We start from the raw sequence: 57,122 nt of genomic DNA on the forward strand, positions 1-57,122 counted from the left end.
CACCGGCATCAAGCTGAAGGTGGTCGACGCCACCGACCGGTTCCTCGGCGCGCTGGCCGACGTGACCGACCCGGAGCAGAAGCGCAAGATCATTGGTCGGGAGTTCATCCGGGTCTTCGAGGCCGCCGCCCGCGAGATCGCCTCGCACGGTGACGTGGAGTTCCTGGTCCAGGGCACCCTCTACCCCGACGTGGTGGAGTCCGGCGGCGGCACCGGCACCGCCAACATCAAGAGCCACCACAACGTGGGCGGTCTGCCGGAGGACCTGAAGTTCGCGCTCGTCGAGCCGCTGCGCACCCTGTTCAAGGACGAGGTCCGCGCGCTCGGCCTCCAGCTCGGCCTGCCCGAGTCGATGGTCTGGCGGCACCCGTTCCCGGGTCCCGGCCTGGCCATCCGGATCATCGGCGCGGTCAACCAGGAGCGCCTCGACCTGCTCCGCGAGGCCGACCTGATCGCCCGCGAGGAGTTGACCGCCGCCGGCCTGGACCGGGGCGTCTGGCAGTTCCCCGTGGTGCTGCTCGCCGACGTGCGCAGCGTCGGTGTGCAGGGAGACGGGCGCAGCTACGGGCACCCCGTGGTGCTGCGCCCCGTCTCCAGCGAGGACGCCATGACCGCCGACTGGTCACGGCTGCCCTACGAGGTCGTGGCCCGGATCTCCACCCGGATCACCAACGAGGTGGCCGAGGTCAACCGGGTCGTGCTGGACGTGACCAGCAAGCCACCGGGCACCATCGAGTGGGAGTGAGCGCCGCTCACGCGACCGGCGGCGGGCTGCTGTCGTGCGGGTTGTGCGCCGGGCTCGGCGGCGCGTCGAACGGGGTCGTCGGCGGGTAGGGCGGCGTCGGGGCGTACCCCGGCATCGGCCCGCCCGGCGCAGGCCCGGCGGTCGGCGGCGGACCCGACTGCGGCGCGACGCCCGCCGCGTGCGGCCAGGCCGGCGCGCCGGTGGGCTCCTCGGGCATCAGGAACCACATGATCGGGTACGCGAGCAGCGCGAGCCCGCCGGTGAGCAGGCCGGTGACCGCGAAGGCCACCCGGACCAGTGTGGGGTCGACGGCGAAGTAGCGGCCGACGCCGCTCGCGACCCCGGCCACCATGCGGTCGGTGGTGGGTCGACGGAGCTGCTTGTACGGGGCGTGGGGAGCGGTGGTCGATGTCATGCCTCCACGGTCCGCGCCGGTGCCCGCCCCGCCCTCGGTGACCGCCCGGATCCTTACCCTGACCAATCCCTGATCGGGGCCAGACAGTCAGGAATCCGACTCTTTTCCGTTCCGGTAACCCGGCGCGGGGAGAATTTGCTTCCGTGACCACCTTGCTGGAGCCGCTCCGCAGGATCGCGGCATACGCAGTCTGTGCTGATTCGACAGGCCGAGTCCTGCTGGTTCGCGCCTCGGAGCGCTCCGGCACCCCCGGCACGTGGTCCCTGCCCGGCGGGGCGGTCGACCACGGCGAGGACCCCAACCACACGGTGGTCCGCGAGACCGCCGCCGAGACCGGCCTGTCGGTCGCCGTCTCGGGCCTGGCCGACGTGCTCGCCGACATGCGGGCGCTGCCGGAGCGCGGCATCACCATCCACACCGACCGGCTGATCTACCAGGTGGCGGTCCGTGGCGGCACCCTCGCCGACCGGGTCGGTGAGCGTCCCACCGACCTGGCCCGCTGGTACACCCTCGACGAGGCGCGCGAGTTGCCGCTGCGCTCGTTCACCGCGCGTGCGCTCGGGTTGCCCACGTCCTCCGCCGACGTGGTGCCCGACGAGGCGCCCGAGTTCCCCTCCTTCTACGCGGTGCCCGGTCCGGACGGGCTGCACCGGGCGCAGCGCTTCGCCGCGTACGCGGTGTGCACCGACCCGGCCGGTCGCGTGCTGCTCACCAGGGTTTCCGACGGCTACCCGGGCGCTGGCTGCTGGCACCTGCCCGGCGGCGGCACCGACTACGGCGAGCAGCCCGGTGCCGCGCTCATCCGCGAGCTGGTCGAGGAGACCGGGCAGACCGGCCGTCTGGTCGAGTTGCTCGGCGTGGCCAGCCACCGGGACGCCGCGTCGCTCGGCCCGGAGGGCTACCCGATCGACTGGCACGGGGTACGTGCCTTCTACCGGGTCGTGGTCGACCAGCCCAACCCGCTGACCGTGACCGACGTGGGTGGCTCCACCTGCGAGGCCCGCTGGTTCGCCCGCGAAGAGCTCGGCGCTCTCCCCACCCACCACCTCACCGAGGTGACCGCCGAAGCGGTCCAGGCCGCCCAGCTCACCTGACCCGCCGGCCCCGTTCCACCTGAAACGGGCAGACGGCCGCGATCCCTCGGCCGGTGGGGTGGTGCGTGCTTTGCGGGCGCTTGACCGGTGGCGCGTTGCGGGCGGGCTTGGACGGTGGTCGTGCGTGCTGGGGCGGGCGCTCGGCCGGTGGCGCGTCGCCGGCGTTGGTGTGTCTGGTGGTGGGCGTGCTGGCGGGTAGGTCTCCGCCGGTAATGCTCGCCGACAGCAGCGCATCTGGGCCGGGTGCCGAGTGCCGAGCGTTGGATGGTTCGGCGGCTGTCCGGACCTCCGAGAGATGCGGCTCGCGAGAAAGTCCCAACGGGCGGTACGGACCGGATGACCAGCTCCGCTTCGCTGATGTCGGGGTGTCCCAAGCTCCCGAATACCCCGACATCAATAAACCCGAGTCGATCATCGCTAACCGAGCCTCCCGGGGTGCGCCGCGCTGCCTGCCGAGCGCACCTAACGCCCAAAACGGACTGCGCTAGCGCGAATCCTCGGACTCCGAGCGTCGATCATGAAGTTATTGTCAGGACACGCCCCGAGACGGACGGCAATAACCTCATGATCGACGGGCTGGGCGGCTAGGCGGCTAGGCGGCTGGGCGGGGGAGCGGAGTTGGCGGGGATGGACTTTCTGCGGCGGGTTGGCGTTTTCGGAATTCTGTGGGATTCGGACCGGGTCCTGGTGGTCCGGGACGGGGTCGGGGGTGAGTTCCCGGGGATCTGGCGGCTGCCCGGTGATGCGGTGGCGCATGCCGAGCACCCGGAGCGCGCCATGGTCCGTGCGGTAGCCGAGCAGGCCGGGTTGGCCGTGGTGGTCGGCCGGCTCCGCACGGTGGTCGCCGACGTGGTCACCTATCCGGAGGACGACGTCGCGCTGCACACCGACCGGCTGCTGTTCGAGCTTGCTGCGCCTCACGGCGCGCTGCGTGACGGCGTCCTGCGTGACGGTGCACCGGGCGACGGCGTACTGCGCGGCGGCGCATCGGGCGACGCTCCTTCCGGCGACGGCGTGATGGGCGACGTCGGTGGTGGCGCGGTGGACCGGGTGTGCTGGCTCACCCTGGCCGAGGCGGCGCGGGTGCCGCTGACGCCGTTCACCGCCGGAGTGCTCGGTCTGCCGGTGACCCCACTGGCGCCCGGGGCGCATCGGGCGCGTGTGCCGCTTTCGCCGCCGCATCCCGACCGCAGGCTGCGCTTCGGGGCGTACGGGCTGGTCACCGACCCGGCTGGGCGGATCCTGCTGACCGAGATCGCGGCCGGTTATCCGGGGGCTGGCCTGTGGCACCTCCCGGGCGGGGGGACCGACCATGGCGAGCAGCCAGCCACCGGTCTGCTCCGGGAGTTGGTCGAGGAGGGTGGCCAGCAGGGCCGCGTGGAGGAGATCCTCGGTGTGAACAACCTGCACAACCCTGCCGCGCTCGGCCCGGAGGGTCGGCCTCTGGACTGGCACGGCGTACGGGTGACCTATCGGGTGCTGGTGGACACACCCAGCGATGCGGTGGTCACCGAATCGGCCGGAGGTTCGACGGCGCGGGCTGGATGGTTCACTCGCGAGCAGGCCCTCGACCTGCCGTTGAGCGACATCGCTGCCTCGGCAATCGGACAGGGTGGCCGATAGCACTCCGCTCGCTGAGCCGACTTGGTGACCCTCCGGTACAGTCAATGGCGGGAATGATGGAGGAAACGGGCGATGAAGCCCGGGATGGGAATAAGCGAGCGGTTCGAGCGGTTTAGACCAGTTACAAGCACCGCCGGCAGCTATCGCCAAGCCATGTCCCCCTATGCGATGGTGTACTCCGCGCAAAACGGCTGCCGGGCCACGCACGGTCCGGCACGAGACAGCCGGACACCCGCCCCGCGGCGGTCAGCCGATCCGGTGATGGAGGAAACGTGCCGAGAGCCCCATGGCGCCGGCGTCGTACTACTGACAGTCCGCGCCCCGCAGGGCGTCGCTGGGCGGGCCCGTTGCGCCGCAGCAGCACATTCGCCCGCCAGGTGCTGTTGGTCCGGGTCGGTCGCCGTGACGGTGACCTGCACGTGACCGACCTGACCCCGACCGAGCACCGGTACGCCGACCGGCAGCGCCGCCGCTACGGCCTGGACCGGCTCAGCCGTCCGGCGTCCGGCGTCGGTCGAGCCGAGATCGAGGCCATCATGCCGGTCAGTCCGGCGATGCCGCCCCTGGCACACGCCGACGAGGCTTCGTCACACTCGATCCCGCTGCTCCCCGGCGACCGCACCATTGCCCGCCGGATGAAGTTCGGCCTGGTCAACGCCTGCACGCTGGCCAGCCTGATGCTCGGCATGCTGGCGATCTTCCTGGCCATGCAGGGTGAGGTGCGCATCGCCGCGCTCTGCCTGATCGCCTGCGTCGCCTTCGATGGTCTGGACGGTGCACTGGCCCGACGGCTGGGCGTCGCCAGCCCGTTCGGCGCGCAGATGGACTCCCTGGCCGACATGTGCTCGTTCGGCCTCGCCGCGCCCGTGGTGGTCTACGCCTCACTCGCCGGTTCCGTCTCCACCGCAGCGGCGGCAGTGGCGTGTGCCCTGGTCGCGGCGTGCGCCGCTATTCGACTGGCCCGCTTCAACGTCTCGCCGAAGGACGGCAGGTTCTTCTGCGGCGTGCCCACCACGATGGCGGCCGCCGTGCTCGCCGTGACGGTGGCGATCGGCCTGCCCGTGCCCGGTGCTGTGCTGGTCGCGGGGGTCGCGCTGCTCGCCTTCGCGATGGTGTCGAGCTTCCCGTACGCCAAGCTCGCCCGCCTGGTGAAGCTGCCGCCGTGGCTGTGGCTGGCCCCGGTGATCGGCGCACTCATCGACATCCGGCTCACGTTCGCGCTGATCGTGGTGGGTTACCTGGTCAGCGGGCCGGTGCTCTGGCTGCGGCAACGTCGTACCGCCTGATTTTCCCCCAACGAGAACGGGGCGCCGCGGTCAGCGGCGCCCCGTTTCCACGTGCGTGGGTCAGCGCCAGCGGGCGATGACCGTGGACCCGCCCATAACCTTGTCGCCCGGCCCGACCAGCGGGTCGGCGGCGTCGGCCGGGAGGTAGACGTCGGTCCGTGAGCCGAAACGGATCAGCCCGAAGCGCTCACCCTTGGCCAGCAGCGCGCCGATCGGTGCGCGCTGCACGATCCGACGGGCGATCAACCCGGTGCGCTGCGCGACCACCACCGTGCCACGTGCGGTGTCCAACACGGTGTACGCGGCGACGTTGTGCTCGGCGTCCGGCTTCATCGCGTTGACGAAGCCGCCGTCGGCGACGAAGTAGTCCACCACCTTGCCGGCGACCGGGGCACGGTTGACGTGCACGTCCAGCACCGACAGGAAAACCGCGACCCGCAGCCACTCGCCGTCGCCGAAACGCTCGTCGTGCAGTCGCTGCACCGACAGAACCTTGCCGTCCGCGCTGGCGACGACCGCGGTCGGGTCCTCCGGTACGTCGCGCTCCGGGTCCCGGAAGAACGCGGCCACCGGCCCGGCGGCCAGCGCCGGCAGTAGCCAGAGCTTCGACGACGGGCGCGCCACCCGGGCCAGCGCCGCGAGGCCCAGCGTGATGCCGGCAGCGGCAACGCCGTTGGAGTCGATGTGCATGCCGCGGGTCAGCGGCACGCTCGACGGCCGGTGCGCGGGGGCGAGCCTCTCGGCCGTGGCAGGGCTGGCCGGGGTGAAGCGCAGTCGGTAGACCCGTACCGGCGGTGAGTTGCGCACCACCAGGTCGGCACCGACGCCGTAGAGGGCGTCCTGGCGGGCCAGCTCGGCGGCGGCCCCGGTGGTCCGGCCGGGTGTGGCGGTGGTGGCCACGCTCAGGACCGCACCGTCGGACAGGAACTTGGCCAGGCCCTCGATGCCGCTGCGGGTCTCCTCGGCGGTGCCGCTGAACACCTCGCCGGCGATGACGACCGTGGCGGCTTCGGCCTCCGCCAGGGAGTCGACGACCCCCACCCGGTCGGCGACCCAACGGCCCTGGGCGTTGACGTGCTCGCGGAGCGCGGCAGCGCCGAGCGGCTCGGCGGGCACCACGGTGAGCCGGTCACCGGGGAGCAGCGCCTCGATCGCCGCGGCCAGCACCGCGGATTCCGGGCGGACCCCGACCAGCAGGGCGGCCTTGGGATCGTTGATCCGGGCCAGCTCGGCGACGAGCGTGCGGGCGGCTCGCTCGCCGATGCGGACCGGACCGGATCGGCCGGTCGTACGCACGGCGGGGGACTGGGTCATGTCGGGCGGGCTCCTGACGGGGGTAGAGACGGGAATCGCGGCGGGACCGCCATGGCGGGACGGGCCGGCCGGCGGAGGCGAGATCTCCACCGGCCAGCATATGCGTCCGTCCGGGCCATCGGCATCGCCGTGGCGGTGGAGCCGGCCGTGGCCGGGCTGCGCCCGAGGTCAGGCCTCTCCCCGTCGACCCTCCCGCCCGTCACCCGGCTGGTCGCCGACCGGCTCGTCCGGGTGGTCGGACCGGGTCGGCTCGTCCGGGTGGTCGGACCGGGTCGGCTCGTCCCCGTCCGGCGCTCGGGTGACGAGCGGGAGCGTCGGCTCGTCGGGCTGGCCGGCGATCGGGGCGGTCTCCGGCTCTGCTGGCTGGTGAGCCAACCAGGCCGGGTGGATCACCTCGCTGGACGGCGCCTCCGGTGCCCGTACCTCGGTGGTGGCCGTCTCCGGGGTCGCTGGCGGTGGGGGAGCGTCCCAGGTGGAACGGTCGGCCTCCCAGACCGGCAGTGCCGCACCGGAGGTCGGCATTCCGGAGACCGGAGCGGACGCGCCGGAGACGGGCGCGGTGGCCTCGGTGACGCCGGCCTCGGCGGTCTGCTCCGGCGGGCCCGACCGACCCGAGCGCAGTGCGCCGACCAGCCCGAAGACCCCGATCAGGATGAGGGCGCTGGCCAGGAACCAGCCGACCGCCGGCAGCGCGAACCCGAGTAGTTGGGCGAGCAGCCACCAGGCCGACAGCGCCAGGAACACGAGCCCGAAGGCGAACGACACCAGATCCGTGCGGTGAGCCTTCACCGGGTCACCTCCAGGTTGCCAGCGTTGACGTGGATGTACAGGCGCAGCTTGCCGCCGCCGGCACCGTCGATTCCGAGGTCGGTGGTCTCCTGTAGGCGACCGTCCAGTCCGCCGGAACGGTTGCCGAAGATGGTGGCGTCACCAGCGTTGACGTCGGCCACCGTGGTGACGTCCACGTTCGGTGGGACGACCACTGTCGCCTTGCCGAAGTTGATCGCAACCGTCACCTGGCTGTCCCGCTTCGCGAAGTCGATCCCGCGCAGGTCGAGTACGGCGTCACCGAAGCTGTTCTCGTACCGGTCGGCCAGATCGCGGTAGTCCGTGGGTGCCCAGGTCACCGCGCCGTCGACCCCGCGGATCCGGTCGTAGGACTCGGCGACCGTGCCCGTGCCCAGCGCCGCCGCGGTCACCAGACCGAGCGCGATGAGCCAGCGGGCCCGCCCGAACCAGGTGCCGACCAGCAGTCCCAGCCCGATCGTGGCCAGCGCGGCCGCGAAGTACGCCGAGGCGCTGATGGCGAAGACGTCGAGCAGGTCGAGCAGGGCGACCACACCGAGGACCAGGAAGATCAGGGAGAAGGTCACCGCGCCGAGCGGCGAACGCTCCTTGGGGCGCTTCGGTGGCTTCGGTGGCTTCGGCGGACGGGCAGCGGCCGGGGCCGGCGTCGCGTACGGGCCGTGCGGCGCGAACGGGGGGCGGTATCCGGACGCCGGGGCGGCGGTCGGATAGCCGGACGGGTCGGCCGGTGCGCCGGTCACCGGTGCCGACGGCCACCCGGCGGTGGTCGGGGCGGTGCCCGGCCAGTCCGTGGCGGGCGCCGGCCAGCCCGCTGCGACAGTCGTCGGGTCGGCCGGTTGCCCGGACACCGGGGTCGTTCCGGAGACCGGCTGCGCCGTGGCGGTGGACTGCGCAACGCCGGTCGGTGGCAGGCCGTACGCCGGGGTGGTGACGGTGGGCGCTGTCCCCGCGGTCGCGGTGGCGAATGCCGGTGCACCGCCGGCCATCGGTGCGGTCGCCGGTGGGCCGCTGGGCGGTGCCACGCCGTACGAGGGCGCGGGCCAGGTCACCGGTGGGACCGGGCCGGGCGGGTTGCCGGAGGGTGCCGGCCCGGCCGGGGTGCCCGGCTGTGGGGTGCGGCTGTCCCGGTTGAGCAGCAGCGCGCCGGCGACCAGGATGGCCGCGCCGAGCAGCACCGCGCGGAAGGCGTCGGTGACGATGTAGCCGAAGCTGGCGGCGACCAGGATGCCCAGGATGATGACGGTCACCGGCGACATGCTGGAGCGGCCGCGGCCGAGCATGGACTCGATCGGGGACGCGGTGTCGCCCTCGTTCGGGATGATCAACCAGGCGGCGACGTACACCAGGATGCCGATGCCACCGAAGAACCCGAGCACCGCGAGCAGCACCCGCCAGAGCACCGGGTCGGTGTTGGTGGCTCGCCCGATCGCCGCGCAGACGCCGGCCAGATACCGGCCCTCGCGCGGCCGGACCAACCCGTACCGCGAGGTGAAACCGGTGCCGGCGAACGGCGGTGGCGGCGCGGACGGACCCGGACCGCCCGGTCCGGGTGGCGTACCCGCGGCTCCGTAGCCGGTGCCGGCCGCGAACCCCGGCCCGTGGCCGCCGGTGGGCGGCGGGTAGCCGCCGGCCGGACCGGCGGGTGTGCCGCCGCTGTCCGGGCCGTAGCCGGCGGGCGGACCGAACGTGCGGGGCTCGGTCCATTCGGCGGGCGTCGTGGCTGGTGGGGGCGGTGCTGAACCACCCGGCTCCGCCGACCCCGGTCGGGGTGGCGGGGCAGCTTCCTCGGTCATGCTTCGATCCTGCTGCCAGGTGAACCCGAACGACCTCAGGACCCGACCCTGACCCCACCCTGAGATCCGGCGGCCGGAATGTCCGGGGCGTCCCCGTGGTCGTCGACGCCGCAGCGTGTGACGATCAGATCACCGACCTGCACCGACCCGCCACCGCGACCAGGGAGCCTCCGATCAGCACCGTGATTCCGCCCCCGCGCCTCTATCGTGCTCCCGAGCACCGGATGGCCGCCGGCGTCGCCGCCGGTATCGCCGACCATCTCGGCATCTCGGTGCTGCGGGTGCGCGTCGCGTTCATGGTGCTGCTCGGCCTGAGCGGGCTCGGCCTGCTGCTCTACGCGGCCTTCTGGGCGGTGGTGCCGTTGCGGCCCGGTGACACCGCGGTGCCGCCCCGACGCGACGTCGCCCAGCTCCTGCCGTTCGTGGGGATCGGGCTCGGTGTCCTGTTGATCCAGGTCATGGTCTTCGATTCGGTGGGCGCGGCCGGCACGGCCGGTTGGCTGGTGGCCATCATCGCGGTCGGTGCGGGGGTCATCTGGCACCAGTCCGCACCCGAACGGCGGCGGCAGTGGGGCAACGCGATGCCGGTGCCCTGGCTCGGCGCGGTCGTCGAGGAGAGTGACCGGCGGGCGTTCGTGCTCCGGTTCATCGGCGGTGGGGTGCTGGTCGCGGTCGGCATCATCGGTGTCGCGGCGGTCTACTCGCCGGCGCAGAACTTCGACGCGGTGATCAACGGCGTGATCTTCGCGCTGGTCGGGTTGGCGGGGGTCGGCGTGGTCGCCGCGCCCGTGCTCTGGCGGACGTACAGCCAGCTCCGCTCGGAGCGCGAGGGGCGCATCCGCGAGCAGGAGCGGGCCGAGTTGGCCGCCATGGTGCACGATCAGGTGCTGCACACGTTGGCCCTGATCCAGCGCAACGCCAGTGACGTCAAGATGGTGCAGCGGTTGGCCCGAGGGCAGGAGCGTTCGCTGCGCAACTGGCTGTACAAGCCGACCGCGTCGCCGAGCGAGCGCTTCGCCGCCGCGCTGGAGCAGGCCGCCGCCGAGGTCGAGGACACCTACGCGATCACCGTGGAGGCGGTCGTGGTGGGGGACCGGGAGACCGACGAGAAGGTCGGGGCGCTGGTCGCGGCCGCCCGGGAGGCGCTGGTGAACGCGGCCCGGCACGCCGGCGTGCAGACCGTGTCGCTCTACGCCGAGGTGGAGCCCGATCAGGTCAGCGTCTTCATCCGGGACCGGGGCAAGGGCTTCGATCCGGATACCGTGGAGGACCACCGGCACGGCGTACGCGGCTCGATCATCGGGCGGATGAAGCGGCACGGCGGACGGGCCGAGATCCGGTCCGGCCCGGGGGAGGGGACCGAGGTCCGGTTGATACTGCCGATCTCCCGGGACTCGTCCGCAGCGGAGAGGAACAGATGACCATGGCCGAGCAGCCGACCGAGCACCTCGACCCGGCGGAGCCCCGCCCCGAGCGGCTCCGGGTGTTTCTGGTGGACGACCACGCCATGTTCCGGGCCGGGGTGCGCGCGGAGTTGGGCGCCCACGTCGAGGTGGTGGGCGAGGCGAGCACCGTGGCCGAGGCGGTCACCCGGATCGCGGCTGTCGGCCCGGACGTGGTGCTGCTCGACGTGCACATGCCCGACGGCGGCGGGCGCGCGGTGCTGGAGGCGATGCGGCGTACGCACCCGCAGGTCAAGTTCCTGGCGCTGAGCGTCTCCGACGCGGCGGAGGACGTGATCGGGCTGATCCGGGCCGGTGCGCGGGGGTACGTGACCAAGACCATCTCCCCGGACGAGCTGGCCGCGGCGATCCGCCGGGTGGCGGACGGCGACGCGGTGTTCAGCCCTCGGCTGGCCGGGTTCGTGCTGGATGCCTTCGCGGCCCGGCCGGACGCCCCGGTGGCCGACCCCGAGCTGGACCAGCTCACCAACCGGGAGCGGGAGGTGCTGCGGTTGCTGGCCCGGGGGTACGCCTACAAGGAGATCGCCAAGGAGCTGTTCATCTCCATCAAGACGGTGGAGACGCACGTGTCGAACGTGCTCCGCAAGCTGCAGATGTCCAACCGCTACGAACTCTCCCGCTGGGCGGCGGACCGCCGGCTGGTGTGACCGCGCGTCACCCTGGCCGAGGATCAGACAAACGATCTCCGCGCACTCGTCCACCCAGCCGGTGATCGTGCCCGTGCAGCCGTAGTCGACCTGTCCGGACGGGTCGAAATGCGAGCGGTTCTGGGCGTCCTAACGGGCAGAGGTGGGCCCGGAGGCTGAGCGCGGGCCGGGACCACTTCTGCGGGTGGCGCAACGTATTTCCTGCTCAGTGCTACCTCCGCCGACCGTTTTATGATCATTTTTCAAGTATCGGCAACGTGGCGGGCAACTAACGGCTTGATAACGGCACCTTCACGGAAGAGGCCAGTTGGTGTCACAGTGGCAGCACCTCACCATCGGTGTGTGGCACTCCGTACGGCCCATGACCATGTCCCCGCCCTTCGCGGCGGCTCGTGGCCGTGCCTTCCGCGTCGTGTCACGCCTCGTTGGCGGGGGAGCCCGGCGGATCGGAACATCAGGGGTGTCCCCAACTTCCCTGTGGTCCCGGCGACCCGCGCCCCGGGGTGGTCGGGCGGTGTCACCCCCAAAACGTGCGTGAAACCCACGACGGAACCTGGTTAGAAAGAGGAGGCCCCTCGGAATGAGAGTCTCGAAGCGGGCGACGAGCGCGATCGCGCTCAGCGCGGCTGCCGCGCTTGTCGCGAGCGGTTGCTCGAGCGGTGGCGAAGGCGAAACTGCCGCCAGCGGCGACGGCGCGATTGTCATCCACGGTGTCCAGCCGGAGAACCCGCTGGTCCCGTCGAACACCACGGAGACCGGCGGCGGCAAGATCGTCGACTGGCTGTGGACCGGCCTGGTCGAGTACCCGAACGACGGTGGGGCCCCGCGTAACGCGCTGGCGGAGTCCATCAACACCACGGACTCCAAGGTCTTCACGATCAAGATCAAGAAGGGTACGAAGTTCCACGACGGGACCGAGGTCAAGTCGAAGAACTTCGTCGACGCCTGGAACTGGGCCGCCTACTCGCCGAACGGCGCGCAGAACGGCAGCTTCTTCTCCGACATCCAGGGTTTCGAGCAGACCTACACCAGTGACCCGGATGGCGCGGACGGCCCGAAGAAGGCCCCGGCGCCGACGGCTGAGAAGCTGTCCGGCCTGAAGGTCGTCGACGAGCAGACCTTCGAGGTCACCCTGTCGGCGCCGACCGCGGTCTTCCCGACCAAGCTCGGCTACAGCGCCTTCATGCCGCTGCCGGACAAGTTCTTCACGCAGAAGCCCGAGGAGTTCGGCAAGAACCCGATCGGCAACGGCCCGGTCAAGTTCGTGTCGTGGGCCGACAACTCCCTGATCAAGCTGACGCGCTTCGACGACTACAACCTTCGCGACAAGATGAAGCTCAAGGACGTCGACGTCAAGCTGTACCAGGACGAGACGGCCGCCTACGCCGACGTGCTCTCCAACAACCTGGACTTCCTGGAGTCCCTGCCCACCTCGGCGCTCGCCGGCGACAAGTGGAAGACCGACCTCGGTGAGCGGGGCCGCAACACCGTCACGCCGACGACCGCGCTGATCGCGTTCCCGCAGTACGACAAGCGTTACCAGAACCCGAAGCTGCGTCGGGCCGTGTCGCTGTCGATCAACCGGCAGGAAATCTCGGACAAGATCTTCTTCGGCACCCGCAAGCCGGCCGACAGCTGGGCGAACCCGCTGACCCCGGGCGCCAAGCCGGGTAACTGCACCGCCTGCAAGTTCGACCCGACCACGGCGAAGCAGCTGCTGACCGAGGCCGGCGGCTTCACCGGCGAGATGGTCTTCTACTACAACTCGGACTCCAGCCACAAGGACTGGATGGACGCGGTTGCGCAGCAGGTCAAGACCAACCTCGGCATCGAGGCTCGGGCTGAGGGCGTGCCGACCTTCGCGGTCTTCCGCCAGAACGTCAACGCCCACGCGATGAAGGGCCCGTACCGCGCTGCCTGGCAGCAGGACTACCCGGACGTCGAGAACTGGATCAACCCGCTGTACGTGACGGGTGGCTCCTCGAACGACGGCCTGTACAGCAACCCCGAGGTCGACGCCCTGGCCAAGCAGGCCAGCGCCGCGCCGAGCCTGGAGGCCTCGCACGAGGCGTTCACCAAGGCCGTCGAGAAGATCGACCAGGACGTCCCGAGCATCCCGATCTACTTCTACGGCCAGCAGTCCGGCCACTCGGAGAAGATCAAGAAGCTCGAGCTGAACAACGTCGGCGAACTCGACATCACCTCGGTCGAGCTCTGATCCGTTCGGTCTGACCCCGGGTCGGGCTCGCCACATCCGGTGAGCCCGACCCGGGGCAGTTCCGCGATTGGGTGTTACAACACTCCATTCGCACGTTGTCACCACCGTGTCGGCCGTCCGACGCGCCCCCTGTCTGGAGGACCACCCCATGGGCCGTTATCTGTTGAGACGGCTGCTCCAACTCGTGCCGGTCTTCATCGGCTCGACGTTCCTCATCTATGCCCTCGTCTGGGCCGTACCGGGCGACCCCTTCGCCGGTAAGTGCGGCGAGCGCCGCTGCCCGGACCAATACGTGGCGTTCATGACCGAGAAGTACCACCTGGACCAGAACGTCTTCGTGCAGTACTTCAACTACATGAAGAACCTGCTCCAGGGTGACTTCGGTCAGACCTTCTCGCAGCGCGACATCGGCGGCATCATCGCCACGGCGTACCCCAACACGCTGAAGCTGGCCCTGGTCGCGCTCGCCATCGAGGCCGTGATCGGTCTCGGCGCCGGCGTCCTGACCGGTCTGCGCCGCAACGGTTTCCTGGACAACCTGGTCCTGGTCTCCACGCTCTTCCTGCTCGCGCTGCCGGTGTTCGTGGTCGGCTTCGTGCTGCAGTGGCTGCTGGGCGTGCAGTGGGGCATCATCAAGCCGACCGTCTCCTCCGAGATGCGGTGGTCCGAGCTGATCGTGCCGGGCTTCGTGCTCGGCAGCGCGTCGGTGGCGTACATCGCGCGGGTGGCACGAACGAGCATCGCGGAGAACCGCCGTGCCGACTACGTGCGCACCGCCATCGCCAAGGGCCTGCCGATGCGCCGGGTTGTCGGGGTGCACCTGCTGCGCAACTCGCTCATCCCGGTGGTCACCCTGCTCGGCACCGACCTCGGTGCCCTGATGGGCGGCGCGATCATCACCGAGGGGATCTTCGGCATCAACGGCATCGGCCGTGAGGTCTACCGCGCGATCATCACCAAAGAGAGCGCCACCGTGGTAGGGATCGTGGTCGTCCTGGTGCTGGTCTATCTCGTGATGAACCTGCTGGTTGACCTGCTCTACGCCGCCCTGGACCCGAGGATCCGCTATGAGTGACCCGAGTACCGCATCGATCGTCAGCACCCCTGCCGCGCACCCGACCGACTCTCCGGCCTCCGCCACCGCGGGCGCGCCGCAGAGCAACGAGAAGCCGCGTGGCCTGCTGGGTGACGCCTGGCGCGACCTCCGGCGTAAGCCGCTGTTCTGGGTCTCGGCCACGCTGATCGTGTTCTTCCTGCTGATGGCGGCCTTCCCGGCGCTGTTCGCCCCGGGTGACGCGGTCAACGGATCGCTGTCCCGCAGCCTCGACAAGCCGTCCGCCAATGGCTGGTTCGGCTACGACGTGCAGGGCCGGGACGTCTACGCCCGGGTCATCTACGGCGCGCGGGCGTCCATCATCGTGGCCATGCTCTCGGTGATCGGCACCCTGCTCGTCGGTGGAGCGATGGGCGTCATCGCCGGCTACCGCGGTGGCTGGGTGGACGGGCTGCTGAGCCGGATCGGCGACGTGTTCTTCGGTGTGCCGTTCGTGCTCGGCGCGATCGTCATCCTGACCACGTTCAACGGCTCGGGTTCCGGCAACAGCAAGGCCCAGATCATGGCCCTCGTGATCATCTCGTTGATCGTGTTGAGCTGGCCGGTCGTGATGCGGCTGATGCGCTCCTCGGTGCTCGCCACCAGGGACGCCGACTACATCATCGCGGCCCGCGCACTGGGTGCCGGCAGCGGCCGGATCATCCTCAAGCACCTGCTCCCGAACTGCCTGGCCCCGCTGCTGGTCTACGGCACGATCATGGTCGGCTCGTTCATCGGCGCCGAGGCCACCCTGTCGTTCCTGGGTGTCGGCCTGAAGTCGCCGGTGGTGTCCTGGGGCATCATGATCAGCGAGGGCAAGGATTTCATCCGGGTCGCGCCGGGGCTGGTGTTCTTCCCCGCCGCGTTCCTCGTCGCCGCAGTGCTGAGCTTCGTGATGCTCGGTGAGGCGGTCCGCGAGGCCCTCGATCCGAAACTCCGCTAGGGGAGATCCAGTGTCCGACATTCTCGTGTCCGAGCAGTCCGCGCCGGGATCCGGCGGGTCCGGACGTCCCTCTGGCCGGCTGCTCGAGGTCGACGACCTGCGGGTGGAGTTCCGCACCCGGGACGGCGTCGCAAAGGTCATCAACGGAGTCACGTACCACGTCGACGCGGGGGAGACCCTCGCCGTGCTCGGCGAGTCCGGCTCCGGCAAGAGCGTCACCGCGCAGACCATCATGGGCATCCTCGACACGCCGCCCGGCTTCGTCACCGGCGGCCAGGTTCGCTTCAACGGCAAGGACATGCTCCGCATGTCCGACGAGGAGCGTCGCCGCATCCGCGGCGAGGGCATCGCGATGATCTTCCAGGACGCGCTCTCCGCGCTGAACCCCGTCTTCACCGTCGGGTTCCAGATCGCCGAGCAGTTCCGGGTCCGGCGGGGCATGGGTCGCGCCGAGGCCAAGAAGCGCGCGATCGAGATGCTCGACCAGGTCAAGATCCCGAACGCCAAGGGCCGGTTCAACAACTACCCACACCAGTTCTCCGGTGGTATGCGGCAGCGCGCGATGATCGCGATGTCGCTGGCGCTCGACCCGGAGGTGCTGATCGCGGACGAGCCGACCACCGCGCTCGACGTGACCGTGCAGGCCCAGATCATGGACCTGCTCGCCGAGCTCCAGCGTGAGCGGCAGATGGGCATGATCCTGATCACCCACGACCTCGGCGTGGTCGCCGACGTCGCGGACCGGATCGCGGTCATGTACGCCGGCCGGATCGTTGAGGAAGCCGACGTGTACGAGCTGTACGCCAAGCCGGCGCACCCGTACACGTTGGGTCTGATCGACTCGATCCCGCGCCTCGACGAGAAGGGGCAGCAGCTCCGGACGATCAAGGGCCTCCCGCCGAACCTGATGAACATCCCGCCGGGCTGCCCGTTCAACCCGCGGTGCCCGATGGCTCAGCCGGTGTGCCGGGAGAAGGTCCCGCCGCTGCTGCAGGTCGGCCCCGCCCGGGCCAGCGCCTGCCACTTCGCCGAGGAGCTGGTGAACCGTGTCTGAGAACATCCTCGAGGTCAATGACCTGGTCAAGCACTACCCCGTCACGCAGGGTGTGGTGTTCAAGAAGACCGTCGGTCAGGTCAAGGCGGTCGACGGGGTCTCGTTCGGTCTGCGCGCTGGCGAGACGCTCGGTGTGGTCGGCGAGTCCGGTTGCGGCAAGTCGACGCTCGCCCGGGTGCTGATGAACCTGGAGAAGCCGACCGCCGGCAACGTGGTCTACAAGGGCCAGGACATCTCCAAGCTCTCCGGTGGGGCGCTGCGACGCCTGCGCCGGCAGATCCAGCTGGTGATGCAGGACCCGTACACCTCGCTGAACCCCCGGATGACCGTCGGTGACCTGCTCGGCGAGCCGTTCGAGATCCACCCGGAGGTGGCGCCGAAGGGCAGCCGCCGGGCCAAGGTCCGCGAACTGCTCGACCTGGTCGGGCTCAACCCGGAGCACATCAACAGGTACCCGCACCAGTTCTCCGGCGGGCAGCGGCAGCGCATCGGCATCGCCCGCGCGCTCGCCCTGCGGCCCGAGATCATCGTCTGTGACGAGCCGGTGTCGGCGCTGGACGTCTCCATCCAGGCTCAGGTGATGAACCTGCTGGAACGGTTGCAGGGCGAGTTTGGGCTCTCGTACATCTTCATCGCCCACGACCTGTCCGTGGTCCGCCACCTGTCGGACCGGGTCGCGGTGATGTATCTCGGCAAGATCGTCGAGATCGGCACCGAGGACGAGATCTACGAGCGGCCGACCCACCCGTACACCCAGGCTCTGCTGTCGGCGGTGCCGGTTCCGGACCCGACGCAGCGGAACAACAAGACGATCATCCGGCTCACGGGCGATGTGCCGTCGCCGATCAGCCCGCCCTCGGGCTGCCGGTTCCGGACCCGCTGCTGGAAGGCGCAGGAAGTCTGCGCCGAGCAGGTCCCGCTGCTGGAGATTCGGCGGGACTCGGACCACCCGAGCGCCTGCCACTTCGCGGAGCGGCGCGAGATCGTCGCCACCCACGAGGCCTGAGTCACCCGAGACCGCCTGCCGACGTCACCCACGACGACGGCAGGCGGTTTCGTCTGTCTGTGACCCGGCCAGACCGCTTCCCGGCCGGCCCGGGCGCACCGCCCGCCATCGGGCTCAGAGGGGGCCGCGGCCGGCGCGGAGCAGCAGCAGGGCCAACTGGGTGCCGTCGGCACCGAGCGCGACGCGGAACCGTTCCAGGATCTTCCGCTCCCGGGAGAGCACCAGGCGCGTGCCGCCGGACGCCATCCGGGTCGCACCGACCTCCTGGGACAGGGCGGCCCGCTCCTGCCAGAGCGCGATCATCGCGTTGTCGATCTCGTCGATCCGCTCCCGGATCTGCACGATCCTCGCCGAGGCGGTTGGTTCCTCGGTGCCGGTCCGTGCCTCGACCGGCGTGGCGTTGTCGACCGCCGCCGACGTGGGCACTGTCGCCTCGGTCCCGTTCGGCGCGGGTTGCTCCGCCTCGGGCCGGGCCGGGCCGCCGCTCTGCTCCATCACGTCTGCCATCATCGGGTACCCCTCGCACTGTGGTGCCCGGTGCCCGGAACCCGGGACGGAAAAAGCCCCGGACTCCAGGAGCCCGGGGCTTTTTGCAGGTCTGAATCGATCAGGCGCGACCTACGGCAGCCGGACTCCCGGTGCCATAGTAAAAGTGGTAGCGCGCAGCGATCACGCTGACGAGTATGCCGGCGCCGGCCGCGGCTGCGCAAGCGTCCGGCGGCCCTTGCCCGCGCCGCGGCGCAGCGGTCGGGGGAGTGTCCGACCGGCGGCATAGACTTGTCGGGCGATGCATCCTCTCTTCGACATTCCCGCGTCCCCGCCTGCGCCGGAGTCCGCGCCGGCCCGCCCGCACCGACCCGGGCCGGCCCCCGCGCGCCTCGATCCGCAGCAGTTGCTCGCCGGGCTCAACGGGCCTCAGCGCGACGCCGTCAGCCACGCCGGCTCGCCGCTGCTGATCGTGGCCGGCGCCGGATCCGGCAAGACCCGGGTGCTCACGCACCGGATCGCCTACCTGCTCGCCGCACGGGACGTCCACCCCGGTGAGATCATCGCGATCACCTTCACCAACAAGGCCGCCGGCGAGATGAAGGAGCGCGTCGCCGCGCTCGTCGGTCCGCGGGCGCGCCTGATGTGGGTGTCGACGTTCCACTCGGCCTGCGTGCGGATCCTGCGTGCCGAGCACGAGCACGCCGGCCTCAAGTCGACGTTCTCGATCTACGACGCGGACGACTCCCGCCGGCTGATGCAGTTGGTGACCCGCGAGTTGGATCTCGACCCGAAGCGCTACCCGGCGCGGGGGCTGGCGGCCCAGGTCTCCAACCTCAAGAACGAACTGGTCGATCCGGAGCAGTTCGCGGCACGGGCCGCCGGCCCCAATGAGCGGGCGCTCGCCGAGGCGTACACGCTCTACCAGCGCCGGCTGCGTGAGGCGCACGCACTGGACTTCGACGACCTGATCATGACCACGGTGCACCTGCTCCAGTCCCACCCGCACGTCGCGGAGAGCTACCGTCGGCGCTTCCGGCACGTGCTGGTGGACGAGTACCAGGACACCAACCACGCCCAGTACATCCTGATCAAGGAGCTGGTCTCCGGCACCGAGGGGGTGGAGCCGGCCGAGCTGTGCGTGGTCGGCGACGCCGACCAGTCGATCTACGCGTTCCGGGGCGCGACGATCCGCAACATCCTGGAGTTCGAGCGGGACTACACCGACGCGCGAACGATCCTGCTGGAGCAGAACTACCGCTCCACCCAGACCATCCTCAACGCGGCCAACGCGGTGATCGACCGCAACACCTCCCGCAAGCCCAAGCGGCTGTGGAGCGAGGCCGGCGCCGGTGAGCAGATCGTCGGCTACGTGGCCGACACCGAGCACGCCGAGGCCGACTGGGTGGCCCGGGAGATCGACCGACTGGTCGACGCCGACGAGACACGCCCCGGCGACGTCGCGGTCTTCTACCGCACCAACGCCCAGTCCCGCGTGTTCGAAGAGGTGTTCATCCGCATCGGCCTGCCCTACAAGGTGGTCGGAGGGGTGCGCTTCTACGAGCGCAAGGAGGTCCGCGACGCGCTGGCGTACCTGCGTTCGGTGGTCAACGACGACGACACGGTGAGCCTGCGGCGGGTCCTCAACACCCCGCGCCGGGGGATCGGCGACCGCGCCGAGGCGTGTGTCGAGGCGCTCTCCAGCCGGGACCGGATCTCGTTCGGCGCGGCGTTGCGCCGGGCCCGGGAGGCGCCGGGCATCTCCAGCCGGGCGGCCAACGGCATCGCCGACTTCGTGGCGCTGCTCGACGGCGCCCGCGAGCTGTCCGAGACCGGCACCCCGGAGGAGGTGCTGGAGGCGCTGCTGACCCGCTCGGGCTACCTCACGGAGCTGGAGGAGAGCCTGGATCCGCAGGACGCCGGTCGGGTGGACAACCTCCAGGAGTTGGTGAGCGTCGCCCGGGAGTACACCGAGCGGATCGAGTCGCAGGGCGAGGAGGGGGAGCGGGCCACCCTGGCCGGCTTCCTGGAGCAGGTGGCTCTGGTCGCCGACGCCGACCAGATCCCCTCCGACGACCCCGACCACCAGGGCGTGGTCACCCTGATGACGCTGCACACCGCCAAGGGGCTGGAGTTCCCGGTCGTCTTCCTGACCGGGCTGGAGGACGGCGTCTTCCCGCACCTGCGCTCGCTGGGCGACACCCGCGAGTTGGAGGAGGAGCGCCGGCTGGCGTACGTCGGCATCACCCGCGCCCGACAGCGGCTCTACCTGTCCCGCGCGGTGACCCGCTCGGCCTGGGGGCAGCCGTCCTACAACCCGCCGTCGCGGTTCCTGGAGGAGTTGCCGACCGAGCTGGTGCACTGGGAGCGCACCGAGGGGTCGTACACCTCGTGGGCCGGCGGGGGCGGCGGCGTCGGTGGCCGCGCGGACCGCGCGCCCGGCGCGCGTGGCAACTTCACCGGGGGTACGCCGAAGGCGGCCCAGTTGGCGCAGCGGCTCGGCGTGGACGCCAGCCGGCTGACCACGGCCAGTGAGCTGCCGCAGGGGCCGAAGGTGTCGGCCGGCGACCGGGTCAATCACCAGCGGTACGGGTTGGGGCGGGTGCTCGCCGTCGAGGGGCACGGCCCAGGTGCCCGCGCGCAGATCGACTTCGGCGACCAGACGATGTGGCTGGTGCTCCGGCACGCCCCGGTCGACAAGCTCTGACCCCGGCACGCCTGGAGACTATGGTCGCCGCACGGTGATCAGGCCGTCGCGGACGATCGTGAGCATCCGGTCTCGGGCCGCCGGGGCGGCGGTGTCGCGCTCGCGGACCGCGCAACCGACCAGGAACGCTTTCAGGTCGGCGGCGTCGACGTCGGGACGGACCGCGCCTGCGCGCTGAGCGGCGCTGAGCAGTTCGGTCAGGACATGATTGAGGTCGTGTTCGCCCTTTGCAGCCGCGGCGGCGATGTCGAACCCGGTGCCGGAGAGCGCGTCGGCCAGTGCGCGGTTTGTCGCACCCTCGGCGGCCATGCTGGTGAGAAATTCGAACAGAGCCGGGCCTGCTTCATGAGTGGCACGCAGCTCGATCGCCCTGGTGACCAGGCGTTTGGCCACGCTCTGCACGATCGCCTCGTAGAGCGATTCCTTGGTCGGGAAGTGTCGACTGACGGTGCCGGTGCCGACGCCGGCGCGGCGGGCGATCTCGTGGATCGGCACCGTCGGCCCATCCGTGGCAAACGCATCGATCGCGGCGTGCAGAACCTTCGCCCGGTTGCGTACGCCATCGGCACGCGGCTTGCGTTGCTCGGCGATTTCGGACTCCTAAACGGGATGGTCATCCCGTATGCTCAAGCGGGATGGCTGTTCCGATTATAGGTGGTGGGCGCATTGTCCAAACCTTCGCGTGCGCGACGAGACCTGGGCCGGTGGTTGATCGGGCTGTATGCGGCGTTCGTCGTCGAGCACGCCTACGGGGCGGCCCGGTACGGCACCCCGATCAGGCTCGTCGGCCTCCTGCCGCTGGGGTTGCTACTGGTGCTGGCGCTGGCGCTGCTCGCGCGACATGCCCGCACCGGCAGCCGTCTGGCGCTCTCCGCCGGCGCGATCGTGGTCGGCGTGGCGTTCGTCGGCTTGGCCGGCCTCGTTGAGGGCGGTTTCAACCACGCCCTCAAGCTCGCGTTCCACGCCGTGGGTATGCCCGACGACAGGTTGCGGCACGTGTTCGGTGGGTTGAATTTCGTGGTGCCCGACGATGTGGTGTTCGAGGGGGTCGGCACGGCAACGCTGGGCCTGGCCGGAGCGGTGGCCTGGCACCTGGCGCAACTGCTGCGCTCCGCTCGATTGCCGGACTCCAACGCGTCGGTGCGGCGCGCCGGTGTGGCCGTCCTGGTCGCGGCGGGTGCGCTGTTCGGCGCGTACGTCACCGAGCCGCTCGGCCACGCAGGCCTTGTCACTCTCGCCATCCTTGGCACCGCCCTCGGGGTCACGCTGATGGTGGTGTCCGGGGTGGTTGGACAAACGGGATGTGCGTCCCGTATCTTCCATCTAAACGGGATGCACATCCCGTTTAAATGACGAGGGGAAGCCGCGTGAAACTGTCGCTCGTTCTGAAGGCTGTCGCGGTGCTCGACATCGTCGTTCTGGGTGCGGTGTGGCTCATCGCGCCCGGGATCGGCCTTGCTGACCACCCAGATGCCCGTTCGCTGCTTGTGGCACGGGCGCTCGGCACCGATCTGGTGGTCGTCGGTGTGATGAACTGGATCATCAGTGGCCGTGACGACGCAGCCATGCGGCCGTTCCTGCTGCCGAACATTGTGATGCACGTGGTGCCGGCGGCAATCATCGTCACCCTGATTTTCAGCGGTGCCTTCGGTGCCGCGGACTGGCTCGGCGCCGGTCTGCACATCGCACCGGTCGTGGTGCTGACCTGGTGCCTGGCATCACCGACGCAACGACGCGCGGCACGCGCCCAGGCCCACGCCTGAACGAAGCGCCGGCCGCCGGCGGCGGCACCCGCGACCAGACCAGGTGGGTGGTGCTTCGGCACTCCTTCCTAGAGGTTGCGCTAGGACCGCGCGGGGAGTTGGCGCACGTGCGGCGGGCCGCAGCGCCGAAGGTATCGGGACGTGAACCAAGGTCTATTTTCGCTCCCCGGACGTGGCCGACACCGCATCCGGGCCGGATAGTGGACAGCGTGAGCCTGGAGATCAGAGGTATCTCATACATCGCTGGCCATAGCTCCGGCGAGGCGGTGCGCCGGGACATGCGTGCCATCCGCGAGACCCTGCACTGCACGACGGTGATGGTGATCGGCACCGATACCGGCGCGCAGATGGAGGCGGCGCGGAGCGCCCTGGACGTCGGGCTCGATGTCTACATCCGGCCGTATGTCGCCGACCGCCCGCGCCGCGAGATCCTGGCCCATCTCACGGCGACGGCCACCGCGGCCGAGGAACTACGCGTCGACTACCCGGGTCGAGTCACGCTGCTGGTCGGCAGCGAGTTCTCCCTCACCTCCCCGGGGATGGTCCCGGGACCCCGTGTCTTCATCCGGCTGCAGGTGCTGGTGCGGTGGCGACGCTTCTTCGACCGCCGGATCACCCGCAAGCTCAACGCCCTGCTCGGCGCCGCCCTGCCCGTCGCCCGCGCCGCGTTCCACGGGCCGGTCACCTACGCCGCGGGCTTCTGGGAGAAGGTCGACTGGTCCGGCTTCGACCTCGTCGGCGTCAACCTCTACCGTTTCGGCCCCGACCCCGCCGCGTACCAGCAACGGCTGCGCGCCCTGCTGCACGAGGCGGACAAACCGGTGGTCATCACCGAGTTCGGATGCGGCGCCCACCTCGGTGCCGAGCGCCGCGGGCCTGGCTCGTTCCGGATCGTGAACTGGTTCGCCCAACCGCCCCGGGTCAGGGACGGACACGTACGCGACGAGTCCACCCAGGCGGCGTACCTGGCCGAACTCATCGACCTCTACGCCGCACACGGCGTACACGGCTGCTTCGTCTTCACCTTCGTCATGCCGGACTTCCCGCACCACGCGGACCCGCGTCGCGACCTGGACATGGCCGGCTTCGGCGTGGTGCGGGTGCCCTCCGAGGACCCGTCCCAGTGGGAGCCGAAGGAGGCGTTCCACCAGGTGGCGCGGCGTTACGAGGCAGCCGAGCGTGCCGCCGCTGGCAGCGGCACGGCTGGGTGATCCTCGATTCGCTGCCTCAGCAGCCCAGGTCCACGCCGTGCGAGCGCATGAACGGGGCGGGGTCGATCTGGTTCCACATGCCCTGGTGCACCTCGAAGTGCAGGTGCGGGCCGGTGGCGTCGCCGGTCGCGCCCTCGTAGCCGATGACCTGGCCGGCCTTGACCGCCTGCCCCACGGTGACCGCGATGCGGCTCTGGTGGGCGTAGTGGGTCAGGTACCCGTTGCCGTGATCGATGAAGACGGAGTTGCCGTACCCGTCGGACGCGTCACCGGCCTGGGTCACGGTGCCGGCGGCCGCGGCGCGGATCGGCGTACCGGAGGGCAGTGCCAGGTCGATGCCGGCGTGCAGGGTGCCCCAGCGCTGCCCGTAGCAGGAGGTGACCTCGGCTCCCGGCATCGGGTTGACCCAGGCGGGCGTGGGCTTGGTGGTCTTCTTCGGCTTCGGCTTGGCCTTCGCGGTGGCCGTCTTCGCGGGTGCCGGGCTGGCGCTGGTCGCCGACGGGGTCGGCGTGGGGCTGCCCGAGGGAGTGACCGGGGTGCTCGACTCGCGAGTCGAGCGGTCGGCCCGGCTGGCGGCCTCGTTGCGGGACTGCGCGTCGAGGGAGACGGCGGCGGGTGCCGGCTGGTCGGTGCCGGTGGTGGCGACGACGACGCCACCGAGGCCGAGGGCGAGCAGAGCGGCGGCGCCGAGCACGATGAGGCGGTTGCGCCGACGGGGGAGTTCCGGCGGCCCGGTGGGAGCGGTGTCGCGGGTGTTCTCGTTCTGGACGGGGCTGTCTTCTTGCACGGCGGACCTTCACAGTCGAGGGGCACTTGACCTCGAAATACTGGTGTCGGGCCGGGTTGGAGGCGGGATGGGGACCGGGGGCCGGGCGATGGAGGGCGGCTCACCTGCCCGGATATGACCCGCTCTGCGGTGCTACGACCGGAAAAGTGATCATGCGGTGCGGTGTCGCCGCTCACAATCTCCACTGTGACCTGGGAGACATCGGCCAACGAAAAACCGCCCGGATCGACAGATCCGGGCGGTCAACGGTCGGTACGCAACGTCAGGAGCCGGCTACCTCGCTGTAAATTGCCTCGACTTGCAGCTTGATGTCCACTCCGCGGTCCTGCAGGAACGGCACCGGGTCCATCGGCTTGCCCTTGACATGGATCTCGAGGTGCAGGTGGGTGCCGTAGGCGTGACCGGTCTGGCCGACCAGGCCGAGCTGGTCGCCCGCCTTGATCTGCTGGCCTTCCTTGACGCTCACCGCGGAGGAGTGGCCGTAGATGGCCTCGCTGCCGTCGGCGTGCTGAACGATCACGGCGTTGCCGTACCCGCCGAACCAGCCGGCCTTGGTGACCAGGCCGTCGTGGATCGCCACAAAGGGCGTGCCCTCGGCGGCGACCAGGTCGACGCCGGTGTGCATCTTGCCCCAGCGCATCCCGTAGGGGGAGTTGAAGTCGTAGCCCTGAAGCGGCAGCAGCCACACCTCGGGCTCGGCGCTGTCCTTGCTGCGGCTGTCCCGCGAGGCGCGGTCGGCGTTGTCGGCGCGGGCCTTCACGTCCTGGCTGGTGACCGACGCCTGCTTGAGCTCGTCGAGCACCTTCGGGCTGACGTCCTTGGCGTCCGGCAGGGCGCTGGCGCCGAGTGCGACGATGCCGGCTCCGACGAAAGCGGTGGTGACGACAGCGGCGTAACGGCTACGCGGTGGGGTGGGCACGCGGCGACGACCGCGATATCGATCGGGCTCAGACGACAGGCGCTGGCGCACGCACACCCTCCGTTGTCGGGGTTCCGAAGCGGCCGGTGGACGTTCGTGAAGCTCCGATGAACGTCCGCTGACCGCGTCGTCACCCGTCCATGGACCTGATGACAACCGTGGACACGTTAGCCAACCACCAGAGGAGTCACAAGCTAGAGCGAGAAATTGGCGTGTCGATCTGTCCGTTTGCGTCCATGATTGTCATGCATCGTGACGCCGAACGGTGCCCCAGATGCTGCCCGTTCGTCGCCGAGCGTGACCGGTCCGGCGGACTCGTCCGGCTTGACTGCGGGCAGCGCCGGGCCACGCCGGGGCGGCGCGGATAGCGTCGGTGCGACCACTCCCGGCCGGCAGCGGTCGCGGCGGGCACCTGTCGGGCGCGGAACCCGGATTTCCCGGGCCGGGCCCGCCGGGTTACCGTTCGTTCAGGTGAAGGCCGTGAAGCCGGTGAAAGGTGTGCGCTGATGAGCTCTCGAATTCGGGTCGTCGTCGCCAAGCCCGGTCTGGACGGCCACGACCGGGGAGCGAAGGTCGTCGCGCGCGCACTGCGTGACGCGGGGATGGAGGTCGTCTACACCGGCCTGCACCAGACCCCCGAGCAGATCGTGGAGACCGCCATCCAGGAGGACGCCGACGCGGTCGGCCTGTCCGTCCTCTCCGGCGCGCACATGACGTTGTTCCGGCGGGTGCTGGAACTGCTCGGTGAGCGGGACGCCCGCGACATCGTCGTGTTCGGTGGCGGCATCATTCCGAACGGCGACATTCCCGAGCTGGAAAAGCTGGGCGTCGCGAAGATCTTCACGCCGGGCGCCACCACTCAGGCGATCGTCGAGTGGGTCCGAGAGAACGTCGCGCAGCCGGTTTCCTGAGGCTCGCCGCGACGGTCGGCTCTGGCGAGGCGGATTTGGGCACGGGGGAGGGGCCGGACGCACCCCTCACACGTCCGGCCCCTCTATGCACGATGCCCCGCCGCCACCCCTCGACCGACAGGGCATCGGCCGTATCCCGTCTTTGCGCTGCTCAGCGCTCCGACATCTGACTCAACGACGCCCCCACGGCCGGGTTACGCCACCGGGGCAACATCGCCCGGACGGTGGATGCGGACCGGGTCGTGGCCGGAAACCGGCCGCTCCCGATGTCCGGTTGTGCATTACCGCACACCACGCACCCGCTCGGTTGCCGGCGGTGCCGGCCTCGCTAGGCTGCGGCCAATGGCCTGTTTCAACTGATGACAGGCGTCAAACTGTTTTTGAACGCTGGTGGCGGCGCGACGGCGCGCCGCGGAGACGGGACGGGACGCGCAATCGTGGACCTGTACGAGTACCAGGGGCGGGACCTGTTCGAGCGGCACGGCTTGCCCGTGTTGGCCGGCGGCGTCGCCACTACCCCGGAAGAGGCCCGTGCGATCGCCGACCGCCTCGGCGGTCGCGTGGTCGTCAAGGCGCAGGTGAAGGTCGGCGGCCGCGGTAAGGCCGGCGGCGTCAAGCTGGCCGAGGGCGCCGAGGAGACGGTGGCCCGTGCCACCGACATCCTCGGCATGGACATCAAGGGCCACACCGTCCACAAGGTCATGATCACGGTGACCGCGGACGTGGCCGAGGAGTACTACTTCTCGTACCTGCTCGACCGGGCGAACCGCACCTTCCTCTGCATCGCCAGCGTGGCCGGCGGCATGGACATCGAGCAGGTCGCCGCCGACACCCCCGACAAGGTGGTGAAGGCCCCGATCGACGCCGTCAAGGGCGTGGACGAGGCCAAGGCTCGCGAGATCGTGACCGCCGCCGGTTTCCCGGCCGAGGTCGCCGACCAGGTGGTCGAGATCGCCGTCGGCCTGTGGCAGGCGTTCGTCGCCGAGGACGCCACCCTGGTCGAGGTCAACCCGCTCGCCAAGAACGGCGACGGCCGGATGCTGCTGCTCGATGCCAAGATCAGCCTGGACGAGAACGCCGCGTTCCGGCACCCGGACCACGAGGCGCTCGTGGACCAGGCCGCCGTGGACCCGCTGGAGCAGGCCGCCAAGGCCAAGGACCTCAACTACGTCAAGCTCGACGGCGAAGTCGGCATCATCGGCAACGGCGCGGGTCTGGTCATGTCGACCCTCGACGTCGTCGCGTACGCCGGTGAGCGGCACGGCAACGTCAAGCCGGCCAACTTCCTCGACATCGGCGGCGGCGCGAGCGCCGCGGTGATGGCGAACGGGCTGGAGATCGTGCTCTCCGACCCGGCCGTGAAGAGCGTCTTCGTCAACGTCTTCGGCGGCATCACCGCCTGCGACGAGGTCGCCAACGGCATCATCCAGGCGCTGGCCCTGCTGGAGCAGCGCGGCGAGCAGGTCACCAAGCCGCTCGTCGTCCGTCTCGACGGCAACAACGCCGAGGCTGGCCGGGCGATCCTGGACAGCGCGAACAACCCGCTCGTGCAGCGGGTGGACACCATGGACGGTGCGGCCGAGCGGGCCGCCGAGCTGGCAGCTGCGGGGGTCTGATCATGGCTATCTGGCTGACCAAGGACTCGAAGGTCATCGTTCAGGGGATGACCGGCTCCGAGGGTTCCAAGCACACCCGGCGGATGCTCGCCGCCGGCACGAACGTGGTGGGCGGCGTCAACCCGCGCAAGGCGGGCCAGACCGTCGACTTCGACGGCACCGAGCTGCCGGTCTTCGCGTCGGTCGCGGACGCGATGGCCGAGACCGGGGCCGACGTCACGGTCATCTTCGTGCCGCCGCAGTTCACCAAGGCCGCCGTGGTCGAGGCGATCGACGCCGCGATCGGCCTGGCCGTGGTGATCACCGAGGGCGTGCCGGTGCACGACACCGCGTCGTTCTGGGCGTACAACGTGTCCAAGGGTGAGCAGACCCGGATCATCGGGCCGAACTGCCCCGGCATCGCCTCGCCCGGCGCGTCCAACGCCGGCATCATCCCGGCCGACATCACCGGCTCCGGCCGGATCGGCCTGGTCAGCAAGAGCGGCACGCTGACCTACCAGATGATGTACGAGCTGCGCGACATCGGCTTCTCCACCTGCGTCGGCATCGGCGGTGACCCGATCATCGGGACCACCCACATCGACGCCCTGGCGGCGTTCGAGGCCGACCCGGAGACCGACGCCATCGTGATGATCGGTGAGATCGGTGGCGACGCCGAGGAGCGGGCCGCCGAGTTCATCAAGGCGAACGTCACCAAGCCGGTGGTCGGCTACATCGCCGGCTTCACCGCCCCGCCCGGCAAGACCATGGGTCACGCCGGGGCGATCATCTCCGGCTCGGCCGGCACCGCCGAGGCGAAGCAGGCGGCGCTGGAGGCGGTCGGCGTCAAGGTCGGCAAGACGCCGACCGAGACCGCCAAGCTGATGCGGGAGATCATGTCCGGCAACTGAGCCGGCCAGGCAACACCGGAGGGGGTCGACCGCAGCCTGGTCGGCCCCCTCCGGCGTACCACCGGGGCGTCGAACGGACCGTAGGCTGCCGGCGTGCTGACAGTGCAGCGGCTGAGGGCCGACCACGCGGACGCTCTGCTGGCGTTCGAACGGGAGAACCGGGCGTACTTCGCGCGCTCGGTGCCGGATCGTGGCGACGCGTATTTTTCCGGGTTCGCCGATCGGCACCGGGCGTTGTTGGCCGAGCAGGAGGCGGGCCTGTGTCACTTCCACGTCGTCCTGACCGAGCAGGGTGACCTGGTCGGCCGGGTCAACCTCGTGGATGTCGCGGCCGGGTTCGCCGAACTCGGCTACCGGGTCGGTGAGCGGGCCGCCGGCAAGGGCGTCGCCACCGCGGCTGTCGAGCAGGTGTGCCACCTGGCCGCCGACGACTACCGGCTCGCCGGTCTCACCGCGCTGGCCACCCTCGACAACCCGGCGTCCCAGGCGGTGCTGGCACGCACCGGTTTCACCGTGACCGGTGAAACCAGCATCGGTGGCCGCCCGGCTCTGCGCTACCAGCGTCAGCTCGCTGGTCGACCGGCTCGCTCAGTCGTTGTTCCAGAACGGGTAGTTGCCGGTCGCCCGCAGGATCGCGCCGCCGATGATGTTGATCACGCCGAAGACGATGGCGAGGTAGCCGAGCAACGGTGACTGCCCGGACCGGCGGGCGTCCCGGATCGACAGGTAGCCGAAGATGATGCCCAGGATGCCGCAGCAGATCAGCCCCAGCACGATGCCCAGCACACCCCAGAGCGTGGTCCGGTCCCGTCCCCGGGCCGGTGGGGGCGGGGGTGGCGGGTATGGCGTCGTCACAGCTTCCTCCGGGCGGTCGTGGACGGCGAGCCGGCCGGACCGCGACCGGCGGACCCGACCCGGGTGGTGGCGACTCGCGCCCCCTCTGGCCGAGGCTAGACCGGACCGGGTCGCCGAGGCCCTGCTTCGGTCAACTCGTCGCCCTTCGGACGGGTTAACGGACTGCCACCGCCTTCCCGACGTGCCAGAGTAGAGCGGATGTCCCCCGTCACCCCTGACCGTCCCAGCCGTCCCGGCGGTGTGCGCGCCGACGACCGGCCGGTCGACCGTGCCGCGCCGGCCCGACGGGTGCCCGCGCCACGCTCGGGCGGGACGCCACGCGGGCGTGCGCCGCTGCCCGTCGCCGCCGGGGTGGCCGCCTGCTGGGCCGCGCTCACCTCCTACCTGCCGGTCGCCATCGTGCTCGGCCTGGTTCAACTCGGCACGGATTCCAGCACTCTGACCAACACCCTGCGCACCGCGCTGGCCGGGTGGCTGCTCGGGCACGGCGTGCCGCTGCACACCGCGTCCGGTCCGCTGGGGCTCGCCCCGCTGGCGCTGACCGTGCTGGCGCTGTGGCGGCTCACCCGGGCCGGCGTGCACGTCAGCCGCGCGATCGGCGCCCGCGACACCCGCTCGCCGCGACGGGCGCTGCTCGCCGCGGGCTCGGTCGGCATCGCGTACGCGCTGCTCGGCGCCCTCGCGGCGGTGCTGATCGGCGCCAACGGACCGGATGTGTCGGTGGTCCGGGCCGGAGTGACGTTCGCGGCGGTCGGCACCCTCGCCGCGCTGGTCGGCGCGACCCGCGTCACCGCCGTGACCCGGCTGCTCGTCACCCGGCTGCCGGCCCCGGTGCGCCACGGCGTGCGCAGCGGTCTGGTGGCCGGGCTGCTGCTGCTCGGCGCGGGTGCCGGGGCGGCCGGCCTGGCGGTGGCCACCGGCGGCGGCGACGCGGCCGACATGATCGGCGCGTACCGGACCGGGGTCGCCGGGCAGGCCGGGATCACCCTGGTCAGCGCCGCGTACGCGCCGAACGCGGCGATCTGGTCGGCCAGCTACCTGCTGGGGCCGGGTTTCGCGGTCGGCATCGACACCGCGGTCCGCACCAGCGAGGTGTCGGTCGGCGCGTTGCCGGCCGTGCCACTTCTCGCCGGTCTGCCGCGAGGTCCGGTGGACGGTCTCGGCGCTCTCCTGCTCGCGGTGCCCGTGCTGGCCGGGATGGTCGCCGGCTGGTTGCTCGCCCGCCGGGTGGCTCGACTCGCCGGTCCGGAGCGGGCCCCGCAGCGCTGGGCCGAGGTGCTGGTGCCGGCGGCGCTGGCCGGGCCGGTGGCCGGAGTGCTGCTCGGCGTCGCCGCCGCGCTGTCCGGCGGGTCGCTCGGCGCCGGCCGGCTGGCGCAGGTCGGGCCGGTGGGCTGGCAGGTCGGAGCGGTGGCGGCAGGTGTGATCGCGGTCGGCGCACTCCTCGGCGCCGCGGCCACCCGAGCGCTCACCCGCGCCCCGGCCCAGTAGGAGCGCTCAGCCGCGCCCCGGCCCAGTAGGAGCGCTCAGCCCGGCCCGGTAGGCCAGGCCCCGGCCGCGTCTTCGTGCGGGTGAACGAGCGCGGGGCGCCCCGGACGAATCCGGAGCGCCCCGTCGACAGCGAGCCTGGTCAGGGCTGGCCGGGCAACGTCACCTGTGCCACGACGGACACGATGATCAACACGATGCCGAGCCCGACGGCGACCGCGCCGCAGATCAGGCCGGCCTTGGCCTGCCCGGCGTTGCTGGCCTGGCCCTGGGCGACCTTCTTCCGGGCGAGGTAACCGGTGACCACTGCCGCGATGCCGACCGGGATGCCCAGGGAGAAGCAGCAGAGCAGCGGGATCGCCGCGATACCGAGGATCATCGACACCAGGCCGAGGGTGTTGTTCTGCCCCTGCGCCTGCGGGTACCCGGCGTTCGGGTAACCCGGGGCGTTGCCGTACTGGGGCTGCTGCTGGCCGTACGGGTCCTGGTACGCCGGCGGCTGACCGTACGGCTGGCCGGAGGTGGGCTGCTGGCCGTACGGGGCCTGCGGTGCGCCGTACGGGTCCTGCTGACCGTAGGGCTGGCCCGAGGTGGGCTGCTGGCCGTACGGGGGCTGGGGTGCCGCGTACGGGTCCTGCTGACCGTAGGGCTGACCGTAGGGCTGGCCGGAGGTGGGCTGCTGGCCGTACGGGGCGGCGGGCGGCGGGGGGGCGGTCGGGTCCTGGTTGGGCTGCTGGCCGTACGGGTCCTGACCGGGGTTACCGGGCTGCATTCGAAGAGCTCCTTGGACTGGTTCCGTCAGTTACTGCTGTGTGTTTCCATCCATGATCGCGTTCAGTCCTCCCGATGCCCAGTGCGGCAACCGGTAGACATTCTTCCCGAAGCGCAGGAAAAGGCAGTTCTTGCTCAACTCCGCGGGTCGGGCCAGCGCCGTGGCGCGGGTGGGCGGGACGTTCGGCCCGAGCGAGCGGCAGCGTACCGGGTCGATGCACGTCGACGCTGTCGAAGATCGGCGCACCGCCCAGCGGAGGGGCATCCTGACCTGCCCGATAGGGTGGCCCGGTGACCGAGCCCGCGCCTGTCGCCCGCATCGTCGTCCTCATCTCCGGCTCCGGGAGCAACCTTCAGTCGCTGCTGGATGCCGCCGCCGACCCCGCGTACGGCGCACAGGTCGTCGCGGTCGGCGCGGACCGCGACGGCATCGCGGGCCTGGACCGGGCCGACGCGGCCGGGGTGCCGACCTTCGTCGAGCGGGTCCGCGACCACGACACCCGGGAGGACTGGGACCGGGCGCTCACCGCGCACGTCGCGAAGCACCAACCCGACCTGGTCATCTCCGCCGGCTTCCTCAAGCTGGTCGGCCCGCACTTCCTCGCCGCCTTCGGTGACCGCTACCTGAACACCCACAACACCCTGCTGCCGGCGTTCCCCGGCATCCACGGTCCGCGGGACGCCCTCGCCTACGGCGTGAAGCTCACCGGGGCCACCCTCTTCTTCGTCGACGCCGGTATGGACACCGGGCCGATCGTCGCGCAGGTCGCGGTGCCGGTGCTCGACGACGACGACGTCGACACGCTCACCGAGCGCATCAAGGAAGCCGAGCGGCGCCAGCTCGTCGAGCAGGTCGGTCGCCTGGTCCGCGAAGGCTGGACCATCACCGGAAGGAAGGTCACGGTTCCGTGAGTCCCACTCAGGACGGGCGCCGCCCGATCAGGCGGGCGCTGGTCAGCGTCTACGACAAGACCGGGCTGGTCGAGCTGGCCCAGGCCCTGCACGCGGCCGGCGTGGAGATCGTGTCCACCGGCAGCACGGCGGGCACCATCGCCGCCGCCGGGGTGCCGGTGACGCCGGTGGAGACGGTGACCGGGTTCCCCGAGGTGCTCGACGGTCGGGTGAAGACCCTGCACCCCAAGGTGCACGCGGGTCTCCTCGCCGACCTGCGCAAGGACACGCACGTGGCGCAGCTCGACGAGCTGGGGGTGGCGGCGTTCGACCTGCTGGTCTCCAACCTCTACCCGTTCCAGGCGACCGTCGCGTCCGGCGCCGGCGTCGAGGAGTGCGTGGAGCAGATCGACATCGGTGGCCCGGCCATGGTGCGGGCCGCCGCCAAGAACCACGCCTCGGTCGCCGTGCTCACCGACCCGGCCGGTTACCCGGCGCTGCTCGGCGCGCTCAGCGAGGGTGGCTTCACCCTGGCCCAGCGTCGGGCGCTGGCCGCCCGGGCGTTCGCCGACATCGCCGAGTACGACGTCGCGGTGGCCCAGTGGTGTGCCCAGGAGCTGGCGCCGGCCGACGACTCCTGGCCGCAGTTCGCGGGGCTGGCGCTGCGCAAGTCGACCGCGCTGCGGTACGGCGAGAACCCGCACCAGCCGGCGGCTCTCTACACCGACCCGGACGCCCCCGCCGGGCTGGCCCAGGCCGAGCAGCTGCACGGCAAGGAGATGTCGTACAACAACTACGTCGACGCGGACGCCGCCTGGCGGGCCGCGAACGACTTCGCCGACCAGCCGGCGGTGGCGATCATCAAGCACGCCAACCCCTGCGGCATCGCGGTGGGTGCGGACGTGGCCGAGGCGCACCGCAAGGCGCACGCCTGCGACCCGGTGTCGGCGTACGGCGGGGTGATCGCGGTCAACCGGCCGGTCTCGGTCGAGATGGCCCGGCAGGTCGCCGACATCTTCACCGAGGTCGTGGTCGCGCCCGGCTTCGACGACGGCGCGGTCGAGGTGCTGCAGGGCAAGAAGAACATCCGGCTGCTGCGGGCGCCGGCCTGGACCCCGGCGCTGGTGGAGCTGCGGCAGGTGACCGGAGGCGTACTGGCCCAGGTCGCCGACCGGGTGAACGCCCCCGGCGACGACCCGGCGAACTGGCAGTTGGCGACCGGAGAGGCCGCCGACGAGGAGCTGTTGCGGGACCTCGCGTTCGCCTGGCGGGCGGTCCGCGCGGTGAAGAGCAACGCGATCCTGCTCGCCAAGGACGGCGCCACCGTCGGCGTCGGCATGGGTCAGGTCAACCGGGTCGACTCGGCGCAGCTCGCGGTCACCCGCGCCGGCGCCGACCGGGCACGTGGCTCGGTCGCCGCCTCGGACGCGTTCTTCCCGTTCGCCGACGGCCCGCAGATCCTCCTCGACGCCGGCGTCCGCGCCATCGTGCAGCCGGGAGGCTCCATCCGCGACGAAGAGGTCATCGAAGCAGCAAAGAAGGCAAACGTAACGATGTACCTAACGGGAACCCGCCACTTCTTCCACTAACCCCACCCCCTGTTCGCGTCGATCATGGAGTTGTGGTGCCCCGCAAAAGGGGTACCGGCCAAGAAATCGGCCACCACAACTCCATGATCGACGTGTCGGGCGGTCGGGTTAGGCCGGGAGGGGTGGGCGGAGTTCGGCGAAGTGGCAGGCCGACGGGTGCGGGTCGGCTGCTCTCGGGACCGTTTGCGGGTCTTCCTTGGCGCAGATGTCCTGGGCCTTCCAGCACCGCGTCCGGAAGTGGCATCCACTCGGCGGGTCGGCCGGGCTGGGCACGTCGCCGACCAGCCGGATCATGTTGCGCTGATCGCGGGCCTCCGGGTCCGGCACCGGCACCGCGGAGAGCAGAGCCTGGGTGTACGGGTGGGTGGCCCGCTCGTAGATCTCGTCCTCGGTGCCGATCTCCACGATCCGGCCGAGGTACATCACCGCCACCCGGTCGGCGATGTGCCGCACCACGGACAGGTCGTGGGCGATGAAGATGTACGAGAGCCCCAACTCGTCCTGGAGCTGCTTCAGCAGGTTGATCACCTGAGCCTGGATGGAGACGTCCAGCGCCGACACCGGCTCGTCGCAGACGATCACCTCGGGCCGCAGGGCGAGCGCGCGGGCGATGCCGATGCGCTGCCGCTGACCGCCGGAGAACTGGTGCGGGTACCTGTTGATGTGCTCCGGGTTGAGCCCGACCAGGTCGAGCAACTCCTGGACCCGCTTCTGCTTGCTGCCCTTCGGCGCGGCATCCGTGTGGATCTCGAACGGCTCGCCGATGATGTCGCCGACGGTCATCCGCGGGTTCAGCGACGTGTACGGGTCCTGCATCACCATCTGCATGTTGCGGCGTACCCGACGCAGCTCGCCCCCGGAGGCCTTGAACAGGTCGCGACCTTCCAGGGTGGCCCGGCCGGAGGTGGGCGTCTCCAGTCGCATCAGCAGTCGGGCGAGGGTGGACTTGCCGCAGCCGGACTCACCGACCACGCCCAGCGTCTCGCCCCGACGCAGCTCGAAGCTCACCCCGTCGACGGCCTTGACCGCGCCGATCTGCCGCTGGAACAGAACGCCCTGCGTGATCGGGAAATGCTTCACCAGGTTGTCGACGGAGAGGATCGTCTCGCCGCGGACCTTCGTGGGGTTAGCGGGCGACGCTGTCATCACGGACCTCCTGCGCGAAGTGGCAAGCGCTGGTCCGGCCGTCGCCGAGGACCAGGTCGTGCGGTACGACGTCCACGCAGACCTGCTGGACGTACGGGCACCGGGGGTGGAACGGGCAGCCGGACGGGATCCGCATCAGGTTCGGCGGCAACCCCTTGATCGTCGACAGTTCCGCGCCGCGGACGTCCAGGCGCGGGATCGACTCCAACAAACCCTTGGTGTACGGGTGGGCGGGCGCCTTGTAGAGCGAGCGGACGTCGGCGTGTTCGACGATCCGGCCGGCGTACATGACCGCGATCCGGTCCGCGACTCCGGCGACCACACCCAGGTCGTGGGTGATCAGGATCATCGCCATGTTGCGTTCCCGGCGCAGGTCGGCCAGCAGGTCCATGATCTGGGCCTGGACGGTCACGTCGAGCGCCGTGGTGGGCTCGTCGGCGATCAACACCTTCGGGTCCAACGCCAGCGCCATCGCGATCATGACGCGCTGCCGCATGCCGCCGGAGAACTGGTGCGGGTAGTCGCCGATCCGCTTGGCGGCCCCCGGGATCTTGACCAGGTCCATCAGCTCGATGGCGCGACGTCGGGCGTCGGACCGGGACATGCCGGCGCGCTGACGCAGCGTCTCGCCGATCTGCCAGCCGACCGGGAACACCGGGTTCAGGGCGGAGAGCGCGTCCTGGAAGATCATCGCGATCTCCTGGCCGCGGATCTGCCGGCGCTGTTCCTCGGAGCGGGTGAGCAGGTCCTGACCCTGGTAGAGGATCTGCCCGGAGCGGACGAACGCCGGCGGGGTGTCCAGGATGCCCATGATCGCCTGGGCGGTGACGGACTTGCCCGAGCCGGACTCGCCGAGCACGGCAAGCGTCTCGCCGGCGTCCAGGTGGTAGGACACGCCGTTGATCACCCGGGCCACGCCCTCGTTGGTGCGGAACTCGACGTGCAGGTCCCGCAGCTCCAGCAGGTGGCCGCCCTCGGGCGTGGCGGAGGCGGGCGTCGGTTGAACGGTCATGGCTGTGCCTGCCTTTCGCTCGCGACCGCGGGGCTCGCTTCGCTCACTTCTCGCGCTCGCATGAGTCACCGCAGCTTCGGGTCGAAGGCGTCACGGATCGCGTCGCCGAGCATGATGAACGCCAGCACGGTCAACGCGAGGAATGCCGACGGGACGATCAGCGGTGTGGCCGCCTCCCGCATGTGGATGCGGCCGGTGTCGATGTCCTGACCCCACGAGATGGTCGGCGCCTTCAGGCCGATGCCCAGGAAGGACAGCGTCGCCTCGGCCGCGATGAACGAGCCGAGCGCGATGGTCAGCACGACGATGACCGGGGCCAGCGAGTTCGGCAGGATGTGCCGCCACATGATCCGGCTGTTGCCGGCGCCGAGCATCCGCGCCGCCGAGACGTAGTCCTGCTCCTTGGCGGTGATCACCGAGGACCGGACCACGCGGGCGGCGGTGGTCCAACCGAGCAGGGCCAGCACGAAGACGACCGCACCGATCCGGGCCCACTGGTTGTCGCTGGACACCCGCTTGAGCAGCACGATCGCGGCCAGCAGCAGCGGGATGCCGAGCACCACGTCGATCACCCGGGACAGCACCGCGTCGACCCAGCGGCCGAAGTAGCCGGCCAGCATGCCGATCACCAGCGCGATGATCCCGGTGCCGAGCGCCGCGAGCGCGCCGACCAGCAGCGAGGCGCGGGTGCCGTAGACCGCCCGGGAGTACGTGTCGCAGCCCTGGAAGTCGTACCCGAAGATGGCCCCGCCGGACGGCCCGGCGTGCTGCCGGGAGAGCAGGCAGTCGTTCGGGTTGTTGGCGGTGAACACCCCGGGGAGCAGCGCCATCAGGGTGAAGATCACGACAAGCGCCAGCGAGATCCAGAAGATCGGGTTGCGGCGCAGATCGCGCCAGGCGTCCCCGGCCAGGCTGCGGGGCTTGTTCGCGGCGCCGACCTGGTTGGGTGTACCCGGCTCACCCGAGGGGCCACGCCGCGCGGCCTGGTTCTCGCTGGCCGCCACAGTCTCAAAGTCACTCATGCCGCCACCTCGCTGCGCTCACTCATGCCTGCACCTCGCTGCGCTCGGCGCCGGCATGAGTGCCCAGGCACGCTGCGCTGATGATTCGTTCGCTGCGCTCACTCATAGCGGATCCTCGGATCGAGTACGGCGTACAGGACGTCCACCACCAGGTTCGAGACCAGGTAGACCACGACGAGCACGCTGACGATGCCCACCACCAGGGGGCCGTCCTCGGTGCGGATGCCACGGAAGAGGTTGAAGCCCACGCCGGGGATGTTGAAGACGCCCTCGGTGATGATCGCGCCGCTCATCAGGTTGCCCAGTTCCACGCCGAGGAAGGTGACGACCGGGATGAGCGAGTTGCGCAGCACGTGGACGACGACGATGCGGCGCTTGACCAGGCCCTTGGACCGGGCGGTCCGGACGTAGTCGGCGCGCAGGTTCTCCGCCACCGAGGCCCGGGTGAGCCGCAGCGCGGTGGCCAGCGACAGCGAGCCGAGCACGATGCCCGGCAGGAGGAGTGCGTAGAACGTCGGGTCGGAGCCGGCGGTGGGTGGGAAGAGTTGCCACCTGACGCCCAGGAAGTACTGCGCCAGGGGTGCCAGCACGATGGTCGGGATGCCCAGCACCAGCAGGGTCAGCACCAGCGTCGAGTTGTCGAAGATGCTGGCCCGGCGGATGCCGGCGAGCACACCGGCGGTGACCCCGAAGATGATCGCCACGGCGAGCGCGATGAGCGCCAGCCGGACGGTGACCGGCCAGGCCTGCTGGAGGATGTCTCCGATGTTCCGACCGGTGAGCGACTCGCCCAGGTTGCCCTGGAGCAGGTTCTTCACGTAGTCGAAGTAGCGGTAGAAGAAGCCGCCGACGCCGGTGGCGTCCAGGTGGTACCTCTCGGTCAGGTAGGCCCGTTGGGCCGGCGTCACCGGCCGCTCACCAGCGAGCGCCTGGATGGGGTCGCCCTGCCCGGCGAATGTCAGCGCGTAGACGATCAGGGTGGTCCCGAAGAACGCCAGGACCATCTGCAGTAGGCGCCGCAAGATGTAGCGGAACATGCTTAGCAGTCTCTCCGGAAATGTGCGAAAGGGTCGCAGGACGGCATCTCTGGTCGTACCCGAAATATCCGAGACGTGCCGTCCGGCCCGGGGAAGCCGGCACCACCGACGCCGGGACCGCTCTGCGACCCGACCCGGTGGTGCGGTCGGGCCACCCGGGCGTCGCCCGGGTGGCCCGCACCTTGGTCAGCTCAGCTGGCCGCTTCGATCTTGACGAGGTTGACCCGCTGGAACAGGTCCATCTGCACGTTCTTGACCTTGGACGAGTGGCCGAACACGTTCTCGCCGAAGCGGAGCGGGATCACCGGCATGTCCTTGGCCAGGATGTCCTCCGCCTGCTGGTACTTGGCGATCGCCTCGTCCTGCGTCTTGGCGGCGGAACCCTCCTTGACCAGCTTGTCGAACTCCGGGTTGCTGTAGCCGTAGTAGTTCGACGAGCCGTTGGTGCTGTACAGCGGGCCGAGGTAGTCCTCCATGGTCGGGTAGTCCATGACCCAACCCATCCGGAAGGCACCCACCGGCGTCTTCTTCTCGACCTTGGTGAGCAGGTCGGCGAACTTCGGCTCGGCCGAGCCGACGGCGTCCACACCCAGGTTGGCCTTGAGCTGGTTGACCGTGGCGTCGACCCAGTCCTTGTGACCGCCGTCGCCGTTGTAGGAGATGACGATCTTCTTCGGGCCGCCGGCGGCCTGGTAGAGCTTCTTGGCCTCGGTCGGGTTGAACTCGCCCGCCTTGCCCGTGGTGTTCTCCCGGTAGCCCGGCAGGACCGGCGAGACGAAGGAGCGTGCCGACGTCTGCGAGCCCTTGAAGACCGACTTGGTGATCTCGTCACGGTCGATCGCCATCGAGATGGCCTTGCGCACGTCCGGGTTGGCGTAGTCCTTGTCGAACGTCGGGAACGCGAGGAACTGGAACGACGACATCGGACTGGTCTGGTACCGGTCGCCCAGGTCGCTCGGCGCGGTGCTCAGGCTCTCGGTCGGGATCGTCGGCAGCACGTCCAGGTTGTCCGCCTGGACATCCGCGTAGGCCGCGGTGAGCTGCTGGTAGATCCGGAACTCGACGTCCTTGACCTTGGGCTTCTCACCCGGGTACGCGTCATAGCGCTCGACGTCGATCTTGCTGTCGTGCTGCCAGGTGCCCTTCATCTTGAAGGGACCCTGCCCGATCGGCGCCTGCTCGAAGCCGTCCTTGAGCACACCCGGGGCCGTGAACGCGGCCTTCGGCAGTGGGAAGAACGCGTTGTAGCCGAGCGTGGTCTTGAAGTCGATGTACGGGGCGGACAGCGTCACGGTGAACGTGCTGTCGTCGACCTTCTTCAGGCCGGACATCTCCTTGGCCTTCGGCGCCTTGCCCTGGAGGTCGGCGTAGCCAGCGATCTTGTCGAAGAAGGCGTTGGCGTCCTGACCGTTGGGGGCGTACGCGCCGTAGTTCCAGGCGTTGATGTAGTCCTCGGACGTGACCTTCTCACCGTTGTGGAAGGTGAAGCCGTCCTTGAGCTTGATCGTCCAGACCTTGTTGTCGGACGAGGTGATCGACTGCGCGGCGACCTCGTACGGCTTGTTCTGGGCGTCGTAGTCGACGAGCGGGCTGAACAGGCCGGCGATCACCTGTGACCCGGACGTCTCGGTGGTGTTCGTGGGAACCAGGTGCTTCGGCTCGGCGATCTGGATGCTGACCGCCGACGTGCCGTTGCCGCTGGATCCACCGTCTCCGCCGCTGCCGCAGGCCGCGAGGCCCAGCGTCACCGCGAGCGGGAGGGCGGTCCAGGCGGCGAGTCTACGAACTCGCATTGAGCCTCCTCATCTCCTCACGCTGCGCAGTCAGGCCCGACGCTGGGTTACGCTGCGCAACAAGCGGCAACGGTAGGTCGGCGACCGGCTGTCGGCAACGAGGCGGTTGCGGGTGGGTAACGTTCCGGCAGGCCAGGGGTTGCCGAAGGCCAGCCGACCTGCTAGCAGATTTCGGGGTAAACCTCTTCCAACTGCGAAAATACGGCCGGTCAACGCGCCCGATGGGGTAACCTCGGCCAGCCTGGTGGCCTCTCGACTCGCCGTCCGGTACCTGCCGCACTTTGCCGCCCTGTCTGGTTCGACGGTGACGAAATCCACGATCTGTGACTGAGAGTGACTAGCACCACGTAACGGAAAGTCACAAGCTGTCGCCGGGGGTGGAGCCGGTGGCGCCGGAGGTCGTCCGAACGCCGAAGCGGTGGCCGTGAGACGATCTGGTGGTGACGGCGACGCTTCTGGACGGCAAGGCAACCGCGGCGGAGATCAAGGACGAGCTGCGGATACGGGTGAAGGCACTCGCGGAACGCGGCATCACCCCCGGGCTCGGCACGGTCCTGGTCGGGGCGGATCCGGGCAGCCAGGCGTACGTCAACGGCAAGCACCGCGACTGCGCCGAGGTCGGCATCGCCTCGATCCGGCGGGAGCTGCCCGCCGACGCCACCCAGCAGCAGGTCGACGACGTGCTGGCCGAGCTGAACGCCGACCCGGCGTGCCACGGCTACATCGTCCAGCTGCCGCTGCCGGCCCACCTCGACACCCAACGGGTGCTGGAGTCGATCGACCCGGACAAGGACGCCGACGGCCTGCACCCGGTCAACCTGGGCCGGCTGGTGCTCGGCTACGACGGCCCGCTGCCCTGTACTCCGCGCGGCGTCGTCGAGTTGCTCCGCCGCCACGACGTGGCCCTGCGCGGCGCCACCGTGGCCGTGGTCGGTCGAGGCAACACCGTTGGTCGGCCGCTCGGCCTGCTGCTCACCCGCCGCAGCGAGAACGCCACGGTCACCCTCTGCCACACCGGCACCCTCGACCTCGCCTCGCACACCCGGGCCGCCGACATCGTCATCGTCGCCGCCGGCGTACCGGGGCTGCTCACCGCCGACATGATCAAGCCGGGCGCGGTGGTGGTCGACGTCGGTATCACGCGGGTGATCGGCGCGGACGGCAAGGGCCGCTACACCGGCGACGTGGACCCGGAGGTGACCGAGACGGCCGGCGCCCTGGTCCCCATGCCCGGCGGTGTCGGGCCGATGACCCGGGCCATGCTGCTCACCAACGTCGTCGAGCGCGCCGAGCGCGGCTGACCCACACGTCCGCAGCGCCGAACCAGGACGGCGGTGACGTTCGCCCCATCCCGGCGATGGCCGCCGCCCCTGGCCTGATCGGTGCCAGGATGACTGATACGGTCCGGAAAACCGACTGGTATCAGGGAGTGGGACGACCATGGGTAAGAAGGTCACTGTCGTCGGGGCTGGCTTCTACGGCTCCACCACCGCACAGCGCCTGGCCGAGTACGACGTCTTCGACACCGTAGTGATCACCGACATCGTGGAGGGCAAGCCCGCGGGCCTCGCGCTCGACCTCAACCAGTCCCGGGCCATCGAGGGCTTCGAGACCAAGGTCGTCGGTGTCACCACCGGCCCCAACGGTGAGGGCTACGAGCAGATCGAGGGCTCCGACGTCGTCGTGATCACCGCTGGTCTGCCGCGGAAGCCCGGCATGAGCCGGATGGACCTGCTGGAGACCAACGCCAAGATCGTTCGTCAGGTCGCCGAGAACGTGGCCAAGTACGCCCCGAACGCCGTCGTCATCGTGGTCTCCAACCCGCTGGACGAGATGACCGCGCTGGCGCAGCTCGCCACCCAGTTCCCGAAGAACCGGGTGCTCGGCCAGGCCGGCATGCTCGACACCGCCCGGTTCAGCAACTTCGTCGCCGAGGCGCTGAACGTGCCGGTGGCGTCGGTACGCACGCTGACCCTGGGCTCGCACGGCGACACCATGGTCCCGGTCCCGTCGAAGAGCACCGTCAACGGCAAGCCGCTGCGTGACGCGATGCCCGCCGAGCAGATCGAGGAACTGGTCGTCAAGACCCGCAACGGTGGCGCCGAGGTGGTCGCGCTGCTCAAGACCGGTTCGGCGTACTACGCCCCGTCCGCCGCCGCGGCCCGGATGGCGAAGGCCGTCGCCGAGGACTCCGGCGAGGTCATGCCGGTCTGCGCGTGGGTCGACGGTGAGTACGGCATCTCCGGTGTCTACCTCGGTGTCGAGGCCGCGATCGGCGCCGAGGGCGTCAAGCGGGTCGTCGAGACCGACCTGGACGCCGACGAGCGCGCCAGCCTCCTGGCGGCCGCCGAAGCCGTCCGCGCCAAGCAGGGCGACGTCTCCAGCATGTGATCCCCCGAGACACCGCTTCAGCGAAGGGCGCGCCGGCAAAGTCGGCGCGCCCTTCGCCGTCCCCACAGTCCGCACAGCCCCCAACCCGGACCCGGGCGGGCTCATCGAGCAGGTTGATCAAGAGGTTTGCGTCAGGAATCGCGGTTCTGGTGACGCGAACCTCTTGATCAACCGCAGAAGATTGGTCGGACCGCCGGGTGGTCAGACGGTGGTGAAGGGGGCGCTGAGATGGGGGGTGGCCAGGAGGGTGGGGGAGTGGGTGCGCAGGGTGGTCAGCCGGGAGGTGCGGGCTCGTTCCGGGTCCTCCTCGTGGGCGTACGCCAGGTCGGGGTCGACCAACTGCACCATGTGCACCAGCAGGTCGCCGGTGAGCAGCAGCCGCTCGTCGGCGGAGGTCACCAGCACCGACTGGTGGCCGGGCGTGTGGCCGGGAGTGGAGAGCAGGCGTACCGCCGGGGTGAGGGTGGTCTCGCCGTCGACCACCCGGAGCTGGCCGGCGGCGCGCAACGGCGCGACCAGGCCGGCCGGCAGCGCCGGATTGAGTGTCTCCGCCGCGTCGAGATCGGCCCGCTGCACCAGGTAGCTCGCGTTCGGGAAGTACGGCCGGCCGGGGTTGCCGGTCACGGCCCAGCCGATGTGGTCGGTGTGCAGGTGGGTGAGCACGACGGTGTCGACGACCGCGGGGTCGATGCCGGCGGCGGCCAGTTCGGTGGGCAGCCGCCCCGGTACGGGCGCCCAGCTCGCGGCCAGTGAGTCGGCCGGGCCGATGCCGGCGTCGACAAGGGTGACCGGCCCGTCCCCGGAGCGGATCGCGAAGCTGCGAAACGGCAGCCACCACTGCCCGTCGGCGGTCACCGCCCCCGGGTCGCGTCGGTCGGCCTCCCGCCAGTGGGCCGCCGTGGCGTGTGGAAACGCCTCGGTGCGAGGTTGGAAGAAAGCTCCCTCGGAGTCGATGAGCGCGGTGACCGTGATAGACCCGAGGGTGCGGCTCAGTGGCATCGGGCGATGGTGCCAGGGAATTCTGTGCCGTGCAGCCCGCTTCCACCGGCCGACCGAGGCCGGGTGGGGGCTGCCCGTCCAATTGCAGTACGCTCGTACTGCTTGAGCACGTGTCCCCCGAGAGGAGCGCCGGCCGATGGCGAAGATCAAGGTAAACAACCCGGTCGTGGAGCTCGACGGCGACGAGATGACCCGGATCATCTGGAAGCAGATCCGGGAGCAGCTGATCCTGCCCTACCTCGACGTCGACCTGCACTACTACGACCTGTCGATCCAGCACCGCGACGAGACCGACGACCAGGTCACCGTTGACGCCGCCAACGCCATCAAGGAGCACGGCGTCGGCGTCAAGTGCGCGACCATCACCCCGGACGAGGCCCGGGTGGAGGAGTTCGGCCTGAAGAAGATGTGGCGGTCGCCCAACGGCACCATCCGCAACATCCTCGGCGGCGTCGTCTTCCGTGAGCCGATCATCATGTCCAACGTGCCGCGGCTGGTCCCCGGCTGGACCAAGCCGATCATCATCGGCCGGCACGCCCACGGTGACCAGTACAAGGCCACCGACTTCGTCGTCCCCGGCCCGGGCACGGTGACCATCACCTACACCCCCGCCGACGGCGGCGCGCCGATGGAGATGGAGGTCGCCAACTTCCCCGGCGGCGGCATCGCCATGGGCATGTACAACTACGACGAGTCGATCCGGGACTTCGCCCGGGCGTCGTTCCGGTACGGGCTGGACCGCAACTACCCGGTCTACCTGTCCACCAAGAACACCATCCTCAAGGCGTACGACGGCCGGTTCAAGGACATCTTCGCCGAGGTGTTCGAGACCGAGTTCAAGGACGAGTTCGCCGCCGCCGGCATCACCTACGAGCACCGGCTCATCGACGACATGGTCGCCGCCGCGCTCAAGTGGGAGGGTGGCTACGTCTGGGCCTGCAAGAACTACGACGGTGACGTGCAGTCCGACACCGTCGCGCAGGGCTTCGGCTCGCTGGGTCTGATGACCTCCGTCCTGCTCTCCCCGGACGGTCGTACCGTCGAGGCCGAGGCCGCCCACGGCACGGTCACCCGGCACTACCGGCAGTACCAGAAGGGCGAGAAGACGTCGACGAACCCGATCGCGTCGATCTACGCCTGGACCCGGGGCCTGGCCCACCGCGGCAAGCTGGACGGCACCCCGGCGGTCACCGAGTTCGCCAACACGCTGGAGCAGGTCATCGTCGACACCGTCGAGGGCGGCCAGATGACCAAGGACCTGTCCCTGCTCATCTCGCGCGACGCCCCGTGGCTGACCACCGACGAGTTCATGAACGCGCTCGACGAGAACCTGGCCCGCAAGATCGCCGCCTGATCCAGGCGTACCGCATCATCGGAGCCCGCCGGCGTCTCAGCCGGCGGGCTTCGGCGTGTCCGGCGCTGACGCGCCGGGTGGCGTCACCGCCGTCGGCGCGCCTCGTTGACCAGGATGGACGAGATGCCAGTCGCGTCCGAGGAAGGTTGACCACGGTCGACCCGCGGCACCCGTGCGCCGATCAGCCAGCCTTCCCGGCTGTGCCGTGCACAGCCAGCCGTCCCTTCCCTGCGGGGGGCCCTGTCCCGGGCCCCCCGCGCCCTGTTTCCGTCGCTCACCGGCAGGGCCGGAAAGCAGCTCGGCTCAGACGGCGCGCAGCAGTTCGGCGGCACGCTCGGGGGAGATGTCGTTGATGAAGACACCCATCCCGGACTCGGAGCCCGCCAGATACTTCAGCTTGTCCTTGGCCCGCCGGATGCTGAACAGCTGCAGGTGTAGGTGGCCGAACTCGCGGTCGATGCGCACCGGCGCCTGGTGCCACGCCGAGATGTACGGCATCGGCATGTCGAACAGACCGTCGAAGCGGCGCAGTAGATCCAGGTAGAGCGGCCCGAAGGCATCCCGCTCGCTGTCACTGAGCGCCGGAATGTCGGGTACCACCCGGTGTGGCGCGACGTGCACCTCGAACGGCCAGCGGGCGGCCGCCGGGACGAACGCCGTCCAGTGTTCGTTCTCGGCGACCACCCGGTCGCCGGTCGCGCGCTCGGCGGCCAGCACGTCCGCGTACAGGTTGCCCCCGCCGGTCCGTTCCGCGTGCCGGCGTGCCGCGGCGAGCAGCGCGCGGGTGCGCGGCGTCACGAAGGGGTACGCGTAGATCTGCCCGTGCGGGTGGTGCAGCGTGACGCCGATCTCGACGCCCCGGTTCTCGAAGCAGAAGATCTGCTCCACGCCGGGCAGTTCGCCGAGCACCTCGGTGCGGTCGGCGAGCGCGTCCAGGACGGTGCGGACCCGGCTCGGCGGCAGGCTGGCGAAGGAGGCGTTGTGGTCCGAGGTGAAGCAGACCACCTCGCATCGGCCGACTCCCGGTCGAACAGGCGTGAACGGGGTGATCTCGCCGGGCTCCTCGGCGACGCGGCCACTGAGCGACGGGAACCGGTTCTCGAAGACCACCACGTCGTAGTCGGGCGCGGGGACCTCGGTCAGCCGATCACCCACCGACGGGTCGAGGGGGCACTCGTTCGCCGGGGGGAGGAAGGTGCGGGTCTGCCGATGCACGGCCACCGCCACCCACTCGTCGGTCAGCGGGTCGTAGCGCAGTTGGGACGCGGGGGGCGGCGGCGGCAGGTCCCGGCGGTCCGGCTGGTCGCGGACCGCGTCGTCGCGCTCGTCGAAGTAAATCAGTTCCCGGCCGTCGGCCAGGTCGATCGCGGTGCGTTTCACTGCGCCGCCCCCTCACTCGTCGGCGTGCGCGTCGCGCGGCCCGCCCCGGTCGCTTCTACCATGATCAATTCGCCCACCTGTTCGCCGAGTACCCGTCGTGCGGGCGCAGGCAACCGGTCGTCGCTGACCAGTACGTGCGCTGCCGCCAGCTCGACGATCGAGGAGATGCCCACCGTGCCCCACTTGGTGTGGTCGGCCAGCACCACCAACCGGTCCGCCGCGGCCACGAGCGCCCGGTCGGTCTCCGCCTCCATGAGGTTCGGGGTGGTGAAGCCGGCCCGCTCGGTGATGCCGTGCACGCCCAGGAAGAGCAGATCCAGGTGCAGTGCCCGGATCGCCCCGACCGCGAGTGGGCCGACCAGCGCGTCCGACGGCGTGCGGACGCCCCCGGTGAGCACCACCGTCTGGTCCGGTCGACCACCGGCGTGCAGGATCTCGGCCACCGGCAGCGAGTTGGTCACCACGGTCAGGCCGGGGACGTCCACCAGCTTGCGGGCCAGCTCGGCGGTGGTGGTGCCGGCGGAGAGCGCGACCGCCGCGCCCGGCCGGACCAGTTGGGCCGCCCGATCCGCGATGGCCGCCTTCTCCACCAGTTGGCGGACCGACTTGGCGGAGAAACCCGGCTCGTCGGTCGAGCTCGGCCCGGCTGCCGTGGCGCCGCCGTGCACCTTGGCCAGCAGGCCCCGCTCGTGCAGCGCCTCCAGATCACGACGGATGGTCATGTCGGAGACGCCGAACTCGGCCGCCAACTCACTCACGCGGACGCCGCCGGTGGACCGGACCCGCTCCAGGATGGCCGCCTGCCGCTGCTGAGCGAGCATTCGCCGTGCCTCCCGGAGGTCCCCGTACTCTCACGCGGTCAAACGTGTTCCAACAAAGACGAACACTAGCGCGGAGCGAGCGGCGGCCGGACAGCGGCTACGGAAACACCTCAGGAAGAGGCGATCTTCAGCTCCACCCACCCGGTCTCGGTGAGCTGGTGCAACACGGCCTGAACGGCGTCCGCGACGCTGAGATCGCTGGTGTCCAGCACCAGGTCGGCGTCGCTCGGCTCCTCGTACGGGTCGTCGATACCGGTCATGCCGGTGAGCAGGCCGGCCCGCGCTCGCGCGTACAGGCCCTTGCGGTCCCGGCGCTCACACACCTCCAGCGGGGTGGCGACGTGCACCAGCACGAAACCCGCCCCCGCGGCCAGGGCCATCTCGCGGGCGGCGGCACGGGCCGCCGCGTACGGGGCGATCGGGCAGCAGATGGCCACCCCCCGGTGCCGGGCGATCTCGGCGGCCACCCACCCGATCCGCCGGACGTTCATGTCCCGGTCGGCCTTGCTGAAGCCCAGCCCGGCGGTGAGCTCCCGGCGCACCACATCCCCGTCGAGCAGGGTCACCGTGCGGTCGCCGCTCTCCCGCAGCGCGTCCGCCAGCCCGCGCGCGATCGTCGACTTACCGGAGCCGGAGAGGCCGGTCAGGAAGACCACCAGCCCCCGGTGCCGGCGCGGTGGCCGGGCCCGGGCCAGCTCCCTCGCCACGGCCGGCGGGGTGTGCCACTCCGGCAGGGGGAAGCCCCGATCCAGCAGGTCCTCGATCTCCTGCTGAGTCAGCGCGAGCCGACGGTTGCGCGGAGGGATGTCCTCCCGCCAACGCCACTGCCCGTCCCTGTTGTCGTAGGCGAGTTCGCGTGGCACCAGCACCCGCAACCCGGCGCCGGACAGCATCTCCCCGGTGGAGAGTAGGTGGGTGACCCCGTACGCGGCGGAGACCCGGGCGCGCAGCAGCGCGTCGCTGATCTCCTCCCGGCGATGCGACAGCGGCACCGCGATCACGGTGGCGGGCGGCATCCGGTCCCGGGCGGCGAAGATGATGCGGACCAGTGCCTCGGGCGGAAGCCCTCCGACGCCGCCCTCACCGACCGGGATCATCACGAGCAGGTGCGCGGCCAGCGTGCGGGCTGCGTGGGCGATCTGAGCGAGCTGGGGACGGTGCAGCGGCCGGTCGGCGATCACACCGAGCACCCGGCCCGGGGGCAGCAGCGCGCGGACCTCCTCCGGGCTGCGACGCAGTCGCTGGAACGGGCCGTGGCCACCGTCGCCCAGCCGCCGGACCTGGCCGCCAACCCCGGCGACGCCCTCGCGTACCGGCCAGACGTCCGCCACGTCCAGGGCAGCCGCCGGCGCGCCCTCGCCGTCGGTCAGCACCAGCGCCCGGCGGGCCGGGTCGCGCGGATCGAAGCCCTGAGCCAGGGCGGTCGGCACCTGGAGAGTCACCGCGACCTGCCACGGCGTGCCGTCGGCCAGTTGGCCGCGCCGGCTGACCGACACCAGGTCGGCACGGGTCATGAAACCGGTCAGGGGGGAGTACGCACCGGTCAGCAGCAGCTCCAGGTCAGCGAGCTCACCGGGACGCGGCGTGTACGCCGGTGCGTCCTGCAGCACCTCGTCGGGCAGCACCCAGCCGTTGCTCATCCACACCCCCCACTCGCTGACCGGCACACAGTTTCGCAGCCGACCGTCGATCGGTCGAGGCCGCCACTCCACGATCCGGCCGGGCGGATCAACACCGGATCCGCCGACCACTGCCGACCTCACCCCGAACCGGTTGTGGTCGGTGCGGAGGACGGACTCGCTCGACATCCAGGTGACGCGGGCACGACTCCCGACAGGCCGGGAGATGAATGGTGTCACCCCGGATCGCCGTTTCCCGAGGCGGGGTCGCGCCGGACGCGCTACCGGCGGCAACGGTTCCACCACCCTCGGCGGGGGACCCTAAGGGTCCGTCGAGGCAAGGATCAGGGAAGCGCCGGGGGCGCGCCGGTGTCCGTGGTGGGCGTCGACTCCCTACGCTGGCAGCGTGACACTGATCGCGACCCAGTCGCTCACCAAGACGTACGGAGGTCGGGTCACCGCGCTCGCCGACCTCACCGTCGCCGTCGAGCCCGGGATCATCGGCCTGGTGGGCGCGAACGGCGCCGGAAAATCCACGCTGATCAAGATCCTGCTCGGCCTGATCGCCCCGACCAGCGGTCAGGTCTCGGTGCTCGGCATCGACCCGTCCGCCGATCCGGCGGCGGTCCGTGCCCGCGTCGGTTACATGCCCGAGCACGACTGCCTCCCACCCGACCTGTCCGCCGCCGAGTTGGTCACCCACCTCGGGCGGATGAGCGGCCTTCCCCGCACCGCCGCCCGCGAGCGAGCCTCGGAGGCCCTGCGGCACGTCGGGCTCTACGAGGAGCGTTACCGCCCGGTGGGCGGCTACTCCACCGGCATGAAGCAGCGCGTAAAGCTGGCCCAGGCGCTTGTGCACGACCCCGATCTGCTGCTGCTCGACGAGCCGACCAACGGTCTGGACCCGGCCGGCCGGGACGCCATGCTGGCGCTGGTGCACCGGATCGGCACCGAGTTCGGCATCTCCGTGCTGGTCTGCTCGCACCTGCTCGGCGAGGTCGAGCGGATCTGCGACACGCTCATCGCCATCGACGGCGGCAAACTGCTGCGCGCCGACCACATCTCCGCGATGACCACAGCCACCGACGTGCTCGCCGTGGAGGTCAGCGAGGGCACCGAGGAGCTCGCCGCCCGGCTCACCGAGCTGAAGCTGCCGGTCGCGCGGGACGGGCGACTGCTGCTCGTGCCACTCGCCGACGACGGCACCTACGACCTGATCCTCGGCGCGGTCGCCGAACTGGACCTGCCACTGCACCGACTGGACCAGCGCCGGCACCGGGTGGCCGAACTCTTCGCCACGAGGGAGCTCTCCCATGCCTGAGCCGACCGCAGCCGCCGTGCGCCCCGCGCCGACAGGCGTCATCCACGACATCGGCTACCAGCGCTACGAGGGCCCGAGGCAGGGCCGCCGGCAGGTCTTCGGCGCGCTCTACGGGCACGGGTTGCGCACCGTGTTCGGCTTCGGGCGCAGCGCCAAGGCCAAGATCTTCCCGTGGCTGGTGGTCGGCATCGTCAGCCTGGTCGCGGTGGCCCTGGCCGCGATCCGCAGCCAGATCGGCGAGCCGGTCGCCACGTACGCCCAGTTCGCCGACGCGATGAGCTGGCTGGTCATCTTCTTCGTCGCGGTGGCCGCGCCGGAGCTGGTCTCCCGGGACCTGCGCAGCGGCGTCCTGCCACTGTATTTCTCCCGACCGCTGCCCCGCAGCGACTACGCGCTGGCCAAGCTGCTGGCGCTGGTCACGGCGCTCTGGCTGCTGCTCGGGGGGCCGCAGTTGCTGATGTTCCTGGGTGCCGCGTTCACCACCAAGCAGGGCATGCGCGGGGTCTGGAACGAACTGCTCGACCTGCTGCCCGGCCTGCTCTACGCCGGGCTCTGGGCGGTGGTCTTCGCCTCGATCGGCCTGCTGGTCGCCTCGCTGACCGGCAAGCGGGCCTTCGCCGCCGGCGGCGTGGTCGCGGTCTTCCTGATGACCACCCCGATCGTGGGCGTGCTGAGCATCCTGCCGTCGCAGACGGCCAACGAGCTGGCCGGGCTCGCCTCGCCCTCCACGCTGGTGCAGGGGGTGGGCATCTGGTCGCTGGGTGACCTGCTGGTCGAGGGCGATCCGGGCGAGATGCTGATCGGCGGGTTCGGCCCGGTCTACGCCCTGGCCGCGGTGCTGTTGGTCGCCGGCGCGACCGCCCTCCTGCTGGTCCGCTACCGGAAGGTCGCCTCCTGATGAGCACGCTGAACCTGACCGGGGTGTCCCGGTGGTACGGCAACGTGGTCGCGGTCAACGACATCAGCATGGCCCTGGGGCCGGGCGTGACCGGGCTGCTCGGCCCGAACGGCGCCGGCAAGACCACGCTGCTGCACATGATGGCCGGGTTCCTCTCCCCGTCGCGCGGCACGGTGACGCTGGACGACGAGCCGACCTGGCGCAACCCGGACGTCTACCGACGGTTGGGGCTGGTCAGCGAACGGGAGGCGGTGCAGGGCTTCCTCACCGCGTACGAGTTCGTGCTGGCCAGCGCGAAGCTGCACCGGCTGGCCGATCCGGCGGCGGCCGCCCGGCGGGCGATCGATCTGGTCGAGTTGGAGTCGGCGCAGAGCCGTCGGATCGGCACGTACTCCAAGGGCATGCGCCAGCGGGCCCGCGTGGCCGCCGCGCTGGTGCACGACCCGCAGGTGCTGCTGCTCGACGAGCCGTTCAACGGGATGGACCCGCGCCAGCGGCTGCACATGATGCAGTTGCTGCACACGCTCGGCGACGCCGGCCGGACCATCCTGTTCAGCTCGCACATCCTGGAGGAGGTCGAGCAGGTCTCCGGGACGGTGCAGGTGATGGTGGCCGGGCGGTTGGCGGCCTCCGGCGACTTCCGGACCATCCGCCGGTTGATGACCAATCGCCCACACGTCTTCGCGGTGCGTTCCACGGACGACCGGGCGCTGGCCGTCGCGCTGATCGCTGAGCCGTCCGTCAGTGGGGTCGAGCTGGACCCCACCGGCCTGACCGTGCGGGCCGGTGACTACGGCGCCTTCACCCGGGCACTGCCCCGGATCGCGCTCAAGCACGGCATCCGGGTGCGCCAACTGGTGCCGTCCGACGAGTCTCTGGAGAGCGTCTTCTCCTACCTGGTGGAGGCCTGACATGTCGACAATTACCTGGATCACCGCCCGTGGGCTGTTCGGCAGGCGTCGGTTCCTGCTGCTGCTTCCGCTGCCGTTGGTGCTGCTCGGGCTGGCCGTGCTCTGCCGGTCGCTGGGGGTGGACCCGGGCGAGTGGGGGCCGCCGGTGCTGGTCGGCCTGGGGCTGGCCGTGGTGCTGCCGGTGGTCGCGCTGATCATCGGTACGGGCGTGTTGGGTGCCGAGATCGACGACGGCACGGTCGTGCACATCCTGACCAAGCCGCTGCCGCGCTGGCAGATCGTGCTGCCGAAGCTCGCGGTCGCCGCCGGGGTCAGCGCGGCCACCGTCGCGGTGCCGCTCTACGTCGCGGGCGTGCTCGCCAATTCGGTACGCCTCGGACTGGCGCTGGCGGTCGCGGCGACGCTCGGCGCGCTGGCGTACTCGGCGTTGTTCCTCGCCCTCAGCCTGGTCACCAGGCGGCCGGTGCTGCTCGGCCTGGTCTACGTGCTGATCTGGGAGGGGCTGCTGGGCAACTTCGTCAGCGGCACCAAGGTGCTCTCCATCCAGCAGTACGTGATCGCCCTCACCGACCGGATTGCCCCCACCGGGCTGTTGGAGACCACCGTGTCGGTGCCGGTCGCCTCGGTGATGACCGCGTTGGTCAGCGTCGGCTTCACCGTGCTGGCCATCGACCGTCTGCGTTCGTTCAGCGTGGCCGGCGAGACGAGCTGAGACCAGTGCCCAACGGTGATCCGGCCAGCCACACCTCGGCGGTAGGGCTGGCCGGATGGACCGGTCAGCCCCCGTCGGGCCAGGCTGTTGGGTGTGAGCGTCGAAGCGGAGCGGACGTCGTTGGCTGAGCCGTACTCCCGGAGCAGCCGGCCCTGGCTGACCAGTCTGGCGGTTGCCGGGCTGGCCTGTGCCACGGTCGCGACGGCTGCCCAGGGCAGCGGGCAGTTCCACTGGTGGGCCGTGTTCATCCTGATCCCGGCCGCGTTGATCGCGGCCAGTGGCGGCCCGTTGCTGGCTCGGGGCGGTGGCCGGGCCTTCGCCGGCTACATGCTCGCCTGCGTCGGCACCATCGTGTTCGCGGTGGGCGCGCTGCTGATGTTCGGTGTCATGGGGCGGGGTTGGCCGTTGCTCGTGGTGCTGCCCTGCCTGGCGGTCGCCGGCACCTACGGTTGGCGGGCGGCCCACCCGCTGGCCCGTGGCCTGCACCGTGCGGTGGCCCTGCTCGCGCTGACCGGCGCGATGCTCGGGCTGACCCTGCAAGCGATCCGGGTGAACCTGATCGACCTGGAGACCGGTTGGTGGGGTGCGTTCATGATGCTGGCCGGCGCCATCGTGCTGGGCAACGCGGGCGAGCTGACCCGACACCGGATGCCGTACCGCCTCCAGGCGATCACCCTGCTGGTGGGGCCCTCCGTGGTCGCTTTCCTGCTCGGGCTGCGTTTCCTGCGCGGCTGGTGACGCCCGTCCGCCGCCGCCCCGGGGGGTGGCGGCGGCGGACGCGGCTCAGAACGCGCAGGCGATGACGAGTTCCGGGGTGCGGTCGGGAAGCAGGTCGAGTTTGCCGATCCGACCGGCCGCCCGGAGGTCGTCGGCGACGAGGGTGAGCTGCTCCAGGAGGGCCGCGGGGCCGAGCGCCTCGGCCAGCGGCACCTCCGCCCTCATCGACAGCTTCCGCTCCGACTTGGCCCGTCGCACCTGACTCAACGCGTCGCCGGCGAGCCGCAGCAGGGCCGGGTCACCCGACCCCTCGATCGACCGGGTCACCTCGTAGGTGGTGGGCCACGTCGCGCGGTGCACCGAGCCGTACCGCCACCACGACCAGATTTCCTCGGTCACGTAGGGCAGCACTGGGGCGAACAGTCGTAACTGCACCGAGAGCGCCGAGGCCAGCGCCGCCCGCGCCGAGTCCGCGGCCGCGCCGGTGCCGTACGCCCGCTCCTTGACCAACTCGATGTAGTCGTCGCAGAACCGCCAGAAGAACGCCTCGGCCGCCTGCAACGCGGCCGTGTGGTCGTACGCGTCGAGGGCGGTGCTCGCGGCGGTGACCACGGTGGTCAGTTCGGCGAGCATGGCCCGGTCCAGTGGCGTGGTCGCCGACAGCTCCAGGTCGCGGCGCGGCGTCGGACGCGCCGAACTGGAGTTGTCCAATGGGGCGCGGAGCGCGTCCGCCGCCCCCAGCCCGAGCACGAACTTGGACGCGTTGAGCAGTTTGGTGGCCAGCCGACGGCCGATCTTGATCTGCGCCGGGTCGAAGGCCAGGTCCATGCCGGGCTTGCCGCTGGCCGCCCAGTAGCGCACCGCGTCCGAGCCGTGCTGCTCCAACAGGGCCAGCGGGGTGACCACGTTGCCCTTGGACTTGGCCATCTTCTTGTGGTCCGGGTCGAGGATCCAGCCGGAGAGCACGGTGTCCCGCCAGGGCAGCACCCCGTGCTCGAAGTGCGAACGGACCACGCTGTCGAAGAGCCAGGTCCGGATGATCTCCTGCCCCTGCGGGCGGAGGTCCATCGGAAAGACCTGCGCGAACAGCTCCGGGTCGGTCTCCCAGCCACCGACGATCTGCGGGGTCAGCGACGAGGTGGCCCAGGTGTCCAGCACGTCCGGATCACCGATGAAGCCGCCCGGATGGCCGCGCTGCGACTCGTCGTACCCGGGCGCCGGATCACTGGATGGGTCGACCGGCAGCGCTGACTCGTCCGGCGTGAGAGGGTGGGACCAGTCCGGCTCGCCAGTGTCGTCGAGCCGGTACCACACCGGCACCGGCACCCCGAAGAACCGCTGCCGACTGACCAGCCAGTCCCCGGTCAGGCCGCCCACCCAGTTGTCGTAGCGGTGCTTCATGTGCGCCGGCACCCAGTGCAGCTCCTCGCCCCGGGCCAGCAGCGTGGCCCGCAGGTCGGCGTCGCGGCCGCCGTTGCGCAGATACCACTGTCGAGTCGAGACGATCTCCAGTGGGCGGTCACCGCGCTCGTAGAACTTGACCGGATGGGTGATCGGGCGCGGCTCGCCGATCAGGTCACCCGCGTCGGCCAGCATCCCGACGATCTCCCGGCGGGCGCCGTTGACGCTCTGCCCGGCCAGCGCCGCGTACGGCTGCGCCGGCACCCCGGCCGGCGGCTCCGGAAGCAGCCGACCGTCGCGGCCGATGACCACGCGGGTGTCGAGGTCGAGATCCCGCCACCACGTCACGTCGCTCAGGTCGCCGAACGTGCAGACCATCGCGATGCCGGTACCCTTGCCCGGCTCGGCGAGCGGGTGGGCGCGCACCGGCACCTCGACGTCGAACAGCGGGCTGCGGACAGTCGCACCCACCAGGTCGGCGTACCGCTCGTCGTCGGGGTGACAGACCAACGCCACGCAGGCGGGCAACAGCTCCGGTCGGGTGGTGTCGATCTGCACCTCGCGCCCGTCCGGCCGGGTGAACCGCAGCCGGTGGTAGGCGCCGGGGCGCTCCCGGTCCTCCAGCTCCGCCTGGGCGACGGCGGTGGCGAAGCCGACGTCCCAGAGCGTCGGCGCCTCCGACTGGTACGCCTCGCCGCGCCGCAGGTTGCGCACGAACGCCCGCTGACTGGTGGTCCGGGCGATCCGGCCGATCGTCGTGTACGTCAACGACCAGTCCACCGAGAGCCCGAGCCGTCGCCACAGCGACTCGAAGACCTGCTCGTCGGTGGCCGTCAGCCGTTCGCACAGCTCGATGAAGTTGCGCCGGGAGAGCGGGGTGGGGTCGCGGCGGGCCGCGTCGTCGACCGGAGTCGCCGGTGGTCGCCACACCGGGTCGTACGCCAGCGCCGGATCGCAGCGCACCCCGTAGACGTTCTGCACGCGACGCTCGGTGGGCAGGCCGTTGTCGTCCCAGCCCATCGGGTAGAAGACCGCCTTGCCGCGCATCCGCTGGTATCGCGCGACGATGTCGGTGTGCGTGTACGAGAACACGTGCCCCATGTGCAGCTCGCCCGATACGGTCGGCGGCGGGGTGTCGATCGCGTACACGTCTTTCCTGCGACCATTCCCGCTCGGCGCGTCGGACGCCGCGCCGCGACCCGGAACGGTCGGCTTCGCGCGGTCGAACGCGTACGTGCCCTCCTCTTGCCAGCGGCGTGCCCAGCTCTCCTCGAGCCCGTCCAGGGTCGGACGCTCGGGGATGCCGGCGCGGGCCGTCCTCGCCGTATCGGTCATCCAGCGATCGTAGGCATCTTCGGGGGGACGGACCACGCAGTTGCGGATCGCTGGTTCAGATCAGCGACTCGCGCCACTGCCGGTGCAGGGCCGCGTACCGGCCGCCGGCCTCGGCCAGCACGGCGGGTGGGCCGTCCTCGACGACCTTCCCGTCGTCGAGGACGAGCACCCGGTCGGCGGTCTCCACGGTGGAAAGTCGGTGCGCGATCACCAGCGCGGTGCGGTCGCGCAGGATCGTACCGAGCGCGTGCTGCACCAGCCGTTCGGTCGGCACGTCGAGCGACGACGTCGCCTCGTCCAGGATCAGCACGCTCGGGTCGGCCAGGAACGCCCGGGCGAACGCGACGAGTTGGCGCTCCCCGGCGGAGAGCCGGCCGCCGCGACGGTGCACCTGGGTGGCGTACCCCTCCGGCAGGGCGGCGATGAAGTCGTGCGCGCCGATCGCCCGCGCCGCGGCCTGGACGGTCTCGTCGTCCGCGCTCGGGCGGCCGAACCGGATGTTGTCCGCGACCGTCCCACTGAACAGGTGGTTCTCCTGCGTCACCAACACCACGGCCCGGCGCAGATCGGCGTCGCAGACGTCACGCAGGTCGACCCCGTCGAGCTGGACCGTGCCGGTGTCCGGGTCGTGGAAACGGGCGACCAGTTTGGCGATTGTCGACTTGCCCGCACCGGTCGGCCCGATCAGCGCCACCGTCTGTCCGGCCGACACGCTCAGCTCCAGACCGGCGAGGATCGGGGTGCCGGCACGGTATCCGAAGGAGACCGCCCGGAAGGTCACCGCACCGCCACCGGGGCCGGTCGGCAGCGGTGTGGGCCGGGCCGGCTCGGCGACGGCCGGCCGCTCGTCGAGCACCCCGGCCAGTTTCTC

The 57,122-nt window shown here is 70.6% G+C and carries 50 protein-coding genes and 1 pseudogene (2 of these 51 only partly in view); 30 read left to right on the forward strand and 21 right to left on the reverse strand.

The features are described 5' to 3' along the window. Nucleotides 1-745, forward strand: the end of a protein-coding gene (gene guaA / locus AB0C01_RS11170) for a glutamine-hydrolyzing GMP synthase (RefSeq protein WP_357247098.1). Its footprint begins 812 nt before the window's first position; only the last 745 of its 1,557 coding nucleotides appear in the window; its start codon lies beyond the left edge, outside the window; its stop codon occupies nt 743-745. 7 nt (nt 746-752) lie between these two features. Here the strand turns inward: guaA and AB0C01_RS11175 are convergent, their stop codons facing one another. Continuing rightward, complete coding sequence (locus AB0C01_RS11175; protein ID WP_357247096.1) at nt 753-1,160, reverse strand: PspC domain-containing protein; 408 nt, start codon at nt 1,158-1,160, stop codon at nt 753-755. A 143-nt stretch (nt 1,161-1,303) separates the two neighbouring features. On the opposite strand from AB0C01_RS11175, the gene AB0C01_RS11180 reads away from it, so the two are divergent. The 3 genes from AB0C01_RS11180 (at nt 1,304) to AB0C01_RS11190 (ending at nt 5,163) form a co-directional block, all read left to right on the forward strand. After that, nucleotides 1,304-2,254, forward strand: a complete 951-nt coding sequence (locus AB0C01_RS11180) for an NUDIX domain-containing protein (protein WP_357247094.1) — start codon at nt 1,304-1,306, stop codon at nt 2,252-2,254. Nucleotides 2,255-2,881: 627 nt separating this feature from the next. Beyond that, nucleotides 2,882-3,877 carry an NUDIX domain-containing protein gene (locus AB0C01_RS11185; protein ID WP_357570930.1) on the forward strand — a complete coding sequence of 332 codons (996 nt, stop codon included), beginning with the start codon at nt 2,882-2,884 and terminating at the stop codon, nt 3,875-3,877. A gap of 347 nt (nt 3,878-4,224) precedes the next feature. After that, nucleotides 4,225-5,163: a CDP-alcohol phosphatidyltransferase family protein gene (locus AB0C01_RS11190; RefSeq protein WP_357247088.1), complete on the forward strand. Its 939-nt coding sequence runs from the start codon at nt 4,225-4,227 to the stop codon at nt 5,161-5,163. A 60-nt stretch (nt 5,164-5,223) separates the two neighbouring features. Here AB0C01_RS11190 and AB0C01_RS11195 read toward each other — a convergent pair whose 3' ends face one another. From AB0C01_RS11195 to AB0C01_RS11205, 3 genes and pseudogenes are all read right to left on the reverse strand, one after another. Then, a complete protein-coding gene (locus tag AB0C01_RS11195; protein ID WP_357570931.1) occupies nt 5,224-6,477 on the reverse strand; it encodes a phosphatidylserine decarboxylase in 1,254 nt (417 codons plus the stop codon). A gap of 543 nt (nt 6,478-7,020) precedes the next feature. After that, nucleotides 7,021-7,266, reverse strand: a pseudogene (locus tag AB0C01_RS11200) (hypothetical protein); the annotation flags it as partial. Continuing rightward, entirely contained in the window at nt 7,263-9,077 is a 1,815-nt protein-coding gene (locus AB0C01_RS11205) for a PspC domain-containing protein (RefSeq protein ID WP_357570932.1), read from the reverse strand. The pseudogene AB0C01_RS11200 and the gene AB0C01_RS11205, both read right to left, overlap by 4 nt. 182 nt (nt 9,078-9,259) lie before the next feature. Here AB0C01_RS11205 and AB0C01_RS11210 point away from each other — a divergent pair, with 182 nt between their 5' ends. The 7 genes from AB0C01_RS11210 (at nt 9,260) to AB0C01_RS11240 (ending at nt 17,501) form a co-directional block, all read left to right on the forward strand. Beyond that, nucleotides 9,260-10,498 carry a PspC domain-containing protein gene (locus AB0C01_RS11210; RefSeq protein ID WP_357247080.1) on the forward strand — a complete coding sequence of 413 codons (1,239 nt, stop codon included), beginning with the start codon at nt 9,260-9,262 and terminating at the stop codon, nt 10,496-10,498. A 2-nt stretch (nt 10,499-10,500) separates the two neighbouring features. Continuing rightward, entirely contained in the window at nt 10,501-11,187 is a 687-nt protein-coding gene (locus tag AB0C01_RS11215; protein WP_357247196.1) for a response regulator transcription factor, read from the forward strand. Nucleotides 11,188-11,767: 580 nt separating this feature from the next. Then, on the forward strand, nt 11,768-13,405 hold the full coding sequence (locus AB0C01_RS11220; RefSeq protein WP_357247077.1) for an ABC transporter substrate-binding protein: 1,638 nt from the start codon (nt 11,768-11,770) through the stop codon (nt 13,403-13,405). A gap of 148 nt (nt 13,406-13,553) precedes the next feature. Then, nucleotides 13,554-14,480, forward strand: coding sequence for an ABC transporter permease (locus AB0C01_RS11225; RefSeq protein WP_357247074.1), 927 nt, complete (start codon nt 13,554-13,556; stop codon nt 14,478-14,480). Next, nucleotides 14,473-15,441 carry an ABC transporter permease gene (locus AB0C01_RS11230; protein WP_357247071.1) on the forward strand — a complete coding sequence of 323 codons (969 nt, stop codon included), beginning with the start codon at nt 14,473-14,475 and terminating at the stop codon, nt 15,439-15,441. Before AB0C01_RS11225 ends, AB0C01_RS11230 begins: the two co-directional genes overlap by 8 nt. Before the next feature lie 25 nt (nt 15,442-15,466). Continuing rightward, nucleotides 15,467-16,495, forward strand: coding sequence for an ABC transporter ATP-binding protein (locus tag AB0C01_RS11235; protein WP_357247193.1), 1,029 nt, complete (start codon nt 15,467-15,469; stop codon nt 16,493-16,495). Then, complete coding sequence (locus AB0C01_RS11240; protein WP_357247068.1) at nt 16,488-17,501, forward strand: dipeptide ABC transporter ATP-binding protein; 1,014 nt, start codon at nt 16,488-16,490, stop codon at nt 17,499-17,501. Before AB0C01_RS11235 ends, AB0C01_RS11240 begins: the two co-directional genes overlap by 8 nt. A gap of 114 nt (nt 17,502-17,615) precedes the next feature. Here AB0C01_RS11240 and AB0C01_RS11245 read toward each other — a convergent pair whose 3' ends face one another. Next, nucleotides 17,616-18,011 carry a chorismate mutase gene (locus AB0C01_RS11245; RefSeq protein ID WP_357247065.1) on the reverse strand — a complete coding sequence of 132 codons (396 nt, stop codon included), beginning with the start codon at nt 18,009-18,011 and terminating at the stop codon, nt 17,616-17,618. 277 nt (nt 18,012-18,288) lie between these two features. On the opposite strand from AB0C01_RS11245, the gene pcrA reads away from it, so the two are divergent. After that, on the forward strand, nt 18,289-20,694 hold the full coding sequence (gene pcrA / locus AB0C01_RS11250) for a DNA helicase PcrA (RefSeq protein ID WP_357570933.1): 2,406 nt from the start codon (nt 18,289-18,291) through the stop codon (nt 20,692-20,694). A gap of 18 nt (nt 20,695-20,712) precedes the next feature. On the opposite strand, the gene AB0C01_RS11255 is transcribed toward pcrA, so the two are convergent. After that, a complete protein-coding gene (locus tag AB0C01_RS11255) occupies nt 20,713-21,285 on the reverse strand; it encodes a helix-turn-helix domain-containing protein (protein ID WP_357570962.1) in 573 nt (190 codons plus the stop codon). Nucleotides 21,286-21,351: 66 nt separating this feature from the next. Between AB0C01_RS11255 and AB0C01_RS11260 the strand changes: the two genes are divergently transcribed. From AB0C01_RS11260 to AB0C01_RS11270, 3 genes are all read left to right on the forward strand, one after another. Further along, nucleotides 21,352-22,047: a hypothetical protein gene (locus tag AB0C01_RS11260; RefSeq protein ID WP_357570934.1), complete on the forward strand. Its 696-nt coding sequence runs from the start codon at nt 21,352-21,354 to the stop codon at nt 22,045-22,047. Between the two features lie 14 nt (nt 22,048-22,061). Continuing rightward, nucleotides 22,062-22,457: a hypothetical protein gene (locus AB0C01_RS11265; protein ID WP_357570935.1), complete on the forward strand. Its 396-nt coding sequence runs from the start codon at nt 22,062-22,064 to the stop codon at nt 22,455-22,457. A 209-nt stretch (nt 22,458-22,666) separates the two neighbouring features. Then, nucleotides 22,667-23,668: a hypothetical protein gene (locus AB0C01_RS11270; protein ID WP_357570936.1), complete on the forward strand. Its 1,002-nt coding sequence runs from the start codon at nt 22,667-22,669 to the stop codon at nt 23,666-23,668. A 16-nt stretch (nt 23,669-23,684) separates the two neighbouring features. Here AB0C01_RS11270 and AB0C01_RS11275 read toward each other — a convergent pair whose 3' ends face one another. Beyond that, complete coding sequence (locus AB0C01_RS11275) at nt 23,685-24,455, reverse strand: M23 family metallopeptidase (protein ID WP_357247050.1); 771 nt, start codon at nt 24,453-24,455, stop codon at nt 23,685-23,687. A gap of 262 nt (nt 24,456-24,717) precedes the next feature. After that, nucleotides 24,718-25,425: a M23 family metallopeptidase gene (locus AB0C01_RS11280; protein ID WP_357247047.1), complete on the reverse strand. Its 708-nt coding sequence runs from the start codon at nt 25,423-25,425 to the stop codon at nt 24,718-24,720. A 455-nt stretch (nt 25,426-25,880) separates the two neighbouring features. Here AB0C01_RS11280 and AB0C01_RS11285 point away from each other — a divergent pair, with 455 nt between their 5' ends. The 4 genes from AB0C01_RS11285 (at nt 25,881) to AB0C01_RS11300 (ending at nt 29,484) form a co-directional block, all read left to right on the forward strand. Next, a complete protein-coding gene (locus AB0C01_RS11285; protein ID WP_088987674.1) occupies nt 25,881-26,285 on the forward strand; it encodes a cobalamin B12-binding domain-containing protein in 405 nt (134 codons plus the stop codon). A gap of 437 nt (nt 26,286-26,722) precedes the next feature. Continuing rightward, nucleotides 26,723-27,901, forward strand: coding sequence for an ADP-forming succinate--CoA ligase subunit beta (sucC, locus tag AB0C01_RS11290; RefSeq protein ID WP_357247044.1), 1,179 nt, complete (start codon nt 26,723-26,725; stop codon nt 27,899-27,901). A gap of 2 nt (nt 27,902-27,903) precedes the next feature. Beyond that, the gene (gene sucD / locus AB0C01_RS11295) at nt 27,904-28,791 is read left to right on the forward strand and encodes a succinate--CoA ligase subunit alpha (protein WP_357247041.1); all 888 of its coding nucleotides are present in this window, start codon (nt 27,904-27,906) and stop codon (nt 28,789-28,791) included. A 93-nt stretch (nt 28,792-28,884) separates the two neighbouring features. After that, the gene (locus AB0C01_RS11300) at nt 28,885-29,484 is read left to right on the forward strand and encodes a GNAT family N-acetyltransferase (RefSeq protein ID WP_357247038.1); all 600 of its coding nucleotides are present in this window, start codon (nt 28,885-28,887) and stop codon (nt 29,482-29,484) included. Here AB0C01_RS11300 and AB0C01_RS11305 read toward each other — a convergent pair. Further along, nucleotides 29,380-29,646 (reverse strand): DUF4190 domain-containing protein, encoded by a 267-nt coding sequence (locus AB0C01_RS11305; RefSeq protein ID WP_357247035.1) that lies wholly within the window; start codon nt 29,644-29,646, stop codon nt 29,380-29,382. The two genes, AB0C01_RS11300 and AB0C01_RS11305, sit on opposite strands and share 105 nt — an antisense overlap. Before the next feature lie 198 nt (nt 29,647-29,844). Here AB0C01_RS11305 and AB0C01_RS11310 point away from each other — a divergent pair, with 198 nt between their 5' ends. After that, a complete protein-coding gene (locus AB0C01_RS11310; RefSeq protein WP_357570937.1) occupies nt 29,845-31,134 on the forward strand; it encodes a DUF6350 family protein in 1,290 nt (429 codons plus the stop codon). Between the two features lie 139 nt (nt 31,135-31,273). On the opposite strand, the gene AB0C01_RS11315 is transcribed toward AB0C01_RS11310, so the two are convergent. Continuing rightward, nucleotides 31,274-31,903 carry a DUF4190 domain-containing protein gene (locus tag AB0C01_RS11315; protein ID WP_357247030.1) on the reverse strand — a complete coding sequence of 210 codons (630 nt, stop codon included), beginning with the start codon at nt 31,901-31,903 and terminating at the stop codon, nt 31,274-31,276. 290 nt (nt 31,904-32,193) lie between these two features. On the opposite strand from AB0C01_RS11315, the gene purN reads away from it, so the two are divergent. After that, the gene (purN, locus tag AB0C01_RS11320) at nt 32,194-32,814 is read left to right on the forward strand and encodes a phosphoribosylglycinamide formyltransferase (RefSeq protein WP_091406347.1); all 621 of its coding nucleotides are present in this window, start codon (nt 32,194-32,196) and stop codon (nt 32,812-32,814) included. Then, on the forward strand, nt 32,811-34,382 hold the full coding sequence (gene purH / locus AB0C01_RS11325; protein ID WP_357570938.1) for a bifunctional phosphoribosylaminoimidazolecarboxamide formyltransferase/IMP cyclohydrolase: 1,572 nt from the start codon (nt 32,811-32,813) through the stop codon (nt 34,380-34,382). Before purN ends, purH begins: the two co-directional genes overlap by 4 nt. 108 nt (nt 34,383-34,490) lie before the next feature. Here purH and AB0C01_RS11330 read toward each other — a convergent pair whose 3' ends face one another. From AB0C01_RS11330 to AB0C01_RS11350, 5 genes are all read right to left on the reverse strand, one after another. Continuing rightward, nucleotides 34,491-35,528 (reverse strand): dipeptide ABC transporter ATP-binding protein, encoded by a 1,038-nt coding sequence (locus AB0C01_RS11330; protein ID WP_357247024.1) that lies wholly within the window; start codon nt 35,526-35,528, stop codon nt 34,491-34,493. Then, nucleotides 35,509-36,540 carry an ABC transporter ATP-binding protein gene (locus AB0C01_RS11335; RefSeq protein ID WP_357247021.1) on the reverse strand — a complete coding sequence of 344 codons (1,032 nt, stop codon included), beginning with the start codon at nt 36,538-36,540 and terminating at the stop codon, nt 35,509-35,511. Before AB0C01_RS11335 ends, AB0C01_RS11330 begins: the two co-directional genes overlap by 20 nt. 65 nt (nt 36,541-36,605) lie before the next feature. Beyond that, nucleotides 36,606-37,562, reverse strand: a complete 957-nt coding sequence (locus tag AB0C01_RS11340) for an ABC transporter permease (protein ID WP_357247018.1) — start codon at nt 37,560-37,562, stop codon at nt 36,606-36,608. A 98-nt stretch (nt 37,563-37,660) separates the two neighbouring features. Further along, nucleotides 37,661-38,599 carry an ABC transporter permease gene (locus AB0C01_RS11345; RefSeq protein WP_357247015.1) on the reverse strand — a complete coding sequence of 313 codons (939 nt, stop codon included), beginning with the start codon at nt 38,597-38,599 and terminating at the stop codon, nt 37,661-37,663. Nucleotides 38,600-38,790: 191 nt separating this feature from the next. After that, complete coding sequence (locus tag AB0C01_RS11350; RefSeq protein WP_357247012.1) at nt 38,791-40,392, reverse strand: ABC transporter substrate-binding protein; 1,602 nt, start codon at nt 40,390-40,392, stop codon at nt 38,791-38,793. 440 nt (nt 40,393-40,832) lie between these two features. Between AB0C01_RS11350 and AB0C01_RS11355 the strand changes: the two genes are divergently transcribed. Both AB0C01_RS11355 and AB0C01_RS11360 read left to right on the forward strand, forming a co-directional pair. Next, the gene (locus AB0C01_RS11355) at nt 40,833-41,693 is read left to right on the forward strand and encodes a bifunctional methylenetetrahydrofolate dehydrogenase/methenyltetrahydrofolate cyclohydrolase (RefSeq protein WP_357570939.1); all 861 of its coding nucleotides are present in this window, start codon (nt 40,833-40,835) and stop codon (nt 41,691-41,693) included. Nucleotides 41,694-41,832: 139 nt separating this feature from the next. Continuing rightward, nucleotides 41,833-42,783 (forward strand): malate dehydrogenase, encoded by a 951-nt coding sequence (locus AB0C01_RS11360; RefSeq protein WP_357247006.1) that lies wholly within the window; start codon nt 41,833-41,835, stop codon nt 42,781-42,783. A 201-nt stretch (nt 42,784-42,984) separates the two neighbouring features. Here the strand turns inward: AB0C01_RS11360 and AB0C01_RS11365 are convergent, their stop codons facing one another. Further along, nucleotides 42,985-43,782, reverse strand: a complete 798-nt coding sequence (locus AB0C01_RS11365; RefSeq protein ID WP_357570940.1) for an MBL fold metallo-hydrolase — start codon at nt 43,780-43,782, stop codon at nt 42,985-42,987. 136 nt (nt 43,783-43,918) lie between these two features. Here AB0C01_RS11365 and AB0C01_RS11370 point away from each other — a divergent pair, with 136 nt between their 5' ends. Further along, nucleotides 43,919-45,136, forward strand: a complete 1,218-nt coding sequence (locus tag AB0C01_RS11370; RefSeq protein WP_357247000.1) for an NADP-dependent isocitrate dehydrogenase — start codon at nt 43,919-43,921, stop codon at nt 45,134-45,136. A 303-nt stretch (nt 45,137-45,439) separates the two neighbouring features. Here the strand turns inward: AB0C01_RS11370 and galT are convergent, their stop codons facing one another. The 3 genes from galT to cysC form a co-directional block, all read right to left on the reverse strand. Next, a complete protein-coding gene (gene galT, locus AB0C01_RS11375) occupies nt 45,440-46,516 on the reverse strand; it encodes a galactose-1-phosphate uridylyltransferase (protein WP_357246997.1) in 1,077 nt (358 codons plus the stop codon). Continuing rightward, a complete protein-coding gene (locus tag AB0C01_RS11380; RefSeq protein WP_357570941.1) occupies nt 46,513-47,337 on the reverse strand; it encodes a DeoR/GlpR family DNA-binding transcription regulator in 825 nt (274 codons plus the stop codon). The genes galT and AB0C01_RS11380 overlap by 4 nt, the downstream gene beginning before the upstream one ends. 110 nt (nt 47,338-47,447) lie before the next feature. Next, the gene (cysC, locus tag AB0C01_RS11385) at nt 47,448-48,977 is read right to left on the reverse strand and encodes an adenylyl-sulfate kinase (RefSeq protein WP_357247187.1); all 1,530 of its coding nucleotides are present in this window, start codon (nt 48,975-48,977) and stop codon (nt 47,448-47,450) included. Between the two features lie 385 nt (nt 48,978-49,362). Here cysC and AB0C01_RS11390 point away from each other — a divergent pair, with 385 nt between their 5' ends. From AB0C01_RS11390 to AB0C01_RS11410, 5 genes are all read left to right on the forward strand, one after another. Beyond that, on the forward strand, nt 49,363-50,277 hold the full coding sequence (locus AB0C01_RS11390) for an ABC transporter ATP-binding protein (protein WP_357246992.1): 915 nt from the start codon (nt 49,363-49,365) through the stop codon (nt 50,275-50,277). Continuing rightward, entirely contained in the window at nt 50,270-51,175 is a 906-nt protein-coding gene (locus AB0C01_RS11395; protein ID WP_357246989.1) for an ABC transporter permease subunit, read from the forward strand. Before AB0C01_RS11390 ends, AB0C01_RS11395 begins: the two co-directional genes overlap by 8 nt. Continuing rightward, on the forward strand, nt 51,175-52,086 hold the full coding sequence (locus tag AB0C01_RS11400) for an ABC transporter ATP-binding protein (protein ID WP_357246986.1): 912 nt from the start codon (nt 51,175-51,177) through the stop codon (nt 52,084-52,086). Before AB0C01_RS11395 ends, AB0C01_RS11400 begins: the two co-directional genes overlap by 1 nt. A gap of 1 nt (nt 52,087) precedes the next feature. Continuing rightward, on the forward strand, nt 52,088-52,798 hold the full coding sequence (locus AB0C01_RS11405; protein ID WP_357246983.1) for an ABC transporter permease subunit: 711 nt from the start codon (nt 52,088-52,090) through the stop codon (nt 52,796-52,798). Between the two features lie 93 nt (nt 52,799-52,891). Next, a complete protein-coding gene (locus tag AB0C01_RS11410; protein ID WP_357246980.1) occupies nt 52,892-53,536 on the forward strand; it encodes a hypothetical protein in 645 nt (214 codons plus the stop codon). 45 nt (nt 53,537-53,581) lie between these two features. Here AB0C01_RS11410 and valS read toward each other — a convergent pair whose 3' ends face one another. Next, entirely contained in the window at nt 53,582-56,251 is a 2,670-nt protein-coding gene (gene valS / locus AB0C01_RS11415) for a valine--tRNA ligase (RefSeq protein ID WP_357570942.1), read from the reverse strand. Between the two features lie 55 nt (nt 56,252-56,306). Then, on the reverse strand, nt 56,307-57,122 hold the final stretch of the coding sequence (locus AB0C01_RS11420; RefSeq protein ID WP_357570943.1) for an ABC transporter ATP-binding protein. Its footprint extends 1,065 nt past the window's final position; only the last 816 of its 1,881 coding nucleotides appear in the window; its start codon lies off the right edge, out of view; the stop codon is at nt 56,307-56,309.

Origin of the sequence: Micromonospora sp. NPDC048905 (genome assembly GCF_040649655.1) — a bacterium.
In the GTDB taxonomy this organism is placed as follows: domain Bacteria; phylum Actinomycetota; class Actinomycetes; order Mycobacteriales; family Micromonosporaceae; genus Micromonospora.

Bases quoted from the DNA above. Each gene is read 5' to 3' on its own strand.
- AB0C01_RS11245 (WP_357247065.1), bottom strand. From the start codon at position 18,011: ATGATGGCAGACGTGATGGAGCAGAGCGGCGGCCCGGCCCGGCCCGAG.
- AB0C01_RS11350 (WP_357247012.1), bottom strand. From the start codon at position 40,392: ATGCGAGTTCGTAGACTCGCCGCCTGGACCGCCCTCCCGCTCGCGGTG.
- AB0C01_RS11360 (WP_357247006.1), top strand. From the start codon at position 41,833: ATGGGTAAGAAGGTCACTGTCGTCGGGGCTGGCTTCTACGGCTCCACC.
- AB0C01_RS11335 (WP_357247021.1), bottom strand. From the start codon at position 36,540: ATGACCGTTCAACCGACGCCCGCCTCCGCCACGCCCGAGGGCGGCCAC.
- AB0C01_RS11330 (WP_357247024.1), bottom strand. From the start codon at position 35,528: ATGACAGCGTCGCCCGCTAACCCCACGAAGGTCCGCGGCGAGACGATC.
- AB0C01_RS11380 (WP_357570941.1), bottom strand. From the start codon at position 47,337: ATGCTCGCTCAGCAGCGGCAGGCGGCCATCCTGGAGCGGGTCCGGTCC.
- valS (WP_357570942.1), bottom strand. From the start codon at position 56,251: ATGACCGATACGGCGAGGACGGCCCGCGCCGGCATCCCCGAGCGTCCG.
- AB0C01_RS11285 (WP_088987674.1), top strand. From the start codon at position 25,881: ATGAGCTCTCGAATTCGGGTCGTCGTCGCCAAGCCCGGTCTGGACGGC.
- AB0C01_RS11365 (WP_357570940.1), bottom strand. From the start codon at position 43,782: ATGCCACTGAGCCGCACCCTCGGGTCTATCACGGTCACCGCGCTCATC.
- AB0C01_RS11310 (WP_357570937.1), top strand. From the start codon at position 29,845: ATGTCCCCCGTCACCCCTGACCGTCCCAGCCGTCCCGGCGGTGTGCGC.
- AB0C01_RS11400 (WP_357246986.1), top strand. From the start codon at position 51,175: ATGAGCACGCTGAACCTGACCGGGGTGTCCCGGTGGTACGGCAACGTG.
- AB0C01_RS11215 (WP_357247196.1), top strand. From the start codon at position 10,501: ATGGCCGAGCAGCCGACCGAGCACCTCGACCCGGCGGAGCCCCGCCCC.
- pcrA (WP_357570933.1), top strand. From the start codon at position 18,289: ATGCATCCTCTCTTCGACATTCCCGCGTCCCCGCCTGCGCCGGAGTCC.
- AB0C01_RS11205 (WP_357570932.1), bottom strand. From the start codon at position 9,077: ATGACCGAGGAAGCTGCCCCGCCACCCCGACCGGGGTCGGCGGAGCCG.
- AB0C01_RS11195 (WP_357570931.1), bottom strand. From the start codon at position 6,477: ATGACCCAGTCCCCCGCCGTGCGTACGACCGGCCGATCCGGTCCGGTC.
- AB0C01_RS11370 (WP_357247000.1), top strand. From the start codon at position 43,919: ATGGCGAAGATCAAGGTAAACAACCCGGTCGTGGAGCTCGACGGCGAC.
- AB0C01_RS11230 (WP_357247071.1), top strand. From the start codon at position 14,473: ATGAGTGACCCGAGTACCGCATCGATCGTCAGCACCCCTGCCGCGCAC.
- AB0C01_RS11345 (WP_357247015.1), bottom strand. From the start codon at position 38,599: ATGTTCCGCTACATCTTGCGGCGCCTACTGCAGATGGTCCTGGCGTTC.
- AB0C01_RS11175 (WP_357247096.1), bottom strand. From the start codon at position 1,160: ATGACATCGACCACCGCTCCCCACGCCCCGTACAAGCAGCTCCGTCGA.
- AB0C01_RS11225 (WP_357247074.1), top strand. From the start codon at position 13,554: ATGGGCCGTTATCTGTTGAGACGGCTGCTCCAACTCGTGCCGGTCTTC.
- cysC (WP_357247187.1), bottom strand. From the start codon at position 48,977: ATGAGCAACGGCTGGGTGCTGCCCGACGAGGTGCTGCAGGACGCACCG.
- AB0C01_RS11395 (WP_357246989.1), top strand. From the start codon at position 50,270: ATGCCTGAGCCGACCGCAGCCGCCGTGCGCCCCGCGCCGACAGGCGTC.
- AB0C01_RS11405 (WP_357246983.1), top strand. From the start codon at position 52,088: ATGTCGACAATTACCTGGATCACCGCCCGTGGGCTGTTCGGCAGGCGT.
- AB0C01_RS11220 (WP_357247077.1), top strand. From the start codon at position 11,768: ATGAGAGTCTCGAAGCGGGCGACGAGCGCGATCGCGCTCAGCGCGGCT.
- AB0C01_RS11185 (WP_357570930.1), top strand. From the start codon at position 2,882: ATGGACTTTCTGCGGCGGGTTGGCGTTTTCGGAATTCTGTGGGATTCG.
- AB0C01_RS11340 (WP_357247018.1), bottom strand. From the start codon at position 37,562: ATGAGTGACTTTGAGACTGTGGCGGCCAGCGAGAACCAGGCCGCGCGG.
- sucD (WP_357247041.1), top strand. From the start codon at position 27,904: ATGGCTATCTGGCTGACCAAGGACTCGAAGGTCATCGTTCAGGGGATG.
- AB0C01_RS11315 (WP_357247030.1), bottom strand. From the start codon at position 31,903: ATGCAGCCCGGTAACCCCGGTCAGGACCCGTACGGCCAGCAGCCCAAC.